Annotated in this window: 45 protein-coding genes and 1 pseudogene (2 of these 46 only partly in view); 27 read left to right on the top strand and 19 right to left on the bottom strand. The window is 60.6% G+C overall.

All coding sequences use genetic code 11. The annotated features are described in order from the left end of the window. A pseudogene (locus tag ABX75_RS30005) lies at positions 1-644 on the bottom strand (MCP four helix bundle domain-containing protein) (its annotated part extends 112 nt beyond the left edge of the window); the annotation flags it as partial. Between the two features lie 158 nt (positions 645-802). On the opposite strand from ABX75_RS30005, the gene ABX75_RS14840 reads away from it, so the two are divergent. Both ABX75_RS14840 and ABX75_RS14835 read left to right on the top strand, forming a co-directional pair. Beyond that, positions 803-2,011, top strand: a complete 1,209-nt coding sequence (locus ABX75_RS14840) for a multidrug effflux MFS transporter (RefSeq protein ID WP_047882187.1) — start codon at positions 803-805, stop codon at positions 2,009-2,011. A gap of 100 nt (positions 2,012-2,111) precedes the next feature. Further along, positions 2,112-2,969 carry an SDR family oxidoreductase gene (locus ABX75_RS14835; protein WP_047882186.1) on the top strand — a complete coding sequence of 286 codons (858 nt, stop codon included), beginning with the start codon at positions 2,112-2,114 and terminating at the stop codon, positions 2,967-2,969. Positions 2,970-2,974: 5 nt separating this feature from the next. Here ABX75_RS14835 and xerC read toward each other — a convergent pair whose 3' ends face one another. Beyond that, positions 2,975-3,889: a tyrosine recombinase XerC gene (xerC, locus tag ABX75_RS14830; protein ID WP_034097901.1), complete on the bottom strand. Its 915-nt coding sequence runs from the start codon at positions 3,887-3,889 to the stop codon at positions 2,975-2,977. A gap of 108 nt (positions 3,890-3,997) precedes the next feature. After that, on the bottom strand, positions 3,998-4,810 hold the full coding sequence (locus ABX75_RS14825) for a M949_RS01915 family surface polysaccharide biosynthesis protein (RefSeq protein WP_034097903.1): 813 nt from the start codon (positions 4,808-4,810) through the stop codon (positions 3,998-4,000). A gap of 403 nt (positions 4,811-5,213) precedes the next feature. On the opposite strand from ABX75_RS14825, the gene arnC reads away from it, so the two are divergent. From arnC to ABX75_RS14765, 12 genes are all read left to right on the top strand, one after another. Then, on the top strand, positions 5,214-6,245 hold the full coding sequence (gene arnC / locus ABX75_RS14820) for an undecaprenyl-phosphate 4-deoxy-4-formamido-L-arabinose transferase (RefSeq protein WP_034097905.1): 1,032 nt from the start codon (positions 5,214-5,216) through the stop codon (positions 6,243-6,245). Next, positions 6,242-8,233: a bifunctional UDP-4-amino-4-deoxy-L-arabinose formyltransferase/UDP-glucuronic acid oxidase ArnA gene (gene arnA, locus ABX75_RS14815; RefSeq protein ID WP_034113735.1), complete on the top strand. Its 1,992-nt coding sequence runs from the start codon at positions 6,242-6,244 to the stop codon at positions 8,231-8,233. The genes arnC and arnA overlap by 4 nt, the downstream gene beginning before the upstream one ends. Continuing rightward, positions 8,233-9,117, top strand: coding sequence for a 4-deoxy-4-formamido-L-arabinose-phosphoundecaprenol deformylase (gene arnD, locus ABX75_RS14810; protein ID WP_034113736.1), 885 nt, complete (start codon positions 8,233-8,235; stop codon positions 9,115-9,117). Before arnA ends, arnD begins: the two co-directional genes overlap by 1 nt. Then, positions 9,114-10,769: a lipid IV(A) 4-amino-4-deoxy-L-arabinosyltransferase gene (gene arnT / locus ABX75_RS14805; protein ID WP_034097910.1), complete on the top strand. Its 1,656-nt coding sequence runs from the start codon at positions 9,114-9,116 to the stop codon at positions 10,767-10,769. The genes arnD and arnT overlap by 4 nt, the downstream gene beginning before the upstream one ends. Further along, positions 10,766-11,113: a 4-amino-4-deoxy-L-arabinose-phosphoundecaprenol flippase subunit ArnE gene (gene arnE, locus ABX75_RS14800; protein ID WP_034097913.1), complete on the top strand. Its 348-nt coding sequence runs from the start codon at positions 10,766-10,768 to the stop codon at positions 11,111-11,113. The genes arnT and arnE overlap by 4 nt, the downstream gene beginning before the upstream one ends. Then, entirely contained in the window at positions 11,110-11,511 is a 402-nt protein-coding gene (gene arnF, locus ABX75_RS14795) for a 4-amino-4-deoxy-L-arabinose-phosphoundecaprenol flippase subunit ArnF (RefSeq protein WP_034097914.1), read from the top strand. The genes arnE and arnF overlap by 4 nt, the downstream gene beginning before the upstream one ends. Further along, a complete protein-coding gene (locus ABX75_RS14790; protein WP_034097916.1) occupies positions 11,508-12,902 on the top strand; it encodes a UDP-glucose/GDP-mannose dehydrogenase family protein in 1,395 nt (464 codons plus the stop codon). The genes arnF and ABX75_RS14790 overlap by 4 nt, the downstream gene beginning before the upstream one ends. Before the next feature lie 3 nt (positions 12,903-12,905). Continuing rightward, the gene (locus tag ABX75_RS14785) at positions 12,906-14,528 is read left to right on the top strand and encodes a glycosyltransferase family 39 protein (protein ID WP_034113737.1); all 1,623 of its coding nucleotides are present in this window, start codon (positions 12,906-12,908) and stop codon (positions 14,526-14,528) included. A 203-nt stretch (positions 14,529-14,731) separates the two neighbouring features. Next, positions 14,732-14,965 carry a type VI secretion system contractile sheath small subunit gene (locus tag ABX75_RS14780; RefSeq protein WP_034113738.1) on the top strand — a complete coding sequence of 78 codons (234 nt, stop codon included), beginning with the start codon at positions 14,732-14,734 and terminating at the stop codon, positions 14,963-14,965. Between the two features lie 172 nt (positions 14,966-15,137). Beyond that, on the top strand, positions 15,138-15,848 hold the full coding sequence (locus tag ABX75_RS14775; protein WP_034113740.1) for an HPP family protein: 711 nt from the start codon (positions 15,138-15,140) through the stop codon (positions 15,846-15,848). Between the two features lie 132 nt (positions 15,849-15,980). After that, positions 15,981-17,084 (top strand): enoyl-CoA hydratase/isomerase family protein, encoded by a 1,104-nt coding sequence (locus ABX75_RS14770; protein WP_034113742.1) that lies wholly within the window; start codon positions 15,981-15,983, stop codon positions 17,082-17,084. Positions 17,085-17,087: 3 nt separating this feature from the next. Further along, entirely contained in the window at positions 17,088-18,239 is a 1,152-nt protein-coding gene (locus tag ABX75_RS14765; protein WP_034097925.1) for an acyl-CoA dehydrogenase family protein, read from the top strand. A gap of 103 nt (positions 18,240-18,342) precedes the next feature. Here ABX75_RS14765 and ABX75_RS14760 read toward each other — a convergent pair whose 3' ends face one another. Genes ABX75_RS14760 through ABX75_RS14740 form a run of 5 tightly spaced genes read right to left on the bottom strand, consistent with a single transcriptional unit; the run spans position 18,343 to position 23,903 of the window. After that, positions 18,343-19,116 (bottom strand): enoyl-CoA hydratase, encoded by a 774-nt coding sequence (locus ABX75_RS14760; RefSeq protein WP_034097928.1) that lies wholly within the window; start codon positions 19,114-19,116, stop codon positions 18,343-18,345. 11 nt (positions 19,117-19,127) lie between these two features. Next, the gene (locus ABX75_RS14755; RefSeq protein ID WP_034097930.1) at positions 19,128-20,255 is read right to left on the bottom strand and encodes an acyl-CoA dehydrogenase; all 1,128 of its coding nucleotides are present in this window, start codon (positions 20,253-20,255) and stop codon (positions 19,128-19,130) included. 12 nt (positions 20,256-20,267) lie between these two features. Continuing rightward, positions 20,268-21,452, bottom strand: a complete 1,185-nt coding sequence (locus ABX75_RS14750; RefSeq protein WP_034113744.1) for an acetyl-CoA C-acyltransferase — start codon at positions 21,450-21,452, stop codon at positions 20,268-20,270. Positions 21,453-21,464: 12 nt separating this feature from the next. Beyond that, on the bottom strand, positions 21,465-22,232 hold the full coding sequence (locus ABX75_RS14745; protein WP_034097934.1) for an SDR family NAD(P)-dependent oxidoreductase: 768 nt from the start codon (positions 22,230-22,232) through the stop codon (positions 21,465-21,467). Between the two features lie 21 nt (positions 22,233-22,253). Then, positions 22,254-23,903: an AMP-binding protein gene (locus tag ABX75_RS14740; protein ID WP_034097937.1), complete on the bottom strand. Its 1,650-nt coding sequence runs from the start codon at positions 23,901-23,903 to the stop codon at positions 22,254-22,256. A gap of 238 nt (positions 23,904-24,141) precedes the next feature. Between ABX75_RS14740 and ABX75_RS14735 the strand changes: the two genes are divergently transcribed. From ABX75_RS14735 to ABX75_RS14715, 5 genes are all read left to right on the top strand, one after another. Next, positions 24,142-25,035: a bestrophin family protein gene (locus ABX75_RS14735; protein WP_034097939.1), complete on the top strand. Its 894-nt coding sequence runs from the start codon at positions 24,142-24,144 to the stop codon at positions 25,033-25,035. Between the two features lie 76 nt (positions 25,036-25,111). After that, positions 25,112-26,170: a HEAT repeat domain-containing protein gene (locus ABX75_RS14730; protein WP_034113748.1), complete on the top strand. Its 1,059-nt coding sequence runs from the start codon at positions 25,112-25,114 to the stop codon at positions 26,168-26,170. 143 nt (positions 26,171-26,313) lie between these two features. Continuing rightward, positions 26,314-27,816, top strand: a complete 1,503-nt coding sequence (locus tag ABX75_RS14725) for an ATPase domain-containing protein (RefSeq protein ID WP_034097943.1) — start codon at positions 26,314-26,316, stop codon at positions 27,814-27,816. After that, a complete protein-coding gene (locus ABX75_RS14720; protein WP_047882185.1) occupies positions 27,813-29,492 on the top strand; it encodes a response regulator in 1,680 nt (559 codons plus the stop codon). The genes ABX75_RS14725 and ABX75_RS14720 overlap by 4 nt, the downstream gene beginning before the upstream one ends. 153 nt (positions 29,493-29,645) lie before the next feature. Then, positions 29,646-33,443 carry a hypothetical protein gene (locus ABX75_RS14715; RefSeq protein WP_144419302.1) on the top strand — a complete coding sequence of 1,266 codons (3,798 nt, stop codon included), beginning with the start codon at positions 29,646-29,648 and terminating at the stop codon, positions 33,441-33,443. Positions 33,444-33,501: 58 nt separating this feature from the next. Here the strand turns inward: ABX75_RS14715 and ABX75_RS14710 are convergent, their stop codons facing one another. The 5 genes from ABX75_RS14710 to ABX75_RS14690 form a co-directional block, all read right to left on the bottom strand. After that, the gene (locus ABX75_RS14710; RefSeq protein ID WP_034097949.1) at positions 33,502-33,879 is read right to left on the bottom strand and encodes a response regulator; all 378 of its coding nucleotides are present in this window, start codon (positions 33,877-33,879) and stop codon (positions 33,502-33,504) included. A 79-nt stretch (positions 33,880-33,958) separates the two neighbouring features. Beyond that, positions 33,959-35,152 (bottom strand): hybrid sensor histidine kinase/response regulator, encoded by a 1,194-nt coding sequence (locus ABX75_RS14705; RefSeq protein ID WP_034113754.1) that lies wholly within the window; start codon positions 35,150-35,152, stop codon positions 33,959-33,961. Beyond that, a complete protein-coding gene (locus ABX75_RS14700; RefSeq protein WP_034113756.1) occupies positions 35,146-35,745 on the bottom strand; it encodes a chemotaxis protein CheB in 600 nt (199 codons plus the stop codon). Before ABX75_RS14700 ends, ABX75_RS14705 begins: the two co-directional genes overlap by 7 nt. Further along, positions 35,742-36,572: a protein-glutamate O-methyltransferase CheR gene (locus ABX75_RS14695; protein WP_371263992.1), complete on the bottom strand. Its 831-nt coding sequence runs from the start codon at positions 36,570-36,572 to the stop codon at positions 35,742-35,744. Before ABX75_RS14695 ends, ABX75_RS14700 begins: the two co-directional genes overlap by 4 nt. Continuing rightward, positions 36,573-40,070, bottom strand: a complete 3,498-nt coding sequence (locus tag ABX75_RS14690; RefSeq protein WP_034113758.1) for a response regulator — start codon at positions 40,068-40,070, stop codon at positions 36,573-36,575. It lies immediately after the preceding gene. Between the two features lie 282 nt (positions 40,071-40,352). On the opposite strand from ABX75_RS14690, the gene ABX75_RS14685 reads away from it, so the two are divergent. From ABX75_RS14685 to ABX75_RS14665, 5 genes are all read left to right on the top strand, one after another. Next, positions 40,353-43,955 (top strand): hypothetical protein, encoded by a 3,603-nt coding sequence (locus ABX75_RS14685; protein WP_047882183.1) that lies wholly within the window; start codon positions 40,353-40,355, stop codon positions 43,953-43,955. A gap of 199 nt (positions 43,956-44,154) precedes the next feature. Next, positions 44,155-44,514, top strand: a complete 360-nt coding sequence (locus ABX75_RS14680) for a response regulator (RefSeq protein WP_034097955.1) — start codon at positions 44,155-44,157, stop codon at positions 44,512-44,514. Between the two features lie 252 nt (positions 44,515-44,766). Next, positions 44,767-46,167: a DUF1254 domain-containing protein gene (locus ABX75_RS14675; protein ID WP_047882182.1), complete on the top strand. Its 1,401-nt coding sequence runs from the start codon at positions 44,767-44,769 to the stop codon at positions 46,165-46,167. Positions 46,168-46,311: 144 nt separating this feature from the next. Continuing rightward, on the top strand, positions 46,312-47,880 hold the full coding sequence (locus tag ABX75_RS14670; protein ID WP_047882181.1) for a J domain-containing protein: 1,569 nt from the start codon (positions 46,312-46,314) through the stop codon (positions 47,878-47,880). Next, the gene (locus ABX75_RS14665; RefSeq protein ID WP_034097961.1) at positions 47,880-48,893 is read left to right on the top strand and encodes a DUF3829 domain-containing protein; all 1,014 of its coding nucleotides are present in this window, start codon (positions 47,880-47,882) and stop codon (positions 48,891-48,893) included. The genes ABX75_RS14670 and ABX75_RS14665 overlap by 1 nt, the downstream gene beginning before the upstream one ends. Here ABX75_RS14665 and ABX75_RS14660 read toward each other — a convergent pair. Then, positions 48,890-49,561 (bottom strand): DUF3313 domain-containing protein, encoded by a 672-nt coding sequence (locus ABX75_RS14660; protein WP_034113762.1) that lies wholly within the window; start codon positions 49,559-49,561, stop codon positions 48,890-48,892. The genes ABX75_RS14665 and ABX75_RS14660 overlap by 4 nt on opposite strands. A 190-nt stretch (positions 49,562-49,751) precedes the next feature. Between ABX75_RS14660 and ABX75_RS14655 the strand changes: the two genes are divergently transcribed. Further along, positions 49,752-50,444, top strand: a complete 693-nt coding sequence (locus ABX75_RS14655) for an aspartate/glutamate racemase family protein (protein ID WP_034113763.1) — start codon at positions 49,752-49,754, stop codon at positions 50,442-50,444. On the opposite strand, the gene ABX75_RS14650 is transcribed toward ABX75_RS14655, so the two are convergent. The 4 genes from ABX75_RS14650 to ABX75_RS14635 all read right to left on the bottom strand — a co-directional run bounded on the left by ABX75_RS14650 (position 50,441) and on the right by ABX75_RS14635 (position 54,473). Next, the gene (locus ABX75_RS14650; protein WP_047882180.1) at positions 50,441-50,953 is read right to left on the bottom strand and encodes a GNAT family N-acetyltransferase; all 513 of its coding nucleotides are present in this window, start codon (positions 50,951-50,953) and stop codon (positions 50,441-50,443) included. The two genes, ABX75_RS14655 and ABX75_RS14650, sit on opposite strands and share 4 nt — an antisense overlap. 60 nt (positions 50,954-51,013) lie before the next feature. Continuing rightward, on the bottom strand, positions 51,014-52,081 hold the full coding sequence (locus ABX75_RS14645; protein WP_047882179.1) for a DUF1176 domain-containing protein: 1,068 nt from the start codon (positions 52,079-52,081) through the stop codon (positions 51,014-51,016). A gap of 54 nt (positions 52,082-52,135) precedes the next feature. Further along, positions 52,136-53,275: a glycerate kinase gene (locus ABX75_RS14640; protein ID WP_034113766.1), complete on the bottom strand. Its 1,140-nt coding sequence runs from the start codon at positions 53,273-53,275 to the stop codon at positions 52,136-52,138. Between the two features lie 91 nt (positions 53,276-53,366). After that, positions 53,367-54,473: a sugar diacid recognition domain-containing protein gene (locus ABX75_RS14635; RefSeq protein WP_034097970.1), complete on the bottom strand. Its 1,107-nt coding sequence runs from the start codon at positions 54,471-54,473 to the stop codon at positions 53,367-53,369. Between the two features lie 160 nt (positions 54,474-54,633). On the opposite strand from ABX75_RS14635, the gene ABX75_RS14630 reads away from it, so the two are divergent. Next, positions 54,634-55,944, top strand: a complete 1,311-nt coding sequence (locus ABX75_RS14630; protein WP_047882178.1) for an MFS transporter — start codon at positions 54,634-54,636, stop codon at positions 55,942-55,944. 153 nt (positions 55,945-56,097) lie between these two features. After that, positions 56,098-56,946 carry a hypothetical protein gene (locus ABX75_RS14625; protein ID WP_047882177.1) on the top strand — a complete coding sequence of 283 codons (849 nt, stop codon included), beginning with the start codon at positions 56,098-56,100 and terminating at the stop codon, positions 56,944-56,946. 52 nt (positions 56,947-56,998) lie between these two features. Here the strand turns inward: ABX75_RS14625 and ABX75_RS14620 are convergent, their stop codons facing one another. Next, positions 56,999-57,671, bottom strand: the 3' portion of a protein-coding gene (locus ABX75_RS14620; protein WP_034097976.1) for a LysR family transcriptional regulator. Its footprint extends 245 nt past the window's final position; only the last 673 of its 918 coding nucleotides appear in the window; its start codon lies beyond the right edge, outside the window; the stop codon is at positions 56,999-57,001.

Genomic DNA, 57,671 nt, shown 5'->3' with positions numbered 1-57,671 from the left:
GACTGCAGTGGGCCCATGATGCTCAGCATCACCCAACGGCCTTGCGCCAGGAGCAACAACAGACTGGCAATCAGCACCGCACCTAGGGTGAAATTGGCGCTGCGAATTGTCTGTTGGGTGCTGGCGCCGGTTTGCTGGGTATTGCTTTCGATCAGCTCGCTCAGCGTTGCCAGTTGATCTTCCAGTTGGGTGAACGCTTTATTGAACGTTTCTAATTCGCCGCGAGCGGCTTCCGGGTTGTCCAGAGCCAGCACGACGATACGTTCGGCTGCGCTGATATAGGTATCGAGCGCGGGCTTGATGCTTTCCAACTTGGTCCTGAGCGTCTCGTCCAACGGCAGCTTGAGGTTCTCTGCCAGCATCTGGCGAAAATGCTCCGCGTGCTCCTTGAGCGAACTGCTGACCTCGTCCTTGCTACTGGTGCTCTTACCCAGCCCGACCAACATGGCAGACAACACATCGGCGCGCAGAGCGTCGTGCATCATGTCGGCTTCCATATGGTTGCGCAGCACCGTCATGCTGACCTCGTTTTCGCGCACGGCGTCGCTCATCCGAGCGTTTCCCAGGTAACTGACCAAGCTCATCAGCATGGCGGTCAACAATCCAGTCGCAATCAGCAGCATCAAGCGTAATTTGATCGTCATGCGGGTATCCCTGTGCCTGGAACGCCGGTTGAAAAGCCAACCGCCTGAGCGTCGTTAGTACCGTTATCGGCATCTTGTCCCTGTTATTGAAGCCTAAGTTTGCGGATCTGCGCGGATCCCTTAAGCTGAGCGGCCTTTGCTTGGCCCGGAATTGCTCCATGTCTCGACGTATTGCCCATCTCGCCCTGCTGCTGGGGTTGATCACCGCCATCGGCCCCTTCGCCATCGACAGTTACCTCCCTGCCCTCCCTACCCTGGGCGCGAGCCTGCACGCATCACCGGCGGCGGTGCAGATGAGCCTGACGGTGTTCTTTATTGTGATCGGCGTGTGCCAGCTGTTTTACGGGCCGATCAGCGATGTATTCGGGCGCAAGCCACCGATTTATGCCGGGTTGATGATTTTCGCGGTGGGCAGCATCGGTTGCGCATTGGCGCCGACCATTGAAGTGCTGATTGCCTTTCGCGCAATGCAGGCGTTCGGGGCCTGCGCCGGCATGGTGGTGCCCCGCGCCATTGTGCGCGACCTGTACACCGGCCATGAAGCCGCGCGGCTGATGTCCCTGCTGATGCTGGTGATGAGTGTTTCGCCGATTCTCGCGCCGTTGGCCGGCAGCCTGGTAATTTCCCTGTGGAGCTGGCGCGAAGTGTTTGCCGTGCTGGCGGTGGTGGCTGTGCTGTGCCTGGTGATGACTGTCGTGCAATTGCCCGAGACTCACCCGGCGGAGCGCCGTCTGGGCAAAACCCTGGGCAGCGCCTTCAGCAGCTACGGCGGTTTGCTGCGTGACCCCGTATTCATGGGATTGTCGTTGGTGTGCGGCTTCGGGCTGGCCACGTTTTTCGTGTTTATCGGCAGCGCGCCGTTCGTGTACATCGAGCACTTCGGCCTGACGCCGACCCAATTCAGCCTGGCATTCGCCCTCAACGCCGCGTCGTTTTTCGCCATGAGCCAACTGACTGCGCGCCTCAGCGCACGCTTTGGTCTGGCGCCGCTGATTCGCGGTTCGGTGATCGGTGTGGCGGTGGTGATGAGCCTGCTGGCAATCACCACGCTGTGGTCCGGCAACCTGGCCTTGATGATGTCGCTGCTGTTTATCGGCTTTGGTTTTCTCGGCCTGCTATTGCCGGCGGCCGGCGTGCTGTCCATGGAGGACCACGGTGCCGTAGCGGGCTCGGCCTCGGCGTTGCTCGGCGCGATTCAAATGATCACCGGCGCGGTGTGCATGAGCCTGGTCGGTGTGTTCGCCGACCACACGCCAGCGCCGATGCTGGTGGGGATCGCACTGTGCGCCGTCGCGGCACTCTTCACGGTGCTGTGGACCTTACGCCGCTTGCCAGCGCATTTGGCGAGCGCCCCGCCCTCCTCCTGACAGTCACCATTCGTCGGGCTTGGCCGGCATCCATTACAACTATCGGCGGGCCGGAAAACACTAACTTCATAGCTGTTTCACACACCTATGGAGACCGACAATGACTGATTACCCACGCCCGCCGTTCGCCCCACAAGCCCAAAGCGTTCCGGGTACCCAGAAGAAAATGGATCCGTACCCGGACTGTGGCGAACAGAGCTACAAGGGCTCCGGCCGCCTGGCCAACAAAATCGCCCTGATTACCGGCGCCGACAGCGGCATCGGCCGCGCAGTCGCCATCGCGTTTGCCCGTGAAGGCGCCGATGTGGCCATCGCCTATCTGGATGAGCACGACGACGCTCAGGAGACCGCGCGTTGGGTCGAAGAAGCCGGCCGTCAGTGCCTGCTGCTGCCCGGCGATATTGCGCAAAAAGCCACCTGCCAGGCGCTGGTGGACAAGACCGTTGAACAGTTCGGCCGTATCGACGTGCTGGTCAATAACGCCGCGTTCCAGATGAGCCATGAAACCCTCGAAGAAATCGAGGATGAAGAATGGGTCAAGACCTTCGATATCAACATCACCGCCATGTTTCGCATCTGCAAGGCGGCTTTGCCGCACATGAAGGCCGGCAGCTCGATCATCAACACCACATCGGTCAATTCCGACATGCCCAAGCCGACATTACTGCCCTACGCCGCCACCAAGGGCGCCATTGCCAACTTCACCGGGGGCCTGGCACAGATGCTCGGCAGCAAGGGGATTCGTGTCAACAGCGTCGCCCCAGGCCCGATCTGGACGCCGCTGATCGTGGCCACCATGACCGACGAGGATATGCAGAATTTCGGCAGCGAAACCCCGCTGGGCCGCCCCGGACAGCCGGTGGAAGTGGCGCCGATCTATGTATTGCTGGCCTCGGACGAAGCCAGCTACATCTCCGGCTCGCGTTACGCCGTCACCGGTGGCAAGCCGATCCTCTGACCGTTCTACAAATCGAACCGATCCACTGCCCGCCGCCGCTCATTGTCGTCGCGAACGTCATAGCTGGCGGTGGTCTGGATATTGGTGTGGTGCGCCAGTTTCTGCGCAATCGACAGGTCATGCTCCTCGATCACCCGCGTGATGAACGAGCGGCGGAAGTCATGGGGCATGATCTTCACACCGACCTGTTCGCCGCGTTGGCGGGCGATGTAGTAAATCGCGTGTTTGGTGATGCGTTCCCGGGTGATATGGCTGCCACGGCGGATGCGGTTAAACAGAAAGCTGTCATCCTCCTCGCCCTCCTTGAGCTGTTCACGACGAAACGCCAGCCACGCCTGCAGTTTGGCAAAGGCCCAGTCCGGCGCGTATTTGACCAGTTCCTTATTGCCCTTGCCGATGACCCGCAGGCTGCGTTCGGCGAAGTCGACCTGCGCGAGGTCGAGGTTGACCGACTCCGACTTGCGCATGCCTGAGCCGTAGAGAATGCCGATTACCGCGGCATCACGCAGGCCCTGGGGGCGTGGGTCGGCGGCGCAGGCTTCCATCATTTCGCGGATCAACGTTCGGCGCAGATTGCGGCCCTGACCCAGGCGCGTGCCGGCGGATGCCTTGACCGTGCGCATCTTCAGCAGGTGTTCCTGAGTGATCAGGCTCATGCGCCAGGCTTCATTCATCACCCCGCGTACGGCATTAACGTACAGCGATGAGGTGTTGGGCGCGTAACCGTCTTCGCGCAGCGCCGCCACCAGGGCGATGACATGTTCGGGTTGCAGCAGGTGCCAGTCGATCTCTTCAAGATTGATGTCTTCGAAGCCCAGGCGGTCGGCGGCGTCTTGCAGCACATAGCGCATGGTCAATTGGCTGGAAGGTGCCAGGCGGGTGAGGTAAAGGGTCAGGGGGTTGCGCAGAAACTCAGTCAATGTAATTCAGCCTTTGGATTAAATACCCCGATCAACTCATTGTTTCACCGAGGTATTTAGTGAATTGGCAAGGGCCGAGTCTAGCGCATGACCGGCCCTGGCACAAAATCACGGGGCGGTTTCTTCGTCGTCGGTGGGTTCCTGGGGCTGGGTCTGGGCCTGGCTCCACTCGGCGTCCTGTTTCTGCATCAGGGCAAACCAGTGCTGACGCATGAACGGCAAGTACGCCTGCGGTGCCTTGGCGAAATCCTTCTCGTCGCGGTAGCAGCCCGGCAATGGCAGCTCGGTGCCCTGCTCCTTGTATTGACTGACCAGCGCCTGTTGGCCGGCCACGCTACAGTCCTTGGGCAACGGCATACCGCGCAGCGCGCCAGCCTCTTCATCCCACCAAGCCGCGCCGTAGCGGTCGACGCCGCGCAGGCGGTACTTCTCGGATTTGCCCACATGCATGATCAGCTTGAATTCATTGGGGCTGACGTCGCTGGTGCAGGTCAGCGAATAGCCGACGACGGTCTGGGTGATGCCATCCCCGTTCAGGTCAGTGACTTTGGTGGCGGTTCGGTCGAAACGCAGGGCCGCATCGAATTGGCAGTGCTGCACATCGTCGTAGAGCATCCACATACGCTTGGGGCGTTTGCCGTCAATCAGGTACTGGGCGGCGTAGACAAATGCAGACTGGGTGCCGTCATCGTCCCGTTCGTTGAGCTGCTCGGCGAGTACCAGCAGGTTTTTGCCCTGGCGGTCGTCCCAGGTGTAGGCCGCGATCTGCTTGCCGCGTACTTCCACGCCTTCGGGCACCTGATCGATGCTGGTCAGCGCCACCCCGTCGTCGGCCCGCACCGTGGAAATACAGGCCACGCCCAACAACAACCCCATCAATACCGGCCGCAACTGGCCGCGTAAAAGCTGCACGCTATTCATCCGTCTGCCCTGGCAAGAGATGGCTTACTTTACCGGCACTTGAGCGCCAATGCAGAGAAGATTCTTCATGTGGCGCTGAACTGCCCATTGTGCCGCTGAGGGTGGAACCAAAGCCTTTTAAAATCGCTCCTATTCAACCGCTCAATAGAACCCGGACGCCCATGGGTGGCTTAGCTGAACCCTGGCTGTCTACCTGTCAAATAAACGAGTTTTTCATCCGGCTTTCATATTCGTTCCACATTTTTGCGCTTAATCTTAAACCCAGTACTTCATAGCAATCCGCGCTTTACCAGCTAACCTGTTGATTATGTTTCATCTTTAGCTGTGCATTAGTGCGCAATCGCCTTTGTTTTGCTGCTGCTTTAACGCTCCAAGCTGCGCTAACCCCCGAGGTCATGAATCTTTGAAACCCTACCCTATTCATTGCGTGTCGATCGTTATCCCGGTCTACAACGAACAAGACAGCCTGCCTGAGTTGTTGCGTCGTACCACGGCAGCCTGCAAGCAGTTGGCCTACGAATACGAAATCATCCTGGTGGATGACGGTAGCCGCGACAATTCCGCTCAATTGCTCGAAGACGCCGCCGCAGAGGATGGCAGCAACGTGGTCGCGGTGATCCTCAACCGTAACTACGGGCAGCATGCGGCGATCATGGCCGGGTTCGAGCAGTGCCGGGGCGAGGTAGTGATCACCCTGGACGCCGACCTGCAAAACCCGCCGGAAGAAATCCCGCGCTTGGTGGAGCAAGCCGCCCTGGGCTACGACGTGGTCGCCACCGTGCGCAATAACCGTCAGGACTCCGCCTTCCGCCGCTGGCCATCGCGCCTGATCAACCTCGCGGTACAGCGCTCCACCGGGGTGGCCATGACCGACTACGGCTGCATGCTGCGCGCTTACCGCCGCACCATCGTCGACGCCATGCTCGCCTGCCGCGAGCGCAGTACCTTCATTCCGATCCTGGCTAACGGTTTTGCCCGCCACACTACCGAGATTCTGGTACACCACGCCGAGCGTGAACACGGCGAATCCAAATACAGCGCCATGCGCCTGATCAGCCTGATGTTCGATCTGCTGACCTGCATGACCACCACCCCATTGCGCCTGCTGTCCATCGTCGGCTTCAGCCTGGCGGCGCTGGGCATGCTGTTTGCCTTTGCGCTGATCATCCTGCGCTTGGCCTTCGGCGCGCAGTGGGCCGGCGACGGCATGTTCGTGCTGTTCGCGGTGCTGTTCGTGTTCACCGGGGGCCAGTTCATCGGCATGGGCCTGTTGGGTGAATACCTGGGCCGCATGTACAGCGATGTGCGCGCCCGCCCGCGTTTCTTCATTGAAAAAGTGCTGCGCAACCAACCGGCGGCACCGGCGCCTGTGGTCGTCGTCGACGGCCTGGCGTCCTCCCATACTTCTACTTCTCCCGATCAGGTTCAGTCATGAGTTCAAAAGCCGTTGTATTTGCGTACCACGATATTGGATGTGCAGGCATCGAAGCGCTGCTCAATGCCGGTTACGACATCGCTGCCGTGTTCACCCATGCCGATGATCCCAAGGAAAACAATTTCTACGGCTCCGTGGCCCAGTTGTGCGCGCGCAACGGCATTCCCGTGCACGCGCCGGAAGACGCCAACCACCCGCTGTGGGTCGAGCGCATCGCCAAACTCAAGCCCGACTACCTCTTCTCGTTCTACTACCGCAACCTGTTGAGTGAAGCCCTGCTAGGGACTGCCAGCAAAGGCGCGTTCAACCTGCACGGTTCGTTGCTGCCCAAATACCGCGGTCGCGCGCCGGCCAACTGGGTGCTGGTCAACGGCGAAACCGAAACCGGCGTGACCCTGCACCGCATGGTCAAACGTGCCGATGCCGGCGCGATCCTGGCTCAGCAAAAAGTCACCATCGAACGCAGCGACACCGGCCTGACCCTGCACGCCAAACTGCGTGACGCGGCCACCAGTCTTCTGCGTGACGCCCTGCCGCAACTGGTTGCGGGCAAGCTCACGGAGACCGCTCAGGACGACAGCCAGGCCACCTACTTCGGGCGCCGCACGGCCGCCGACGGCAAACTGGAGTGGAAAAAACCGGCTGAAGAACTGTTCAACCTGGTGCGCGCGGTCACTCAACCCTACCCTGGCGCCTTCTGCGCCGTGGGTGAGCACAAGCTCATCGTGTGGCAGGCCGAAGTGGTCAAGGGCAACGATGGCCTTGCGCCGGGCCGCGTGATCAGCGTCAACCCGCTGCGCATCGCCTGCGGTGAAGACTCCCTGGTGATCACGTTCGGTCAGCGCAACGACAACGGTCTATACCAGGCCGGTCCGTCCCTGGCCGACGAACTGGGCCTGGTGGACGGCTCCGTGCTGCGCGGCGCCGAATCCGGCCGTAAGCCACGCCGCACCCGCGTGCTGATCCTGGGGGTGAACGGCTTTATCGGTAACCACCTGTCCGAGCGCTTGCTGCGTGACGACCGTTACGAAGTCTACGGCCTGGACATCGGCTCCGACGCCATTGAGCGCCTGCGCAGCCACCCCAACTTCCATTATGTGGAAGGCGATATCAGCATCCACACCGAGTGGATCGAGTACCACATCAAGAAGTGCGACGTGGTCCTGCCGCTGGTGGCCATCGCCACGCCAATCGAATACACCCGCAACCCGCTGCGCGTGTTCGAGCTGGACTTCGAAGAAAACCTCAAGCTGGTGCGCTACTGCGTCAAGTACAACAAGCGCGTGATCTTCCCGTCGACCTCGGAAGTCTATGGCATGTGCCAGGACCAGTACTTCGACGAAGACACCTCCAACCTGGTGGTCGGCCCGGTCAACAAGCAACGCTGGATCTACTCGGTATCCAAGCAGCTGCTGGACCGCGTGATCTGGGCCTACGGCGACAAGGGCCTGAAGTTCACCCTGTTCCGCCCCTTCAACTGGATGGGCCCACGTCTGGACCGCTTGGATTCGGCGCGTATCGGCAGCTCCCGGGCAATCACTCAGTTGATCCTGAACCTGGTGGAAGGCACGCCGATCCGCCTGTTCGACGGCGGCGAGCAGAAACGCTGCTTCACCGACATCGCCGACGGCATCGAAGCCCTGGCGCGCATCATCGATAACGATAATGACGCGTGCAACGGCCAGATCATCAATATCGGCAACCCGGAAAACGAAGCCAGCATCCGCCAGTTGGGTGAAGAGCTGCTGCGCCAGTTCGAGGCCCACCCGCTGCGTGGCAACTTCCCGCCATTCGCCGGTTTCCGCGATGTCGAAAGCAAGGCGTTCTACGGCAACGGTTACCAGGACGTGGCGCACCGCAAACCGAGCATCGAAAACGCCAAGCGCCTGTTGAACTGGGCACCGACCGTGGAGATGAGCGAAACCATCGGCAATACCCTGGACTTCTTCCTGCGTGAAGCCATGCTCGAACAGGCGGACAAGCGCTGATGCAGGCAGGTCTTCGCATCGACGTCGACACCTACCGTGGCACCCGCGAAGGCGTGCCACGGTTGCTCGAAACCCTGGATGAAGCTGGGGTAAAAGCGACGTTCTTCTTCAGCGTCGGCCCGGACAACATGGGGCGCCACCTGTGGCGCCTGATCCGCCCGCAATTCTTGTGGAAGATGCTGCGCTCCAACGCCGCCGGCCTGTACGGCTGGGACATTCTGCTGGCCGGCACCGCCTGGCCAGGCAAGCCCATTGGCCGCGACCTGGGGCATTTGATGCGCCAAGCCAAGGCCGCCGGGCATGAAGTCGGCCTGCACGCCTGGGACCACCATGGCTGGCAAGCCAATACCGGGCGCTGGAGCGAGGCGCAGTTGGTCGAGCAGATTCGGCGCGGCGTGGACACCTTGAACGACATCCTTGGCGAGCCCATCGATTGTTCCGCGGCCGCCGGCTGGCGCGCCGATGAGCGCGTGGTGCAAGCCAAGCAGGGCTTCAACTTTCGCTACAACAGCGATTGCCGGGGTACCAGCCTGTTTCGGCCGACACTGGCCGATGGCAGCGCGGGCACGCCACAAATTCCGGTGGACCTGCCGACCTTCGACGAAGTGGTCGGGCCGGTGGTGGCCGCCAACGACTTCAATCGCTACATCCTTGATCGCTTCGCAGCGTCGAAGCTCAATGTCTACACGATCCATGCAGAAGTAGAAGGGATTCTGATGGCTAATGATTTTCGCCAGCTGCTTGCCCAGGCAAAGCAGCGCGGCATTGACTTCACACCCCTGGGCGACTTGTTGCCCACCGATCTGACCCGCCTGCCCCAGCAACAGTTGGTGCGTGGCGCGTTGAGCGGCCGCGAGGGGTGGCTGGGAGTGCAGCAGGCATGATGCGCCGGTGGGCGCTGCCCCTGCTCCTATTGGCATTCGTGTTGTGTTACCTGGCGCCGCTGGCCACCCATGGCCTGTGGATTCCCGACGAGACCCGCTATGCGCAGATCAGCCAGGAAATGCTGCTGACCGGTAAATGGGCCGCGCCGCACTTCATGGGCATCCGCTACTTCGAAAAACCGGCCGCCGGCTATTGGATGATCGCACTCGGCCAGGCGATGTTCGGGCAGAACCTGTTTGGCGTGCGTTTCGCGTCTGCCTTGAGTACCGGCCTGAGCATCCTGCTGGTGTATCTGGTATCGCGCCGCCTGTGGAATGACCCGCGCAAAAGCCTGGTCAGCACCTTGCTGTATATGAGTTTTGTCAGCGTGGCGGCCCTGGGCGGCTACGCCAATCTCGACCCGCAGTTCACCTTTTGGGTCAACCTGACCGGCGTAGCTTTGTGGTTTTGCTTCGACAGCCGTACCCGCAACGGGCGCCTGGGCGCGTGGGCACTCTTGGGCTTTGCCTGCGGCATGGGCTTTATGACCAAGGGCTTTCTCGCCTGGCTGCTGCCGGTATTGATCGCCCTGCCCTACGCGCTGTGGCAGAAGCGCTTACGCGAGCTGCTCGGTTACGGCCTAGTGGCGGTGCTGGTGGCGGTGGCCGTCAGCTTGCCGTGGGCGCTGGCCGTACATCTGCAAGAACCGGACTTCTGGCACTTCTTCTTCTGGCACGAGCATATCCAGCGCTTCGCCGGCGAAGATGCCCAGCACGCCGAGCCGTTCTGGTACTACCTGCCCTTGCTGGTCGGCTTCAGCCTGCCGTGGGTGGCGCTGTTGCCCGCCACCGTCAAACAGGCCTGGCAGGAGAAACGCACGGCTTCTATCGGTTTCCTGTTGCTGTGGCTGCTGATGCCCTTGGCGTTTTTCAGCCTGGCCAAAGGCAAGTTGCCGTCCTACATCATGCCGTGCCTGTTGCCGCTGGCGCTGCTGATGGGCCATGCGCTGGCCGATAAAATGGCCCAGGGCCGTGGCCGTGCGCTGCGCATCAACGGCTGGCTGAATCTGGTATTGGGCATCGTGGCGTTGCTGGCATTAAGTTGGTTCCAACTGAAAAAGCCGGTGTATGAGCACGGTACCGAGACCCTGAGCCTGGTACTGGTCTTCGTACTGCTAATTGGTTGGATCTTCACCAACCTGCTGCAAGCGGCACGCCCGCTGCGCCTTTGGGCGGCGCCGGCCATCGGCAGCTGGTTGCTGGTAGCCCTGGCCCCGGCGGCCTTGCCCCACTCGGTGGTTTATAACAAAACCCCGGATCAGTTCATCATCGATCACCTACCGGAACTGAAACAGACCGGCGCCCTGCTGAGCAATGACCTGGGCGCCGCGTCGGCCTTGGCCTGGCGGGTCAAGCGTGCGGACGTGACCCTCTATAACACCGTCGGTGAAGTCAAATACGGCCTGGCCTTTGCTGATGCAGCCCATCACAAGGTCGACATGGCCCAGGTCCAGCAATGGATGAACGACGCGCGCAAACGCGGCGCGGTCGGCGTGGTAATGCGGGTCAAGGGTGACGACGAAGTCGCCGAAGTGAACCTGCTGCCTCAGGACGGCAAGCGCTATGAGCAAGGCAATCTGGTGATTCTGATCTTCCCGCAGGTCTCGTCATGATCACCCTGTTGCTGCTATTGGCCGCTTGCTTACTGACCTGCATGGGCCAGGTCTCGCAGAAATTCGCCGTGGAAGGCTGGCGTGACCAGCCGCACGGTTGGGCACTGAAGCTGCGTTCGCCGTGGTTGTGGTCCGCACTGCTGTGCCTGGGCTTCGGGCTGCTGGTATGGCTGCTGGTGCTGCAACGTCTTGAGGTGGGCATCGCTTACCCGATGCTCAGCCTGAATTTTGTGTTGGTCACCCTGGTGGCGCGCTTTGTGTTCAAGGAGCCCATTGATACCCGCCACTGGCTGGGCGTCGCGCTGGTGATCGCCGGCGTAGTGTTGCTGGGGCGTCAGGTATGAGCCGGGCGCGCGGATTTGCCCTGGCCTTGGGCAGCGTCGGTCTGGTCAGCGTGGCCCAGTTGGGCATGCGTTGGAGCATGACGCGTTTACCGCTGCCCCATGAATGGCTCAATGCGCAGATCGATCTCGCAGCCCTCGGGGTGGTGTTTCTGGCGATCTGTGCCTATGCCCTGTCGATGCTTTGCTGGTTGGTGGCCCTCAAGCACCTGCCGCTGGGGCGGGCCTATTCGCTGCTGAGCATCAGCTACGCGCTGGTGTATCTGCTGGCGGCCGGCCTGCCGGTGTTCAACGAACATTTTTCGCTTTCGAAAACCCTCGGGGTGGCATTTGTCATCCTGGGTGTGCTGGTTATCAACTCTCGTCGCACTTGCTCTACAAGTCCCAGGAATGCCCCATGAAAATCAGCGTATTTGGTAGTGGTTACGTCGGCCTGGTGCAGGCCACTGTGTTGGCCGAAGTCGGTCATGATGTGATCTGCATGGACGTCGATCAAAACAAGGTCAAGCAGCTGCAGCAAGGCCATGTGAGCATCTTCGAGCCGGGGCTGGCCGCGATGGTCAAGGAGAACCTCGAAAGCGGACGGCTGCATTTCACCTACGACGAGAAACTCGCCGTCGAACACGGTGAAGTGCTGTTTATCGCGGTGGGCACGCCGTCGGATGAAGACGGATCGGCCGACCTCAAGTACGTGCTGTCGGTGGGTGACGCGGTGGCACGCCATCGAATCGAGCCGGTGATCCTGGTGGAAAAATCCACCGTGCCCGTAGGCACTGGCGACACCCTGCGCGCGCATATCGAGAAAGCCTTGCACCTGGCCGGGCGCAGTCTGGAATTCGATATCGTCTCCAACCCTGAATTCCTCAAGGAAGGCTCGGCGGTGACCGACTGCCGCCGCCCGGACCGGATCATCATCGGCTGCGAGCGTGAAGAAGTGCGCGAGGTGATGCGCGAGCTGTACGCGCCGTTCAACCGCAACCACGACCGCATCATATTTATGGACCTGCGCAGCGCCGAGCTGACCAAATACGCCGCCAACTGCATGCTGGCCACCAAGATCAGTTTTATCAACCAGATCGCCGAGCTGGCCGAGCACCTGGGCGCCGACATCGAGGCCGTGCGCCTGGGTATCGGCGCCGACTCGCGCATCGGCTACCACTTCATTTACCCCGGCTGTGGCTACGGTGGCTCGTGCTTCCCCAAGGACATGCGCGCGCTGATCCACAGTGCCAAGCAAGCCAACTGCTCCAGCGATCTGCTGGAAGCCGTCGAGGCGATCAACCAGCGTCAGAAGAGCAAGCTGTACGAGCGCATCAATGCGTTCTTCAAAGGCGAGCTGCGCGGCAAGACTTTCGCCTTGTGGGGCCTGGCGTTCAAGCCCAACACCGATGACATGCGCGACGCCCCCAGCCGCGTGCTGATGGAGGCCTTATGGGCCGCCGGCGCCCAGGTGCGCGCCTTCGACCCGGAAGCGATGCAGGAAACCCAGCGCATTTACGCCGATGAAAGCCGCCTGATGCTGATGGGTACGCCGGAATCAACCCTTGTAGGCGCCGATGCGCTGATCGTCTGCACCGAATGGCAGCAATTCAAGGCGCCGGACTTCGACCTGATCCACCAGCGCTTGAAAACCCCGGTGATCTTCGATGGCCGTAACCTCTACGACGGCGAGCGTCTGGCGCGCAAAGGCTTCCAGTACTTTCCGATTGGGCGCGGCGACTCCTGCCAACTGCCGATTCCCCAGCAGCAATGGCTGCCAGCGCTTGAGCTGGCGAAGGTCGCGGAAGCCTGAGACGTGAACAAAGCCCAACCACTGCTGCTCACACCCACGCTTCGTCGGCAGTCCCTCGGTTTGGGCCTGCTGGCGTTGCTGCTGTTCATTGCCGGGAACTGGAACCAGGCAATCATCGGCTTCGATTCGCGGTTTGTGGTGTTTGCCCAGGAAATGCTGCGCCACGGGCCGAGCTTTTTCCCGACCACCTACGGCCAGCCCTATGCCGATTACCTGGCCACTTCGACGCTGCTCACCTGGCTGCTGTCGGTGCCGCTGGGGCATGTGAGCAGTTTTACCGCGTGGCTGCCCACAGCGATTGCCTCGGCCTTGATCGTGACGCTGGTGTATCGCCTGACCGCGCCCTACTCCCAGCGCTGGGGCCTGCTCAGCATTACGCTGTTGCTGTTGAGCAGCACCTTTATCAGTGAAACCCGCGCGGTGTCCCTGGATCAGATGCTCGCCGCCGTCACATTGGCAGTGTTTTACCTGGGTTATGCCCACGATCATTTCGGCGCGGGCAAGCGCCTGCATTGGCTGTACCTGTTATTGATCGTGGGGTTTGCCGTGCGCGGGCCAATCGGCCTGGTGGTGCCTACCGGTGTGCTGTGCAGCTACTACCTGATCAACCGCCAGTGGCGTCAGCTGTTCAGTTTCGGGCTGCTGGCCCTGGCGTTGCTGGGGGCCTGCGTGGGGCTGCTGTTGCTGCTGGCCAAGCTCAGTGGTGGCGAGAACTTCATGCACGACGTGATCCGCATGCAGTTCCTGGGGCGCATGGATGGCAGCGAAGGCTCCAGTGGCGTGCTGTATTACTTCACCAGTTCCCTGGGCAATTACGCCCTGGCCTACCCGCTGGCGCTGTTGGTGTTGCTGGGCATCGGCGTGGCCCGGCCACAGACGCCTGAGCCGGCCCTGAAGCTGGTCGGCTATTGTGCCGCCGCCGCGTTGCTGGTGATGCTGGGGCTGTCGATTCCCCAAGCAAAAAAGGCGCGCTACCTGCTGCCGATGTTGCCCATGGCGGCCATCATCGCCGCCTACCCTTTCAGCGCGATTCAAGGCCGCGTGTTCGCCTGGTTGCGGGGCTTGATGCTGGCGATATGGACCGCGTTGCCCGCACTGCTGATCGTCGGGTTGGTGGTGATGCGCCCACGTTACCCTGAGCAACTGAACCATTTGGCGCCGATATTCGCGTTGCTGGGAGCGTTGCAGGCGCTGGCGCTATTGAGCCTGTTCAAGGCGCGCCTGCGCCCCGTCGGCCCGGCAATGGCCGCCGTACTCGCGGTGTGGGCCACCTATATCCTGGTGGTCGAGCCGTTGGAACGCCGTGTATATGACACCCGCACCTTCACCCTGCAGGTCCATGAACAGGTCATGCAAGCGCGCGCGCCGGTGGTGCTGCATGGCCTGGGCAAAGACGCCAAGGCGATCAAGTACATGGTCAACCTCGATTGCGATCAGGTGCCGCTGTTTACCCAATTGCCTTCGGAGCTGGCACCGCTGCAAGGGCCTGCCTGGCTGGTGATGAGCCAGGCGGATTATGAAGGGTTGCAGGAGCCGCGCTGGCGTTCCATCACCCCGACCCTCACCGGTGAATTCGACCGCAACCCTTATGTGCTGCTGTATCTGGCTAAATCGCCGCCGAAATAAGCCTCGGCGGCGATGCTCCCGGAGTAAAAACTCCTACGCAGCTATACGTAACGGCTGGTGTCATTTCACTTTCATGCCCTTGAAACCCAACGGTAAACTCGATCGCCAGTGGCGGTAGTCATTTACCGCCACAGGCCAAGGATAACGACAAGGACGCTGTGGGCCGCAGCCACCACCGTGGTACTTCATGAGAGGAGAATGCCGTGCCAGACGATGTTCGTGACAATGTGCATGTGGGCTACCTGCCCATGCCGCCCTTGGATCGCTTGATGGAGCTGCGTGATGCGCTGGTCGCGCTCAAAGGTCCACTGGGCAGCGAGCCAGCCTTGCAAGAGAACCTGCGCAGACGTTTATTCAACGAGGAGGCCGATGACCGCGTGCTGGGCAAAATCAACACGCCATTACCCAGTGTGATCTGTTCCATTCCCTTTGGCTGATGCCCTTCAATCCACTTTTTTTGTACTCAACCCTCATTAATATGCATTGGCGCCGAATCTTGCTGCACGGCACACTGCGCCGGTTCCTCCCCCAATCGCAGGAACGTTCAAGGACTTTTCCGGGCAACCAGACGAGTCTTTTTTTTGCCCGCCGTTTTTATGGAACCGTTCAATGCTCGCTCGCTGGTTACCTGCCGCTATCAATACCCGTCCTTCCGAATGGAGCCGCGCCGCCATCGGCATGGCGCTGGGCACGCTGTTCAGTGTCTGGCTGTGCGGCCAAGTCTTCGGCATGGAGGTTGCGCTGCACTTGCTCGGGCCGTTGGGCGCCTCGGCGGTGTTGCTGTTCGCGGTGTCGTCCGGTGCGTTGGCGCAACCCTGGTCGATCGTCGGCAGCTACCTGTGCGCTGGCATCGTGGCACTGCTGGTGGCGCGGGTGCTGGGGCGCACCCTGGGCAGCGCATGCCTGGCGGCGGGAATGACCGTGGTGCTGATGTGCTGGCTGCGCTGCCTGCATCCGCCGGCCGGTGGCCTGGCCATGACCCTGGTGCTGGCGGACCCGGCGTCTGCTGCCCTGGGCTGGTCCGAGCTGGGCGCCGTATTGATGGGCGCTGGCGCCCTGCTCGCTTGCGCGCTGGCTTACAACAACGCCACCCGCACCCGGTACCCCAAAGGCGCCGTCGAATCGCCCGCCGTCATGTTGAATAATCCCCACGCCGCACGGGACCCCGCCGTCACCGCCGCCGACCTGAAACTGGCACTGGCCGAGATGGAACAGTTCTACGACGTGGCGCCCATGGAGCTTGAGCAGTTGATCCACGCCGCCGAAACCCATGCGCGCCGCCGCAGCATCGGCGAAGTCCTGGCCAGCCGCGTGCCCTGACTGCCTGCTGCATAAATGCAAAAACGACCTGCATGATTCAAGGTTGTACGGGGCAAATTTGCACTGGTACGATCGCGAGATGGTCCGTTCGCGGGCCTCTTGATAAAGAACAATAAAAGCAGGGAGTTAGAGATGACTGCTCAGGTTTCATCCGAAGCAAACCGTGCCGAGACGCCTCAGGACGAGGTGCTGGCCGAGGTCCGTAATCATATCGGCCACCTTACCCTCAACCGCCCCGCCGGCCTGAACGCCCTGACTCTTAATATGGTGCGTTGCCTGACCGCGCAGTTGCAGGCCTGGGCCGATGATCCGGCGATCCATGCCGTGGTTTTGCGCGGCGCTGGCGACAAAGCCTTCTGTGCCGGCGGCGATATCCGCTCCCTCTACGACAGCTTTAACAGCGGCGACACCCTGCACCAGGATTTTTTCGTCGAAGAATACGCACTCGATCTGGCCATTCACCATTACCGCAAGCCGGTACTGGCGCTGATGGACGGCTTTGTCCTGGGCGGCGGCATGGGCCTGGTGCAAGGCGCGGACTTGCGTGTAGTCACCGAACGCAGCCGCCTGGCCATGCCGGAAGTGGCCATCGGTTATTTCCCGGACGTGGGTGGCAGCTATTTCCTGCCGCGTATTCCCGGGGAGCTGGGGATTTACCTTGGCGTCACCGGGGTGCAGATCCGCGCGGCCGATGCGCTGTACTGCAGGTTGGCGGATTGGTACCTGGACAGCGCCAAACTGGCCGAACTGGACCAGAAACTCGACCGCCTGCAATGGCATGACACGCCTCTCAAAGACCTGCAAGGTCTGCTGGCCAAGCTGGCGGTACAACACCTGCCGGATGCACCGCTGGCGGCCTTGCGCCCGGCCATCGACCATTTCTTCGCCCTGCCCGATGTTCCAAGCATTGTCGAACAGTTGCAGGAGGTCACCGTCGCCAACAGCCATGAGTGGGCGCTGAACACGGTGCACCTGATGCAGACCCGCTCGCCCCTGGCCATGGCGGTCACCTTGAAGATGCTGCGTCGTGGGCGGCGCTTGCCGCTGGAACAGTGCTTTGAACTGGAGCTGCACCTGGATCGCCAGTGGTTCGAGCGCGGCGACCTGATCGAAGGCGTGCGCGCCCTGATCATCGATAAGGATAAATCCCCACGCTGGAACCCTCCGACGCTGCAGGCGCTCGACGCTGCGCACGTCGAGAGCTTCTTCCACGACTTCGAGCAGGTTGCGAAATAACTTATGCAAGACATTGAATACACTGAAGAACAAGTGATGATCCGCGATATGGCGCGCGACTTTGCCCGTGGCGAAATCGCTCCCCATGCCCAGGCGTGGGAAAAGGCCGGCTGGATCGACGATGGCCTGGTGGCGAAGATGGGCGAACTGGGCCTGCTCGGTATGGTGGTGCCCGAAGAATGGGGCGGCACCTACGTCGATTACGTAGCCTACGCCCTGGCGGTGGAAGAGATTTCCGCCGGCGACGGTGCCACGGGCGCGCTGATGAGTATCCACAACTCAGTGGGTTGCGGGCCGATCCTCAACTACGGCAGCGAACAGCAGAAGCAAACCTGGCTGGCGGACCTTGCCAGCGGCCAGGCGATTGGCTGCTTTTGCCTGACCGAACCCCAGGCCGGCTCGGAGGCGCACAACCTGCGCACCCGTGCCGAGTTGCGTGATGGGCAATGGGTGATCAATGGCGCCAAGCAATTTGTCAGCAACGGCAAGCGCGCTAAGTTAGCCATCGTGTTTGCGGTAACCGACCCGACGTTGGGCAAAAAAGGCATCTCCGCATTCCTGGTGCCCACCGACACCCCTGGCTTCGTGGTGGACCGCACCGAACACAAAATGGGCATTCGCGCCTCGGACACCTGCGCCGTGACCCTCAACCACTGCAGCGTGCCTGAAGCCAACCTGCTGGGCGAACGCGGCAAAGGCCTGGCCATCGCCCTGTCCAATCTGGAAGGTGGCCGTATCGGCATCGCCGCCCAGGCCCTGGGCATCGCCCGCGCAGCGTTCGAAGCAGCACTGACTTACGCCCGCGACCGCGTGCAATTCGACAAGGCAATCATCGAGCACCAAAGCGTGGCCAATCTGCTGGCGGACATGCAGACCCGCCTCAATGCCGCGCGTTTGTTGATCCTGCACGCTGCGCGCCTGCGTAGCGCCGGCAAGCCCTGCCTGTCGGAAGCGTCCCAAGCCAAGCTGTTCGCCTCGGAAATGGCCGAAAAGGTCTGTTCCCAGGCCATGCAGATTCATGGCGGGTACGGTTACCTGGAGGATTACCCGGTGGAGCGCTACTACCGGGATGCGCGGATCACGCAGATTTATGAAGGGACCAGTGAAATTCAACGGATGGTCATCGCCCGCGAACTGAAAAACTACCCGCTCTAAATGCCGTATGTGGGAGGGGGCTTGCCCCCGATCACAGTGTCTCAGCCTCAGTAACTGCTGACTGATCCACCGCTATCGGGGGCAAGAGCCTCCTCCCACATGTTTACTGGTCCTTGAATTCCGGCGCGCGTTTGGCCACAAAGGCCGCCATACCTTCCTTCTGATCCTGGGTCGCAAAGGCCGCGTGGAATACCCGACGCTCAAAGCGCACGCCCTCGGACAGGCTGACTTCGAATGCACGGTTCACGCTTTCCTTGACCATCATGCTGATGGGCACCGATTTGCCGGCAATCAGTGTGGCGACCTTCAAGGCCTCATCCAGTAATTCGTCGGCCGGCACGATACGGGCAACGATGCCGCAGCGCTCGGCTTCCACCGCGTCGATAAAGCGCCCGGTCAAGCACATTTCCATGGCCTTGGCCTTACCCACCGCGCGGGTCAGGCGCTGAGTGCCGCCCATGCCGGGCAGTACGCCCAGGTTGATTTCCGGCTGACCGAACTTGGCTCCGTCACCGGCCAGGATAAAGTCGCACATCAGCGCCAGCTCGCAACCGCCACCCAGGGCGAAGCCGTTAACGGCGGCAATGATCGGCTTGCGCCGGTTGGCCACACGGTCGCTGTCGCTGAATAGGTCGTCCATATAGATCTGCGGGTAGGTCAGCTCGGCCATTTCCTTGATATCGGCGCCGGCGGCGAAGGCTTTTTTCGAACCGGTCAGCACGATGCAGCCGATTTCCGGGTTAGCTTCCAGGCCATCCAGGGCCTGATTCAACTCGCTTACCAATTGTGCGTTCAGCGCGTTCAGCGCCTGGGGACGGTTCAAGGTGATCAGGCCGACTCGGCCCTGAACCTCAAGCAAAATAGTCTCGTAACTCATGTATCGGCTCCTTAGAGATTGCGTGAGATGACCATGCGTTGAATATCGCTGGTGCCTTCGTAGATCTGGCAAACCCGCACATCGCGGTAGATGCGCTCCAGGGGAAAGTCGTTCAGGTAACCGTAACCGCCGAGGGTTTGCAAGGCGGCCGAGCAGACTTTTTCGGCCATTTCCGAGGCAAACAATTTCGCCATCGAGGCTTCGACCAGCGCCGGCTTGCCGCTGTCCCGCAGCGCGGCGGCGTAATGCACCATCTGCCGCGCGACGGCGATCTGGGTGGCCATGTCCGCCAGACGAAACGCCACGGCCTGGTGCTCGATCAGCGCTTTGCCGAAGCTTTGGCGTTCGCGGGCATAGTCGCGGGCGGCTTCGAACGCGGCGCGGGCCATGCCGACCGATTGCGCGGCGATACCCACGCGGCCGCCCTCAAGGTTGGCCAGGGCGATCTTGTAGCCTTCGCCCTCCTCCCCCAGCCTGTTGGCCAGCGGCACCTTCACGTCTTCGAACAGGATCTGGCAGGTGTCGGAGGCATGCTGGCCGAGCTTATCCTCGACCCGCGCCACGCTGTAACCCGGGGAGTCCGTCGGCACGATAAACGCGCTGATGCCACGCTTGCCTGCGGCGGGGTCGGTGACCGCAAACACAATCACCACCCCGGCGTTCTGCCCGGAGGTGATGAACTGTTTGCAGCCGTTGAGCACGTAATGATCGCCCTCCAGCCGCGCGCGGGTTTTCAGGCTGCTGGCATCCGAGCCGGCCTGGGGCTCGGTCAAGGCGAACGCGCCAAGCATGGCGCCGCTGGCCAGGGGCGTGAGGAATTGAGCCTTTTGCTGATCATTGCCGAACTTGAGGATCGGCACGCAGCCCACGGAGTTGTGCACGCTCATGATGGTGGAACAGGCGCCGTCGCCGGCGGCGATTTCCTCCAGGGCCATGGCGTAGGCCAGGTAACCGGTGTCGCAACCGCCCCACTGTTCCGGCACCAACATGCCGAAAAAGCCCAGTTCGGCCATCTCGCCGATGGCTTCTTTGGGAAAGCGGTGCTCGCGGTCCCACTCGGCGGCGAAGGGTTTGAGGCGTTCCTGGGCAAATTGCCGGGCCGCGTCGCTGATTTGCAGCTGTTCTTCATTGGGCAGCATGGGGAGCAGTCCTTAATACAGGCATTCGACGGCCATGGCCGTGGCTTCGCCACCGCCGATACAGATAGCGGCCACGCCGCGTTTGAGGCCTTTGTGGCGCAGGGCCGCGAGCAGCGTTACCAGGATGCGCGCGCCGGACGCGCCGATGGGGTGGCCCAGGGCACAGGCACCGCCATGTACGTTGACCTTGGCATGTGGGATCTGCAGCTTGCTCATGGTTACCAGGGTCACCACGGCAAAGGCTTCGTTGATCTCGAACAGATCGACCTCGTCCAGATTCCAGCCGGTCTTGCTCATCAGCTTGCGAATCGCCCCCACTGGCGCTACCGGGAACAGCCCAGGCTCGTCGGCAAAGGCTGCATGCCCGTGGATCACCGCCAACGGCTTGAGGCCACGCTTGAGGGCTTCGGACTCGCGCATCAGCAGCAATGCCGCCGCGCCGTCAGAGATGGAGCTGGAGTTGGCCGCCGTCACCGTGCCGCCTTCGCGGAACGCCGGTTTCAACTGAGCGATCTTGTCCAGTTTGGCCTTGGGCGGTTGCTCGTCATGCAGGATGGTTTTCTGCTCCTTACCCACGGTGACCTGCAACGGCACGATTTCCGCGGCGAAGTGCCCGTGGCTGATGGCCTCCTGAGCACGCGTCAGGGAGGCGATGGCGAACGCGTCCTGGGCTTCGCGGGTAAAGCCGTTATGCAGGGCGCACTCTTCGGCGAAGGTGCCCATCAGGCGGCCCTTGTCGTAGGCATCTTCCAGACCGTCGAGGAACATATGGTCGAGCACACGCCCATGGCCCATGCGGTAACCGCTACGGGCGCGGTCCAACAGGTACGGCGCGTTGGACATGCTTTCCATGCCGCCGGCAATCGCCACGTCGACGCTGCCAGCCACCAGCGCGTCATGGGCCTGGATGGTGGCTTGCATGCCCGAGCCGCACATCTTGTTGAGAGTGGTGCAGCGGGTGCCTTTGTCCAGCCCGGCACCCAGCGCCGCCTGGCGAGCCGGGGCCTGGCCGAGACCGGCGGGCAGCACGCAGCCGAACATCACTTCATCCACCGCATCGGCGGCGATGCCGGCGCGTTCGACCACGGCGCGAATCGCCGCAGCCCCCAGCTGGGGCGCAGTCAGGCCCTTAAGATCGCCCTGGAATCCGCCCATGGGTGTACGTGCAGCGCTGACAATCACAATCGGATCGTTCATCGGTGGTCCTCCTTACTTGGCCGCCATGCGCAAGGCGCCGTCGAGACGGATCACCTCGCCGTTGAGCATGCTGTTTTCAATAATGTGTCGTACCAGCGCGGCGTATTCGGCGGGTTTGCCCAGACGCGGCGGAAATGGCACGCCGGCGGCCAGGGACTCGCGCACCTCGGGGGTCATGCCCGCCATCATGGGGGTTTCGAAGATGCCGGGAGCGATGGTCATCACGCGGATGCCGAACCGCGCCAGTTCACGGGCGGCAGGCAGTGTGAGGCTGGCAATCGCGCCTTTGGACGCGGCGTACGCGGCCTGGCCGATCTGCCCGTCGAACGCGGCCACCGAAGCCGTGTTGATGATCACGCCGCGCTCGCCCTCGGCGTTGGCCTCGGTTTCGGCGATGGCCGCCGCCGCCAAACGCAACAGGTTGAAGCTGCCGATCAGATTGACGTTGATGACCTGGGCAAAACTGGCCAGGCCATGGGGGCCGTTCTTGCCGAGGATCTTCTCGCCACGCACCACACCGGCGCAGTTGACCAACCCGTGCAGCCCGCCAAATGCCGCGACAGTGGCCTGTACCGCCGCTTCGGCCGCCGCCTCCTGGCTGATATCGGCCACGGCACTGCGGGCGTTGTCGCCCAGTTGCTGGGCTTTGGCCGCCACAGCGTCGGCGTTCAAATCCACCAGCATCACCTTGGCACCGGCGGCGACCAACATCTCAGCGGTGGCCGCACCGAGGCCAGAAGCACCGCCGCTGACCAGGAATACCTTGTTTTCAATCTGCATCATTGTGTCCTTAGAAAGGGATCAAGCCACCGCTGCTTGAGCTTTGGCGATTTCCTGATTACGCAAGATAAAACGCTGCAACTTGCCGCTTGGAGTCTTGGGCAAGTCGCTGACAAATTCGATTTCCCGAGGGTAGGCATGGGCCGCCAGACGCTGACGCACATGCAGGCGCAGTTCTTCGGCCAGTTCGGGCGTGGCGCGGTATTGCTCGTTGATCACTACAAACGCCTTGACCAGCTCGGTGCGCTCCGGGTCAGGCTTGCCGACCACCGCCGCTTCGATCACCGCAGGATGTTCGACCAGGGCGCTTTCCACGTCGAAGGGGCCTACGCGGTAGCCGGAAGTGGTGATCACATCGTCACTGCGCCCGACAAAACTGATGCTGCCGTCCGGGTTCAATTCCACGGTGTCGCCGCTAAGGTAGTACTTGCCGACGAAAGCCTTGGTTTTCACCCCTTCATAGCCGGCAAACCAGCACATCGGCGACTGCTCGCGGTCGATGGCCAGGATGCCGGGCTGGCCGGCGGGCAATTCCTGGTAGGCCTCATCCAACACCACGATGCGGTGCCCCGGCGAAGCGAAGCCGGCCGCGCCGACATGCACCGGATGGTCCAGGCCATGGTGATTGCACAGCACCATGCCCAATTCGGTCTGGCCGTAATGGTCGTGAATGGTCACCCCCAGGTTGTCGGCGAACCAGCGGATCACTTCGGGGTTCAGCGGCTCGCCGGCGCTGCTGACAATACGCAATTTGCCCTTGATCGACTGGGCGAACTGACTGCCGCCGGCAATCAGCAAACGATAAGCGGTGGGTGAACCGGTCAGGTTGGTGATCCCGTACTTATTGATCACCCGGCAGGTACTCTCCAGGGTGAATGGGCCATCGTAGAAGGTAATCGGGTGGCCCATGGACAGCGGCCCGGTGACGCCGAAATAGATGCCATAGGCCCAGCCCGGGTCAGCGACGTTCCAGAACGCGTCTTCGGGGCGCAGGTCCACGGCGTCTCGGGTGTAGCTCTGGAACGCAACGATAGCCTTGAGCGGCACCGACAGCGCTTTGGAGGGGCCGGTGGTGCCCGAGGTGAACATCAGCAGGAACGGTTCCTCGCCGTCCAGCAGCACCGGTTCGCACAGGTTGGAATGCTTGGGCAGTTCGGCCCAGAAACTGAAGTCGCCGCGCACGATGCCTTCGCCCTTGGGGCCGGCGACCGTCACGACCGTGGGGCAATCCTGCACCTCGACAAGCTTGGGCCGATTCACGGCGTCGGTGACCACCAGCGCCGCGCCGGAGCTGTTCAAGCGGTGTTCGATGGCTTTGGGCCCGAACGCCGTGAACAACGGTTGATACACCGCACCGATGCGCCAAGTGGCCAGTACCACCACCAGCAATTCCGCCGTGCGCGGCAGCAGGCCGGCGACTTTGTCGCCACGCCCCACGCCCTGGGCCAACAGGAAATTGGCGAAGCGGGCCGCCTGGTCCTGCAACTCGGTAAAGGTCACGGTGGCGCTGCGCCCGTCCTTGCCTTCCCAGAACAGCGCAATGCGCCCCGGCAGCGCATAGCGGTCGCAACATTCAACGCAGGCATTGAGGCCCAGCAAGCTGCCGGCCAGGGTGGCGTCGACGGTGTGTTGGTAATCGAATTCGGTAGTGGCGGCCAAGTAATCGCGCATCGCTTCAAATCCTTGCGTATTGTTATTTTCAGGACGTTTTTCAGGACAAGAACCTGCGAAATAGTCGCTCCAGAGCGTTGCGGCAGCAATGGTCAAAGCCTTCAACTTGGCTGACTGGTTTGGCCAAGCCTTTATTGATCATAGACCCCGCCGATCATCCGGTTGGCCCTGGCGATTGGACGCCGCGCCCGGCAGCTTCTAACCTGATGGCCTGCGCCACCGAAGAAGTTCCCGCCTGATGATCGTGCGTCCCAAGCCCAACCTGCTGGGCATCCTGTTTTCCCTCAAAGGCTCGATTGCCAAGCGCATTGCCTTGCGCAGCCTGCTGGTGACGCTGCTGGCGTCGGTGATCGTATTGGTGGAAACGCTGCACCCGGCGTACTTCTCCAAGGTCAACGCCACGCCCTTCACCTTGCTTGGGCTGTCGTTGTCGATCTTTATGAGCTTTCGCAACAACGCCTGCTATGACCGCTGGTGGGAAGGCCGCAAGCAATTGGGGCAAATGATCATTGAGGTGCGCTCGCTGATCCGACAGACCCAGGCGCTGACCGATACGTCCGAGCGCGCAAGCCTGTTGCGCGCCGTGTGTGGCTTCTCCCACGGCTTGATCGCGCGTCTGCGCCATGAAGACGAAGCCCTTGCCATCCAGCCTTGGGCGAAAGTGCAGGCCGACCATCCGAACCTGCCCGATCAGGTCCTGCAGCAATTGGGCGCGCGCTTCAGCGAGCTGGCCGGACAAGGTGCAATCAGCGAATGGCGCTACACCCAATGGGAAACCCGCCTGGTCAGCCTGAGCCAGGTACAGGCCGCGTGCGAACGTATCAAGCACACCCCACTGCCCTTCCCTTACACCTTGCTGCTGCACCGCACCATCTACCTGTTCTGCATCCTGCTGCCGTTCGCCATGGCCGAACCCTTGGGCTGGCTGACCCCGGTGTTCACTGCCATCGTCAGCTACACCTTCTTCGGCCTTGATGAGATTGGCGACGACCTGGAAGACCCCTTCGGCTTCGACGAAAACGACCTGCCCTGCAACGCCATCCTGCGCACCCTGGAGCGTGAGGTCCTGGCCGCTCTGGGGGCAACGCAACTGCCGCCGGCGTTGGAGCCGGTGGAGTACGTGCTCACCTGATGCGGGTTTGACACCTGCCGTGGTCTGGTCGAAGCTTGCGCCTCTCAACGAACTGCTTACGCTTTCGGACACCTGCATGCCAAAGTCACGCCGCTACGCCCTCGTGGGCCTGTGCGCCCTGTTGTTTATCGTACTCATCACTTGGTATTTCACTCGCAGCACGCCGGTGGCGGTGCCGCCCGCGATTGCCCATGGTTACTCCAAAGCATTGAAGCAGGCGCACAACGGCGAACCGGGCGCGGCGCGCGTGCTGTATCAGCAATTGGCGCGGCCGGACCTGTCGCCCGAACGCCGCGCCGCCCTGCACGCGGAATTACCTAACTACCCCAGCCCTCAAGCCTTGAAGCTGGCGGATAAAGACTTGGCCGACCCGTCGCCCCTGGTGCGCGAGGCGGCGATCCGCAGCATCGTCGGCCTGGTGCCTACCGGCCAGCGCACGCTGTTGCTCGGCCCGGTCCTCGACGACCCAGAGCAACCCGTGCGTTTCGCCGCGGCCAATGCCCTGCTGGGCTTGTCGCCAGATACCCTGGGCCTGTACTTCGGCCCGTTGCAACAGGTGCTGGACGAGTACGTCAAACACCTCAAGTCCCAGCCCGAAACTGCCGAAGGCTGGATTCAACTGGCACGCTTGTACATTCACAGTGCGCTGCTGCCCGAGGCTAAGAATGCGCTGGAACAGGCCACTCGCCTGCAACCGGACAACTTGCCGGCGGTGGTCGCGCAAATCGAGCTGTTGGATAAACAAGGCAAAACCGACGAGTCGCGGCAACTGCTGGCCCGGCAATTGGCGGCGCATCCCGAATCGGCTTACCTGCAACATGCTCTGGGCTTGTGGCTGCTGCACCACGGTGAGCGGACCTACGCGCTGCTCGGTCTTTCCAAAGCGGTAGAGTTGGAGCCGGACAATCAGGATTACCGCTACGACCTGGCCACCACCCTGCACGCCCAACAGGAACTCGAAGCCGCCCAACGTCAGTTGGAAGAAATCGTCCAGCGCCACCCGGCCAACCGCAAGGCGCGGGTGCTGTTGATCAACTATTGGAAAGAAAGCGGCCAATTGCAGAATGTGCAGGTGCTGCTCGCCCAGCTCGAACAACAGAACCCCGACGATCCCGCGCTGCAACAAGGGCTGTAGGCGTCTACAACAAATTGGAAAAAAGCGACGCCGCGCACAAACCCGGCGAAAACGTTGAACCCCCGCAATAGCCAACGGTCAAGTGCATATGGCGCGCCCGAACGGGCGTGCACCTCTCCTCGCTTGTGACCTGAGGGCACTTCTTGTCTACATCTAAAGCGCTGTTAACCGAAAAAGCGGCCACTGGCATCGAAGGTCTTGATGACATTCTTTCCGGTGGTTTGTCCCGCAGCCATTTGTTCCTGCTCGAAGGTGAGCCGGGGACCGGCAAAACTACCGTAGCCCTGCATTTCCTGCAGGCCGGCGCGAAAAACGGTGAAACATCGTTGTACATCACCCTGTCCGAAACCGAGCGCGAACTGCGCCAGGGTGCCAAGTCCCATGGCTGGGACCTGGATGACAATATCCACATCTTCGAACTGACCCCGCCCGAAAGCCTGCTGAACGCTGAACACCAGCAGAGCCTGCTGTATTCCTCCGACCTGGAACTGGGCGAAGCCACCCGGCAGATTTTCGAAGTGGTCGAGCGCGTGAAGCCGACCCGTGTGGTGGTCGACAGCCTGTCCGAGATTCGTCTGCTCGCGCAAAGCTCGTTGCGCTATCGCCGACAGATCCTCGCCATCAAGCATTACTTCGTGCGCTACGACGCCACCGTTTTGCTGCTGGACGACCTGACCACCGAATCCCTCGATAAAACCGTGCACAGCGTGGCCCATGGCGTGATTCGTCTGGAAGAACTGACGCCCAACTACGGCGCTGAACGCCGACGCGTTCGGGTGGTGAAGTACCGCGGGCAGAAATACCGCGGCGGCTTCCACGATTTCACCATCATGGGTGACGGCATCCATGTGTTCCCGCGCCTGGTGGCGGCCGAGCATCGTGGCGGCTACATCCGCCAGACCCTGAGCAGCGGCATTCGCGAACTGGATGCGCTGATGGGCGGCGGCGTAGAGACCGGCTCCAGCAGCCTGATCCTCGGCCCGGCCGGTACCGGTAAGTCGCTGATCTCGATGATCTTCGCCGCCGCCGCCGTGGCCCGTGGGGAAAAAGCCGCGCTGTTCATTTTCGATGAAGAACTGGGCCTGCTGTTCGAACGTATGAAAAACATGGGCATCGACCTCGCCGCCCTGCAAGCCACCGGCAACCTGCTGATCGAGCAGGTAGACGCCGCGGAACTGTCCCCCGGCGAGTTCTCCCACCGTGTGCGCCGCTGCGTGGACGAACGCGGGATCAAAACAGTGGTGATCGACAGCATTAACGGCTATCAGGCCGCCATGCCAGAAGAGAACGCGCTGATCCTGCATATGCACGAGCTGCTGCTGTACCTCAACCGCCGTGGTGCGGCGACCTTCATGACGGTGGCCCAGCACGGCCTCGTGGGTGACATGCAGGCGCCGGTGGACATCACTTACCTGGCCGACACTGTGATTCTGCTGCGTTATTTCGAAGCGCTGGGCAAGGTCCGTCGCGCCATCTCCATTATCAAGAAGCGCACAGGCACCCATGAATCGACGATTCGCGAATACCGCATCAGCAACCAGGGCATGACCGTGGGCCAACCACTGGATAATTTCCAAGGCGTGCTGCGCGGCATCCCCACCTACATGGGCGCCGGATCGCCGTTATTGAAGGAAGAGGGAGAGTGACAGACCTGTCTCCCGTCTCCGAGCGTGCCATTGTGCTGGCGCCCATGGGCCGCGACGGCACCTTGGCGCTGATGATGCTCAATGAGGCCGGCTACAGCGGCGTCATTGCCAGCAACCTCAAGGCCCTGTGCGAAGCCCTGGAACAGGGCGCGGGTCTGTTGATCATCGCTGCTGAGGCCTTGCGCGGCATCGACCTGGAGCCGTTACTGGAGCATCTGCACCAGCAGCCCGCCTGGTCGGACCTGCCCATCGTGCTGCTGACCCACCACGGCGGCGGCGAGCAGAACGGCTCATCCCACCTCAGCGGCTTGTTGGGCAACGTGACCTTCCTTGAGCGACCGTTTCACCCGGTGACTTTGATCAGCCTGGTCAGCGCCGCCCTTCGCGGGCGTCGCCGCCAATATGAAGCGCGGGACCGCTTGATCGACCTCGGCGAAAGCGAGCTGCGCTTGCAACGCACCCTGGAGACCCTTGAACAACAGGTCGAAGAGCGTACCGCTCAACTGCGCAACAACGAAGAAGCGCTGCGCCAATCCCAGAAAATGGAAGCGGTCGGTCAATTGACCGGCGGCATCGCCCATGACTTCAACAACATGCTCACCGGCATCATCGGTAGCCTGGAGCTGCTGCGAAGGCGTGTGGCCCGTGGCAAGCTGGACGATCTGGACAGCCTGATCGACCTGGGCGTCACCTCCGCCAACCGCGCCGCCGGCCTCACCCACCGGTTACTGGCGTTTTCTCGCCGCCAGTCCCTCGACTCCAAACCGGTGCAAATCAACCAGTTGGTCACGTCCATGGGTGAGCTGCTGCAACGCAGCATCAATGAAAGCATCGGTCTGGACATGCGTCTGAGCGAGCAATTGTGGACCGCGGAGGCCGACCCCAATCAGTTGGAAAGCGCCCTGCTCAACCTGGTGATCAATGCACGGGATGCCATGCCCAACGGTGGCAGGCTTATCGTGGAAACCACCAACCGCCATCTCGACAGCGTGTTCACTGCCGCCTATGGCTCCCTCACACCGGGCGACTACGTAGAGTTGAGTGTCAGCGACACCGGTTGCGGCATTCCCGAAAGCGTTATGGGGCGCGTGTTCGACCCGTTTTTCACCACCAAGCCGATTGGCCAGGGCACAGGGCTCGGTCTGTCGATGATCTACGGCTTTGCCCGTCAGTCCCGTGGCCATGTGATCATCCATAGCGAAGTCGGCAAAGGCACCACAGTCAGCCTGTTCCTGCGACGTTTTGTCGGCGAAGTGATCGCCCAGCAAACGCTGAATCCTACCCTGCTGCCCTACGCCACTGACGGCGAAACCGTGCTGATCGTCGAGGACGATGCGGCGGTGCGCTTGCTAGTCAGCGCAGTGCTCAAGGAGCTGGGCTACGCGTACGTCGAGGCCAGCGACGGCCACACCGCCGTGCCGATTATCCAATCCGATCAGCGTATCGACCTACTGATCAGCGATGTCGGGCTGCCAGGCATGAACGGTCGCCAATTGGCGGAAATCGGCAGGCAGCTCAGGCCGGACCTCAAAGTGCTGTTCATCACCGGTTATGCCGAGCATGCCGCAGTGCGCGGCGGGTTCCTGGATCCGGGGATGCAGTTGATCACCAAGCCGTTCACCTTCGATTTGTTGACGGCAAAAGTGCGGGAAATGATTTGCGCCCCCTCAGACTGAAGGTATCAACGCTCTGGTAAGGCTGGGAAAAACCCAGTCACTATTGTTTCGGCAGAAAGTAGGATCGCTTAGCGCCTTGCGGGTACGAAGAGGTACATGGGGGGAGGTAATCCCTTCCCCTGTAGCCCCTGAAATTACTTGAAGAGCCGTGCGATGATTGATAATTCCACACCGTCTAACCTTTCACTCCCTCTCGTTTCTCCCCTCATCACGCCAACGTCACCCGCGGCACCTAGTCCACTTATTCGAAATGAGCGCACCGACACCGAAGCAACGCCTCAGGATGATGGAAACAGTGTGCTGGCTTTGCTGTTTGCCAAAGCATTAAAAGCGGGGGCGACGGACGACGGCTTTCCCGAGAATATCGATAACATTCCGAAAACATCGACCTTCGGCCAGTGGTGGAGCGTTTTGCACAATGCGTTGAAGAGTCCGCCGTTTCTCAAGTGGGCCCTGGAAAAAGGCATTGACCTGTCAAAGCCTATGGAAATCTTCCCTGCCCGTGACTCGATCTCTTTTACAGTCAACGGGAAGATGCAAAAGTTCTCGGGCCCCGATCAGGGGCATAGCTGGGCAGAAGTCACGGGGCCGATCATGCGAGCCGCAGAGGTGCTTAGCCCTGAACGAAAGCCATTGAACCTGGAATCTGCACACAACAGCACATCGGCGCCCTTTGAAGTGGTTGCACACTTTCACAACGAGCTTCATAGCACGCGGTCAATGGAGTCAATCAACACGCGCGCCGCCGAACTTGAACAGAGTAAAACCTTGCGCTGGATCCCTGGCAAAGACTCCAACGATTTGGCATCTGAAAGCTATTCGACACGACTGCAGAACGAAGCAACCAAGCTGGGCGATGCTCAAAACAAGTATCTACTGGCGCGCGAACTTCTGCCCATTATTTTGAAAAATGACGAAAACAGTGAAACCTATAAAGATTTGATGTACCGCACGAAGCTGTCGATTTATGAACGAAGAAGATTGACACCAGAAGCGGCCAAAGCTCAATTGCAGCAAAACATCCTAAATGCCCTGAAAAACACCACGATCAGCGTGAACCCTGACTCTGCATACGCCAAGTCAATGCCGGGCAACTCGGGAACTACCGTATCGTTGGAAAAGTTCATCACTGATAACGGTTGGACGATTCCCAAGACCACTGATGAGATTGTTAATTTTATTGACGTATTGATCAGTCACGCACCGAAGCAACCGTCCAACGGAAACTTCGGAGGTGCAATGGACTGGCCGATCCCATTGAGCGGCATCAGCCCCGCACGCCTGACTTCTTCGCTGACGGATAAAAGTCTTGGGCTGTCCAGCCTGGACGCGTATGACTCAAATAAGGGCGTATTGGACTACCTAACGACGGACCTGCACTTCTCGACATCACAACTGCGTCATCCGCGCAAGGTGATCGAAGACATCATTGGCTCGCGCAAGGGCGAGGCCCTGGGCAAAGCCCTCCAAGATAAATTTGGCGGGCTGTCGACCCCCACAAGCGTCAATGACTGGACGTTGGCCGCCATCCACGCCACCCTCGATCCTGAAAGTACCGTAAAACCCAGCCGCACCCGGGTTGCAGGGTTTGACCTGGCGGACGCCAAACAGTGGGGCAAACACCCTTCGGAAATTTTGCAAAACTTGGCATATCACTTGTCCGGCTCGGGGCGTGTGAGCCACAAACTGGCCCCCGTTGCCGCCCACCTCTTAATGGCGCGCCGGGCTCCTGAGTTTCTGGTCAGGGATATTCCCGCGAATGTGCCCTACGGCTCCCATTCGTGGGTGAGTTTCAGTACGGCGGTCGCCCGCATTGAAGCTGAGCGACCTGGGGCCTCCTCCACGTTGACATATGGCGAAATCATGGCGCGGGCGGAGCGCGCGCCTATCAGTGTTGCGGACCAGGCTACCGAGTATTCCGCTCAGACCGACGCACTTAAAGACTGGGGCGTCGCCAACGGAATCATCCCGCGAAACCCAGAAGATACTTACACTGAGACGCAGATGACGACCGTCCGCGCGGCCTATGATGCACGGGTCAGAGAGCTGAGCGCAGCCTCCCAGGCGCAAGCCACGCCAATGCCCTCGCGCAAGGAGATGGCTCTTCAAGAGTTGAAACGCGTATATGGCGACAAAATACCGTTTGAAAAGAAGTGCATCTCGTCATTCCCTGAACAGCGGGAGTATCCCGGCCCCTACTCAGTGGTTGATCTGTATTTGGAGGGTCGCCTTCTCAACCCGCCCGGTTTCGATTGGCACTCGTCCGATAGCAACGTATCGATACGACCTATCCAAGTACAGGCTGGACAATTAAAAGACGTCAATAAAGCCTTTAAGGAGGAGCTTCCAAATTACTTTAAAGGCATGAAGCAAGCCGTGGCCAGCCAAGTAAAACACTTGATATCGACGCAGCCGTTGGAAGTGCGCAAGGATTTCGAGTTCGGCGCCATCACTGTGATGCGCGCAGATGAACTTTATTATGAAAACCAGTACAACTTCTACGGCAACCTTGTTGGTCGAGCGCAAAAAACCAAGGAACGAAAAAATAACAATCTTCTGATTCGCACTCGGCGTAATGGTAAAACTCGTACATATGAAATCGATATGAAGCGCGGCAGTATTTCCCAAACGGCTATTGGCAGTGAGCCTGGCTACTATCCGCCTAGGGCAACCGAGCCCCATACAAGGTTAGTAGAAATAAAACCGACCGGCACACACGCACCCGATATCGCCGACAGTAAACCGCACGCCGACCATATACCGGACAACTTCAGCAGCGAACGAACGCGCTACATTGCGCAAGCGTTTGTGGACGACGCGAATATTGAAAAATTCGAAAAAGAAGCCACCGGCCTTACAACATTTGAGAGTGAAGTTCCTTTCTATAAGAAAGGCCGAGAGGCGATGCTCAACCTCATTCCCTTGAGATCGGCGATTAGCAACTTTCAAAAGGGCAAGATTGAAGCCGGCGCGCAGGATCTTGTGTTTGATGTCTTTGGCTTCTCTCTGGCGCTCGGTGCGGCGGCTAAGAGCGCCAAAGTCCTGCAAACCGGTGCGTCCTGGGCTGAAAAGGCCGCGCGCGCGGTGAAAATCGTAGGTAGAGCCGCCATTGGAAGTCTTAATCCATTGGGCGCGCTGGGTGATGCGGCTCGCTTGGCCCAACGCGGTGCCGTTGCCGCAGGTGGTGGGTTGAAGCGGCTATACACAGGGCTCAGCAAGGCCGACACCCTTGCACAGACGTTAAAGCCCGGGATTGCCCAGGGCACCTTGAAAGCAGCCAATGGTATCGACGACATCAGTGTAATCGCCAAACTTGATGAAACGACGGGGAACTGGCATGCGTTAGACCCTCGTACGCAGCAAGCTTACGGGTTGCCGCTCGACAATTTTCAGCCCAAAGTTCTTGGAACTGACGAGTTTAAAAAAAATGTCGATTTTTTGTATAAAAATGTAGACAGAGTAACAGAAAGCTATATCTGTCACACCATCGCTCTGCGTGTCATGCAAGCAGATAAAAAAATTACCGACAAAACATTCCAAATACTTCGGAGCCAGACGACTGCCCCCATTAGCCCGCTCTATTACAAACTTATGGGGGTCAGCCCCGACAACCTTAAAAGCACCCTCAATGCCGCCGATATTACCGAGTCCGGGATAGTCACTTTTGTCCATCGAAACGGTAGTAACAAAGGAAAGATCGCTCACTCCGCTTACATCCATAAAGCAGATAATGGCGAACTCACCTTTTTACACACCAATTCATTGACACTGGATGTTCACCTTACGCGGAAATCTGGAAAAGTGGAAACCGTGGGGTCGGCAAATACTTACCGGTTCGGCGATGAGCAATTCGAAGGTCTTCGGAATTTCTTGAATGTAGGGCAAGGTCATGACGTCACATTCACACCTGCCAGTCAAATCAACGCCAGAGTGATGGCGCAGGCCAGTTAAATTCACACATGGGAATTCAGGCTCAGCAAGAGCCTGAATTACGCCCAAGCGACTTTGCTCAGGCCAACAAACGCTGGATATGCTCTTGCAGCGTATCCAGATCAAACGGCTTGGCCAAGATCGGCGCATTGCGCGTGATCGGGCTGTCGCAGTCGAGAATTTCCTGCGGGTAACCGCTGATGAAAATGACCTTGAGTTCCGGGCGCAACTTGATTGCAGGCTCGGCGATCTGCACGCCAGAGATGCCACCCGGCAGTCGATAGTCAGTCACCATCAGGTCCAGATGGGGTTTGGTGGCGAGGATTTCGAAAGCCTGTTCGCCGTTGATCGCCTTCAATACCCGGTAACCCAGGCCCGCCAGGTATTCACCCAACACAAACATAATGGACTCGTCGTCTTCGACGATCAGTACGACATCTTGTGCATCTTCACTCATGGGAAGCCTTTGTCCGGTCAATTGCTGCAACTACGACCATAGGGTCACGTAGAAGGTTGCGTCGAGGCGACGATTGAGTTCACGCCGCCGGTTCAAGGGGCAAACACACGCGAAACAGAGCGCCCTCGCCTATCCGGCTCTCGACTTCGATGGTGCCGCCGTGGGCCGCGACGATCTGCTCGGAAATAAACAGCCCCAAGCCCAATCCTGCTGCAACCTGACTGGCCGATACACGCTCGAACTGTTGGAAAATGCGCTTCTGGTTTTCCTCGCTGATGCCGATACCACGGTCGCGCACTTCGACCCGCGCCTCGCCGTGTTCGCTGTACACCCGCACGTCCACCGGGCTCTTGGCGCCGTAGCGCAGTGCGTTGGTCAGCAGGTTGGTCACCACCTGCTCGATTCGGAACTCGTCCCAATGCCCCACTACAGGACCTTCGGCCGATAACTGCATGGACGACTCAGCGGCGGCGACTTGCGGAGCGAAGTTCTCCACCAAGTTGCTGACCAGTTGCGCCAGGTCGAAGCGCGCCGGGCGAATTGACAGTTTGCCGGTACGGATACGCGACACATCGAGCATGTCTTCGATCAGACGGATCAGGCTGCGGATCTGGCGCTCATCGCGATCGACCATGGCGTGCATCTTGTCCAGAGTGAACGCTGCGGCGTTGTCTCGCGCCAGGTGCATCTTGCGCAGCTGGGTTTCCAGGATCAGGCCGTTGAGGGGCGTGCGTACTTCATGGGCGACGATCGACATAAAGTCATCGCGCATGCGCACCGCCTGCTCCAGCTCGGCTTGAGTGGCCTGCAAGCGGTTGAGCAGCAGTTCCTGTTCGCGGCGGCTGCGTTCCAGCTCTTCGACCTGCAATTTCATCGCCTTGCTCTGGCGATACAGGTCGACAAACACATTGACCTTGCTCTTGACCGCATGGATATCCAGCGGCTTGTGCAAGAAATCCACCGCGCCACTTTCATAGCCCTTGAATGCGTAGTTGAGTTCTCGGCCAGCGGCGCTAACAAATACGATGGGGATGTTCTTGGTCTTCTCGGTGCCGCGCATCAGCTCGGCCAACTCAAAACCATTCATGCCGGGCATCTGCACATCGAGAATCGCCATGGCGAACTCATGCTCCAGCAACAGGGACAACGCTTCGTCGGCGCTCAATGCCTTGAAAACCTGGCGATCCTCGCGCTTGATTAGCGCTTCGAGGGCCAGCAGGTTTTCCGGCAGATCGTCGACGATCAGCAGTTTGGCCTGGACAGTACTTAACATGGGGAAGATTCCAGCAAAACCAGCAATGAGCCTATCCGGCTCAAAGTCAGAATATGGTCAGGTGTCTGCAACGCCAGGGCTGCACGGGGCATAACGTCCACGCGTGCTTCCGCTGGGTCCTGTACAACAGTGGTGCCGTGTTGCTGTTTTACGTAGGCCAGTCCCCTTGCGCCGTCCTGGTTGGCGCCGGTCAGCAGGATCGCCAGCAGCCCGGGGCCGTAAGCATCCGCCGCCGAGGTGAACAGAAAATCGATGGACGGACGCGAGTGATGTACACGCTCTTCCTGGCTCAGGGACAGGCTGCGATCCTGCTCCACCGACAAGTGATAGCCGGGGCCGGCGAAGTACAAGGTACCGGGCTCGATGGATTGCTTGTCCTGGGCTTCGCGCACCGGAATGCGCAGGCGCCTGGCGAACACTTCGGCCAATTGGCTGCGGCGTTCATCCGGTAAGTGCAGCACCGCGATGATGGGCAAGCCGAAGCCGTTAGGCAGTTCGCTGAAAATACCCAACAACGCTTCGACGCCGCCGGCGGACGCGCCGACGACGATGGCTTCAATCCCGCGAATCGGGCTGGCTGCAGCGTCGTTCATGATTTGCGGTAGATCCGTTCCTGCTTGACCAAGGGTTCGAAGTGTTTGTTATAGCCGGAGAAATCCAGGGTTTCCTTGCTGCCCAGCACCAGGAAACCGCGATGGCATAGCGACTCATGAAACAATCCGAACGCTCGGTCTTGCAACTTTTTATTGAAATAAATCAATACGTTACGACAAGAAATTAATTGAGTTTCTGAGAAGACACTGTCGGTGGCCAGGCTGTGGTCGGCGAACGTCACGTTTTCCCGCAATGTCTTGTCGAATATCGCGTAATCGTATGCCGCCGTGTAGTAGTCGGCAAACGAACGTTGCCCGCCTGCCTGCTGATAATTGGTGGTGTAGGCCCGCACGTTCTCCAGGGAAAAAATGCCCTGTTTGGCTTTGTCCAAGGACGCTGGGTTGATATCGGTGGCGTAGATGATCGTACGCTCCAGCAAGCCCTCTTCGCGCAGCAGGATGGCCATGGAGTAGACCTCCTCCCCCGTGCTGCAACCGGCGATCCAGATCTTGATCGACGGATAGGTCTTGAGCAGCGGTACCACTTCCTGGCGGATCGCCAGAAAGTGCGACGGGTCGCGGAACATCTCGCTCACCGGGATCGTCAGGAACTGCAATAACTGCATGAACGCCGCCGGGTCATGCAACACCCGCTCCTGCAGCGCGGAAATGGTGGCGCAGTCGAACTGGCGCATGGCATGGGCCACGCGACGTTTGACCGACGCCCCGGAATAGTCGCGAAAGTCATAGCTGTACTTGAGGTAAATCGCCTCGATCAGCAGGCGCAGCTCAATATCGCTGCTTTTTTCCAAAAAACTTCGCTCCACTTAAATGCGTTCCATCTTCGGCAGCCATACGCGAATCAACGAGAACAGACGATCCAAGTCGATCGGTTTGGCCAGGTAATCATTGGAGCCGGCCGCGAGGCAGCGCTCCTGGTCGTCTTTCATGGCCTTGGCAGTCACAGCGATGATCGGCAGCTTCTTCCAGCGCGGGTCCTGGCGGATCAGCGCCGTGGCCTCGTAGCCGTCCATCTCCGGCATCATCACGTCCATCAGCACCAAGTCGATGTCCTCGACCTCATTGAGGCGGTCGATGGCTTCACGGCCGTTACGCCCGATCACCACCACCGCGCCTTTGTGCTCCAAGGCGCTGGTCAGGGCGAAGATGTTGCGTACATCGTCGTCTACCAACAGGATTTTGCGCCCTTCGAACACCTTGTCGCGGCTGCGGGCGGTCTTGAGCATCTTCTGGCGTTCATGGGACAGCTGGGATTCGACTTTGTGCAGAAAGAGTGTGACTTCGTCCAGCAGCCGCTCCGGCGAGCGGGCGCCCTTGATGATGATCGAGCGCGAGTATTTGCGCAGTTCGGCTTCTTCATCGCGGGTCAGGTTGCGCCCGGTGTAGACGATCACCGGCGGGAACGAGCAGATGTCCTCGGTGGCCATGCGTTTGAGCAGCTCGTTGCCGAGCATGTCCGGGAGCTTGAGGTCGATGATCATGCAGTCATAGACGTTGCTGCGCAGCAGTTCGAGAGCTTCCTGGGCAAAGCCTACGGCGGTGATCTCGATGTCATCGTCGCCGATCAGGCGGGCAATGCTGTCGCGTTGCAGGTCATCGTCCTCCACCAGCAGCACGCGTTTGACCTTTTGCGTCAGCTTGGCTTCCAGGCGCGCGAACACGTCCTTGAGTTCTTCACGGGTGGTGGGCTTGACTGCGTAGCCGATGGCGCCCATGTGCATGGCGGCCTCGACCCGGTCTTCCACGGAAATCACATGCACCGGGATGTGCCGGGTGCTGGCGTGTTCCTTCAGGCGTTGCAGCACGGTCAACCCGGAATGGTCCGGCAGGCGCATGTCGAGCAGGATCGCGTCGGGGATGTATTGCTCGGCCAGGTTGTAGCCTTCGTCGGCGCCGTGGGCGACCAGACATTGGTAGCCCAGCTCATGGGCCAGGTCGAACAGGATGCGGGCAAAGTTCGGCTCGTCTTCCACCACCAGGATGCAGCGCGTGGTGAACGGGGCCTTGTCGCGGTCGTCGGCAAAGCGCGGGATCTGCTCGGCATCGGCCACCGGTAAGGGCGAGACCTTGACCGGGACCGGCGCAGGTGCTGCAACCACTGGGCGCGGCGGTTCGATGGCCTGGGGCTGTTCCTCGTGCTCGACGTACTGTTCCGGCAACGTCAGGGTAAACACACTGCCCTTGCCCGGTTCGCTGGTGACGTGGATCGAACCACCGAGCAAGGTGGCCAGGTCGCGGGAAATCGACAGGCCCAAGCCCGTGCCGCCGTAACGGCGGTTGGTGGTGCCGTCGGCCTGGCGGAAGGCTTCGAAGATGCTCTCTTGCTGGTCCGGGGCGATGCCGATCCCGGAATCGCGCACCGTGAATACAATCCCGCCTTCGGCCGCGCCGGACACCGACAGGCTCACCTGGCCCTGCTCGGTGAACTTGATCGCGTTGGACAGCAGATTCTTGAGGATCTGCTCCAGACGCTGGCGGTCGGTGAACAGCATGGCCGGCGCCCCCTCTTGCACCTCCACCTGGAAACCCAGCTTGCGATCGGACGCCAGCGGTTCGAACATCCCCCGCAGACCGTCCACCAGACGTGCCACGCTGGAATTTTCCGGGCGTACTTCGAGCTTGCCGGCTTCGACCTTGGAAATATCCAGGATGTCGTTGATCAGGTTAAGCAGATCGTTGCCCGCCGAGTAGATCGACTCGGCAAACTTGACCTGCTCGGCACTGAGGTTTTCCTGGGGGTTTTCCGCCAGCAATTTGGCCAGGATCAGTGAACTATTGAGTGGCGTACGCAGCTCGTGGGACATGTTGGCGAGGAATTCGGACTTGTATTTGCTTGAACGCTGCAACTCTTCGGCGCGGTCTTCCAGCTCCAGTTGGGCCTGGTTCAGCTCGATATTCTTGCGATCCATGGCGTCGCGCTGCTCAGCCAGGGTCTGGGTCTGCTCGGCCAACTGCTCGTTGGTCTGCTCCAGTTCGGCTTGTTGGGTCTCCAGATGAACCTGAGACTCCTTGAGGATGCGCGACTGTTCTTCCAGCTCTTCGTTGGCGGTCTTGAGCTCTTCCTGCTGGACTTGCAGCTCCTCGTTGAGCTGCTGGGTTTCGGCCAGCACCTCCTGCAAACGCTGGCGATAGCGCGCGGCCTCGATGGACGTGCCGATATTGCCGGCGATCAGCTCCATCAATTCCGTATCGCGCTCCTGTAGCGGGCGCAGGAAGCCCAGTTCGATTACGCCGTTGATGCGATCATCGTCACTGGTGGGCATTACCAGCACGCTGCGGGTAGCGCCTTCGCCCAGGCCCGAGCTGACTTTGAAGTAATCCACCGGCACATCGTCCAGGCGGATCAGGCGGTCCAACTGCGCGGCCTGGCCGACAATGCCTTCGTCGCTGTAGATCGCTTGCTCCTGCTGCTCCTGCTCGCGGGAGAAACCGTAGGTGGCGATGCGCTTGAGGCCGCCATGTTCTTCGCGCACATACAGTGCGCCGACCACCGAGCCCATGTATTGGGCAAAAAACTGCAGGATATTGCGTCCCAGCATGTTCAGGGTCAGTTGCCCCAGCACCTGCTCGGCCAGTTCGGTCTGGCCATTACGCAGCCACGCTTGCTGCTCCAAACGCCGAGCAATCTTCTGCTGTGACGCGAGGTTTGCGCTGTAACTCTCTGAAAGAGCTACTAGATTTTTACGCCCGACATAGGCAAGAAAACCGCTCAAACCCAGTACGAATACCAGGTACAGGCCAACGCTGATCACTGTGGTGCGGGTCACGTCGGCATTGCGGGTGATCCGGAACTGCTGCTCCATCGCCACCGCTTCGTCGTACTCCTTGCGGATCTCATCGGTCAGGCGCTTGCCACGTCCGGCCTTGACGGCGCTGCGGTAGTCCCCGCTCTGGCGCTGCATATCAATCATCGTCTGGGCGTACTTGTTCCACTCCAGTTGCAGCGCCTCCAGACGCTTGAGGCGGTCGACCTGTTGCGGGTTATCGGCAACCAGTTCCTGCAGGTTACGCAGGTCGGACATGATCCGCGGTTTGGCCACCTCGTACGGATCGAGGAAGTGCTCGTCGCCGGTAATTAGGAAGCCGCGCATGCCGGTTTCCTGATCGACTGTCAGCTTTGACGTCTCATTGAGGTTATTGATGACCCGATCGGTGTGCTCCACCCACTGAATCACCGACAGCAAATAGGTGATCAGGCACACGAAAAACACCGCGCTGAGCACGCCCACACCCAGGGGCAATGCCACGTTTCGGCTCAGGAGGGTACGAAAGCTCTTTTCATCGACGGACGAAGCGGGAGTCATGGGCATGCCTTGGCCAAATACGGAAAAACGGGGAGTTTGCCCCAAACGTGGCAGTGAGGGCTATGTTTCTGACGCAACGAGCGGAACAAAACCTGGCGGTTAGCCACCTTTAGCGCCCTCGCCGCGCGATGTTTGCTCGTATTTATCTACATATAGGCTGACAACTTGGGCAAACGGTTCTGCGGAACGCTCTTGTCTGCAACGGACACCTAATGACACGCCTCGGGTACAGGGATGTTCGTCAACAAGGCACTTCCAACCATGACCAACAGGTAGCCCGCGATGAATGCAGTCAACACCCCACGTTTGCCCACTCCCTCTGCCCTGGTAAATCCACCATTGGCATCGGTTTCCCGATTACCGTCGGGCGCGAGCACGGCTCAGGCTCTTGCAAAGCCTGAACAGTCCTCCTCTTCCGGCACGCAGAGCCTGCAACAGGCCCTGGCCGACCAGCGTAACTGGCACGAATTGGCACAGGCGCTCTTCAGCCTGGTCAAGGAACTGCCGGCGGACGCCGATGAACAGGCCGTGGCTGCCGCGTTAAAAGCGCGGTCGATGCCGCGCCACCGGGCCTCTGGCACTGCTACCACCGTGAACCTTGACGCGTTTATCAACGAACAACGCCTGGCGCAGCCTACCCGCCGCCACTACGTTGTGTACTTGGCCGAGGCAGTGGCCCAGCGGGCACTGCAGTCGCCCCTGGGCAATTTCGGCGGTGGGCTGTCCTGGCCGATCCCCTTGAGCGTTGCCGACCAGAGCAAAATCGGCACGCTGGTGGACAAAAATACTGCAGGTCTGCCCGGTCTGCCGCTGGAGGATACGCGCAAAGGTGCCCTCGGTTATCTGCTCGAACAGACCCCGTTGTCCGATGCCGAGCTGCGAGACCCGCCCAACGCCCTGGCAAAACTGGTGGCATCCCCTCGCGCCCAGGCGCTTGGCCAGGCGATCCAGACCGAATTGGGTGGCGCTGACACCCCTGGCAGCGTCAATGACTACGTGCTCGCGGCCATCAACATGGGCCTGGACCTGGACTCGATGTTCGTCCCCCATCGCAACCATGTGGCCGGATTCGATCTGGCCAGTGAGCAGCACTGGGGCAAGGCGCCGTCCGATATCGTCAACCGGCTCAGCCTGCACTTGGTCAAGGAAGGTCGCGCCACCCATGCAACAGCGAGGTTCGCCGCGCACTTGCTACTGGCGCGGGTGGCGCCGCAACTGCTCGTCAAAGAGATACCGGCCGCGCTCACCTATGGCAGCCAGGCCTGGGCCAGTTTCTGCATCGCCGCAGCAGCGGTGGAGGCGCAAGCCCCGGGGACGGTAGCCAATATGACGTTTGCGCAAGTCATGCAGGCAGCAAAAGGGTCCGGCGCGTTGGCCCCCGAAGGTGCGCAGAGAGGGGCTTTAGTGGACTGGGCGGTGGTCAACGGTATGTTGCCCAAGCGCGAGAACGACAGTTACACCGCTGATGAGCTGGACAGCGCCAGAAGCGCCTATAACGCCCAGCAATCCGAACGACTCAACGCCTCGGCCCAACTGAGTAGCGAGCTGCCCAGCCGCAAACAGATCGCGTTGCAAAAGCTGCGCGAGGCCTTTGGCGATAACGTACCGTTCGAAGAAAAACTGCTGAGCGTAGACGATACCAGCACCCCCTATCAGGGGCCGCTCTATGACCCGAATCGACGACCGGCCGGGCGGTACTCGCTGCTCGACATCGCCATGATGGAGCTGCGCGATTACACCTGGAAAACCACCGACCCGCGCATTCCTATCGCAGCGGTCAACGCGCCGCTCGCGCTGGGCGTGAACAAGGCGTTCAACGAGCAGTTCAAACAGACCATCGATTCACACAAGCAGGGCTTGGGGACGCTGGTCAAACAGCTCGTCTCCCAGTTGCCGCCTGCCGACCGCCAGAATCTGGCGCACGGCAAACTGGAGTTCTTTCAGAAGAAAACCTATGAACTGGGACTGGATTTTACCTCTCGCACCCTGCACCACACGGATCGAAAGCTGTTGATCAAGGCCACCGGCGCGGACGGCGTGACGGTGTATGAAGTGGATAGTAAGCGCGGCACGATCAATAAGGTGCCCGAGAGCGAACTGACCCGGCGCCGGGAGCGCAACGCCAATCACGAAGAAAAAATTGAGGCGTTCGTGCCCAAGAGCGTCGCAGCCGGCGATTTTGCGCTCAAGCCCGCGGATGGCACGCTGGCACCAGCCACCTTTACCTCGGCGCGCACTCAGTCGATTGCCGATGCGTTTGTGGAACACCTCGATATCGACAATGCACAGGTGGTCAAGCAAGCCAAGGGGGTCACCCCTCTGGACAAGCAAAATGAGGTGGAATGGAAGCTCGCGGATTTTTTCTTGAACCTGGTGCCGCTCAGGTCCGCTATCGTCAACTTTCAGAATGGCAACTATGCCGATGGCGCCACGGACCTGGCACTGGACATGTTCAGTTTCGTGACCGCTGGAGTGGGAACGGCGGGCAAAGTGGCCAAGGCCGTCAAGAGTTCGGCGTCGACGACGGTCAAAGCCCTCAACACGGCGAAGGTGATCGGTGCCGCCGCCATCGGCGCCTTCAACCCCGTGAGCGGGGCCGGCGACTTACTGGTCGGGGCTGCACGGGTTACGCAGGCGGTAGGGCGAACGATTGCCAAAGGCACACGTGCCGTGGCTAACACAGGGGTGTCCCTGGTCACCCAAGGGGTCAATGCCCTGCGCGGCGCAACGGGCGCGTATGACTTGGTCCGGGCCAACAAAGGCTACGCCACGCTATCGGCGGGTACGTTCACCCTCGCGGACCGAACTGTGGAGACCACCGCAGTGCTGCACAACAACCAATGGCATGCCTACGACGTTGCCCGGCAACAGCCGTACGGCCCCGCCTTGGCGGACTTCAAACCTGCGGTGCCGCCAACCCGAGATACGCCGCTCCACGGCTTTTTCGACCGCATTTACAACCTGCTCCAGCCTGAAAACGCTCAAAGCGCTGTCACCCGCCTGACCAAGGAGGAGCATAAGAACTTTATCGCCAAATATAACCACGGCATGCGTAAGGAAAACCGTGCAGCCTTTGACCAAGGTTTCGACTACGGCAATCCGAGTGATATCCCCGGTTATTCACCCAACCTGAACATTCCCGATCTGCAGCGCCTGTCGCAGTACTGTTTCTCTCCCGAAGACATGGGCACATTGGCCAAAGCCATCAAACAAAAAGCTATCGCGGAATCTTTCCACCGCCTGGCGTACTTTGAAAAAGATATCGCCGCAGCAGGCGGGCATTTGCATCGGATGCCCCAGGACTTCTATCTCAGCCTGGTCAATATGGGCTCCGAGGGCGAATGTGCAGGCATTTCCAACGCCATGGCCCTTGCCATCGGCACCGGTAAAGAACACACGCTGCTGAGCAATTTCTACACCGCCGCCGCTAACCCGAACGTGCCAAGCAATGCCGCTTTTATCAAAAATATAGAGACCCTACAAAAGGTCACCGGCACGGAAACCCTTTATCACATGGGCCAGACGCCTCGGCGTGTGCCCTATACCACGATTATCTCGGAGTTGGCCAATGCCACCGAATCAACCACGCTTAGAGTCGCATCGGAACACCACGCGCTGCTCGCGGGTGTAAAGGTCGACGGTGCGAGCAAGCAATGGTTCTATTTCGATCCCAACTATGGGTACGTCACGTTTGATTCGCTGGATTCGATGAAGAATGGTCTGGAGCGCACCTTGAACAGGGGTACATCGCCCTATCGACTTGACGCCTATAAGCGCGATTCCGCTGTTCCCGAGTATCAGATAAGTCAATTCTCCCCCACAGACCTGACCCCAGACCGTACGGGTAATGTCGACGTATCGAGCCTCTCCACTGCGGTCCTATAAGCCGTGCCTGCGGCCCCGACGTTGCTGCACCCAGCGCGCCGGGGCCGACTTGCTGCCGCGCATCATCCGGGCAAGACATTCGCGCAGACTCCCGTCACAATACGCGCGCCAGGGGAACTTGCTGCGATCGACACGACTCACTAGAGGATGGTCTTTGCATTCACACGACCTGCACCTCCAATTTTCGGGAAACCTCACTATGTCCGCAGCCTCCTCCACCATCCTAGTAGTCGAAGACGACAACATCGTGCGCATGTTGATCGTCGATGTCCTCGAAGAGTTGGAGTTCACGGTCATTGAGGCGGCCGACGCAGCGGAGGCGCTGGGCATGGTCAATGATGAAAGCCAGCTGATTCAGCTGATGATGACCGATGTGGGCCTGCCGGACATGGACGGCAAAGAACTGGCAGCCAAAGTACGCGCACTGCGGCCCGGCTTGCCGATCCTGTTTGCCAGCGGCTATGCCGAAAACATCGACGCGCCGGCGGACATGCATGTGATTGGCAAACCGTTTTCCATCGATCAACTGCGTGACAAGGTCAAGTCCATCATTGGCTGACTGCCTTCATTTCCTCGCCTGCGCCGTACCTTCAACTCCTGCCATTAGCTCTTATCGCGCAGGGCGATAGGCGCGTAGACACTATCCCATCGATCAATCGGTCGTACAGGACAAAAGACTTCCAGCGAAACTGGGTGCAAACTCTGCCGGCCAGCTATTACCTGCCGTACGCCCCCCCCCGCGCACGAGGCCTACTTCGATAAAAGCTGGAAACTCAATGACATCACCCAGTTCCCTAAGAGACGCAACAACATGATCAGAAAACCGACGCGCCTGCTGTTAGCGAGCCTCTCGATCCTCCTGAGCAGCGGCGCCTGGGCCGATTTCACCGCCACCCCGAGCGAAGCGCGGGCCATCGCCAAGGAAGCCTACCTGTATGGTTTTCCGGTAGTGGAAATGTACAAATCTCTCTACACCCAAGCCGTCGACAAGGGCGGCGCCAACTTCAAGGCGCCGTTCAACCGCATCGGCAATACCGCCCAGGTGTTCACGCCCAAGGACACCGCATTCGTCAGCCCAAACGCCGACACGCCCTACTCGTTCGTGTGGATGGACCTACGTCGCGAACCCCTGGTGCTGACCCTGCCCAAGATTGAAGACAATCGTTACTACTCGGTGCAGTTGATCGACCTCTACACGCAGAACTTCGCCTACCTGGGCACGCGCAGCACGGGTAACAACGGCGGCCACTACATGATCGCCGGGCCAAACTGGAAAGGTCAGCAGCCGGTGGACATCGATCGCGTGGTCTATAGCGAGAGCAATATCGCTTACGCGCTGTACCGCACGCAGTTGTTCGACGAGAAAGACCTGGGCAAGGTCAAGCAGATTCAGAGCGGCTATAAAGTCCAGCCGCTGAGCAGCTACGTCAAGCAAGCCGCACCGGCCAATGTGCCAAAGGTCCAGTGGCCAAAACCCACCGCCACTATGAGCGACAGCCCGCAACTGTTCCGCTACCTGAATTTCATGCTGGCGTTCGCCGCCCCCCAGGACAGCGAGAAAGACCTGCTGGCGCGCTTTGCCAAGATTGGCGTCGCCCCGGGTGCGCCCTTCAAGTTCAACCAGCTCAGCGCCGAACAACGCAAGGCCCTGGAAGAAGGGATTGCCGACGGCAAGGCCGAGTTTGCCGCGTTCAAAAAAGACAAGATCGACACCCACCAGGTGTCTAACGGCGACCTGTACGGCAGTCGTGATCACCTCAACAACAACTACTTGTACCGCTACGCTGGTGCCAACATGGGCATCTTCGGCACCTCCAGCGACGAAACCGCCTACCTGAGTTATGTCGTCGACAGCGAAGGTAAACCGGCGAACGGGGCACGTCATAGCTACACACTGCATTTCAACAAGGACCAACTGCCACCGGCGGACGCGTTCTGGTCGCTGACCATGTACAGCGCCAAGACCCAGCAACTGGTGCCCAACCACAAGAAGCGCTACTTGATCAATTCAAGCATGTTGCCCAGCCTCAAGCGCGATGCCGATGGCGGCCTGACCCTGGCCTTGCAACATCACGAACCGCCCAAAGCCGAACAGAGCAATTGGTTGCCGGCTCCCCCCGGTCCGTTTTACGCCGTGCTGCGGATTTACCTGCCCAAGCCTGAGGTCGGCAGCGGTCAATGGAAACTGCCGCCGTTGACCCCGCTCAAGTAACACCGCGAGCTCGGCTCCGGCGAGTCCGGACCGAGCACGTCACTTTCCGATATCAGGCCGACAGCGCCAACCTGTACTACCGCTGGTTTATTGGCTGCTAAAACGGGTAAGGTGCGCGCGATTCCCCACGGAGCTGCACCGCACATGACTTGCTGGGATGTCCTTGATCTGCCCCCGGATGCCGATAGCCGCACCATCAAGCGCACCTACGCGGCGCTGCTCAAGAAAACCCGGCCGGATGATGATCCCGAGGGGTTCCAGCGCCTGCGCGAAGCGTATGAAGCGGCCCTGAACGGGCAAGAGTCGGTCATGGACGACGCGTCTGCCGCCGTTGCGGTCGAAATGGCTGCACCAGAACCGGTGGACGGCACCCTGCCCCAGCGCTATGAGCAGGCCTTGGCCCAAGGTAACGGCCTGGCATTCGAAGTGGCGCTGCTCGAACGCTGTATCAGCGACGACACCGTGAGCGATGAGGAGCTTCGCTGGGCGTTTGACACCTTCCACTGGCTCAGTGCCTGGCAGCGCCTGGAGCTGCCAGCGCAATGGCTGGATGCCCTGGCCTCTCAATGCAGGCAGGCGTTGCGCAGCCAATTGGCGCTGGCACTTGCACAACGTAATGAAGCGGACTTCCTCAATGCGTACGCCCGGCGTGACGAACACGCCTGGTTGCGCCAGCCGGCGCACGCTCAATGGTTCAACCAGACACTTGCCACGTTGCTATGCGACGGCTACTTCTGGTTGCCTGCGTTGTTCGAGGCCGTCCGCGCCGGGCAGGGCTGGCCTCACGGTGGCGAAAACCCCTGCCCCGAGGATGAATGGCAGCACCTGTTGCGGCGTGAGAAAGGGCCGGCGTTCATTGCCCACCAGCGTGCACTGGCTGTTGTGCCGCCGCACACTGCGCAACAGCGCGCCGCTCGTCTGCTGTTGGCACCGATGACACTGGGGCAGCGACGTGCATTCGCTCAGCGCTTGAGCGAGGCCGACTGGGAGGCGTGCCGAGCGCTGGCCGCGCGCATTAAAGCCGATCATCCCGACGTTGCGCTGTCCCTGCCCGGCGGTACGGCTTATTTCTGGCAGGAGTGGGAAGCTGCTGTCGACACTTGGCCGCTGGCGCTGGCGACAGTGCTGGGCTGTGTGACAGGTGCACTGTTCCAGGCGCCGTGGTTTTCAGGAGTCCTGGTCAGCACACTGGGGCACGCGTTGGTATGGTCGATGGCCTATGTCGTGGGCGGCGCCCTGGCCTGGCAAGTGTGGCGTCCGCTGGTACATCGGGTCCGCGTCCTGGATGAAAGCCTCGCCGTCAGACTACCGACGCGACTCTGCCCTACCCGCCTGCCGTTATTGCCGCTGCGCGATCTGTTGCCGGGGGCGATCATGAGCGTGGCCATCAGTGTTCAATTCGGCGCGGTTGCGGGCCTGGTGATGGTGGCGACCCTGGTCGTGATCGGTGCGGGTAAGCGTCAAGCCCGCACGGGCTACAAAGAATGGTCCACCCGCCATCCGCGCAAGACCATCGGTGTATGGGGCCTTGTCACTTTGCTCCTGACAATGATGTTTGCAGCGCTCAAAAGCTTTGACAGTCATTATCAGGTGGGCCGCAATCAAGGCCTGCAACAGTGGACAGAGCGCGTGTGCAGCCGCATGCCGAGAACAGCACAACCCTGCCAGGCCCCCGCGACCCAGGCACAGTGGTACGGTCAGGAGGCTGAGTGATGAAGCCAATCATGTTGTACCCCGTCGGGGTGGTATTGATCCTGTGCCTGTTCAGCCTGGCCGGCGCCAGCAAACAACTGCAGATTGTGCAGTGGTGGCTCAACCAATTGGACAGCCCCCAGACTGCAACGGCCGGCGCGCTTGCGCCGATCATCGATTGCGTTAACCGCGTGGACCGCGATACTCGGCTGGCCTACTACTTGCTGACTCAGGTCGACGCCTCAGTCCGGACGGCTGAGCGCTCCGGCGCCGCGAACTTGCCTCGGGAAGAATTTGGCGACAACGCCGAGCCGCAAGCCCGCCTGATCCAAAAGCAGATATGCACCCCTGCTATTACCCTCCAGCTGGAACGCCAAGCCCCCGGCAGCCCATTGATCACGGCCACGCAGCAGTACTTGCAGACCCTTCGCAGAATCAGCGACGTCGGCACGCTGCTCAGCCCCAACCAAACCCCCGGCGCGAAAACGCCGCAGCAGCAATTATTTGGCAACGTCATGCTTGACCAGTTGAAAGCAGAACTAAGCCGTAACGGTGGCGGCTACCTGTCGGCATCCGCGGCTCTGCGTGACGATCTGACGCGTGAGGAGCTGCGTTTGCGCCCCCTACAGCTGGATTTACTGGAAGCACGTCTGGGCCGAGACCTGCATTGGCACCTGCTCAATTACATGATTGCGTCGCGCCAGTCGATCGATCGGATCGACCAAGGGGTACGCGCTGCCGACCTGACACCCCAAGCCCTGGCTGCGTTGACCGCTTCGGTTCAGCGTGCCCAAGAAAGTGCCGCAGCCTTTGTCGATCAGATGCCGGATAAAGAACTCACTGAAGAAACGCTGCACCTTTGGTACACCCTCAGAACCCCCGCCGATACCTACCTTGCTGCCCTGCAAGGCATGCTTCAAGACTGGCTCAACCACGCCACCCCGCAACAGCTGAGTGACGACTATGACCTCGTCACCCGCCGCTACGACGTCCTGCTCAGCTATTACAACCGGCCGGCACGCAATGCGTTTTAGTGCTTTTTGAATTTCACATAGGACTGATGCAGGTCTGAAGCCCAGCCGTCGATCACGTTTTTCACGTCATCGGCTTTCATCACCTGAGCGTCGTTCTCCAAGGGCTTGCCGGTGCCTTTGCGCACCACTTGGGCCAGGACTTTCCCCGTGGCGCCGTCGAGGAACTGCGCCTCGGTGCCGAGGGTGGTTTCTTGATCGCGAATGCCGGTGCCGGTACTGACCGCCGCCGCCACCAGTGCTACCGGGATGAACTCATAAGGTTTAAGCCCTTCGGTCTTGCTGCTGACGGCAGTGATGGCCGCGCGCACCACGATTACGCCTGGGCCTGGGGCATTGGCCAAAGGCAAGGATTTTGCCAGCTCACGCTTGAGCGCCTGGTTGTAGTAGGTGTTAATGCCGTTGAGGGTGCTGTCAGGGATTTTCGCGGTGGCCTGGGGTTTGGGATAGAACTGGGTCGGTTCGATGTACACCGCGTTATAGCGACTCAGGTCCAGTTGGGGATCGACCCAGCGCATCACTTCGACGCCTGACGGTGACTTGGCTTGCTTGAGTTGGCTGTAGTTGGAAAGAAAGCCCGAATATTCATCCGGTTGCGTGACCTGGCTGGCGCAGCCTGCAATCCCAAGCGAAGCCACGCACAACGTACTGACCATTAGCCTTAGTTTCATCATTGAACTCCCTGGCAGTCATCATCGAAGGGCGGAGCTGTAGGTATAGCCAATCCTGGGGAAATGGTGCGCCCACTCGACTGATCAAGCCGAGATGACAAAAACTGCACCGGTCATTTGGCGGGCAACTGCGTATGACTAATCAACCGTCGGTAAGTAAGGTGGAGCTCCCCCCTATCAGGAGCATCACATGCGCACCATCGGCCTTATCGGCGGCATGAGCTGGGAGTCCAGCGCCGAGTACTACCGCATCATCAACCAGCGCGTGCGTGATCAGCTCGGCTCGCTGCGCTCGGCGCAGGTGTTGATGTACAGCGTGGATTTCGGCCCGGTGGCGCAGGCGCAGCACGATGGGCGCTGGGACGACGCGGCGCAGATCCTCGAAGACGCCGCGCGGCGCCTGCAGGCCGGCGGTGCGGACTGCGTGGTGCTGTGTACCAACACCATGCACTTGGTGGCGCCGCGTATCGAAGCGGCGATCTCGATTCCGTTTCTGCATATCGCCGACGCCGCTGGCCAGGCGGCCTTGGCGGCCGGCACGCTCAACGTCGGCCTGCTGGGCACGGCGTTCACCATGGAGCAGGATTTCCTCAAGGCGCGCCTGGCCGAGCATGGCTTGAACGTGCTGGTGCCGGAGGCCGAGGAGCGCCAGAGCGTGCACCGCATCATCTATGAAGAGTTGTGTGTGGGGATCATCAGCGACACCTCGCGCGACGCTTATCTGCGCATCATTGCGTCGTTGGCTGCCCGTGGTGCCCAGGCGATCATCCTCGGATGCACGGAAATCGGCCTGTTGATCAAGCCCGAACACACCAACCTGCCGCTGCTGGACACCACCGCGTTGCATGCGCAGGCCGCGGTGGCGTTTGCCTTGCAGGATTAAGTCGAAGGACGCAAACGCGCCATGCTGACGGTGTCGACGTAGAGGCCGTCACGCAGGGCGTAGTCGCGCAGCACCCCTTCCACCTCGAAACCGAACGAGCGGTACAGACGTTGCGCGGCCTGGTTATCGGCAAATACCGTCAACTCGACGCGGTGCAGGTTCATCCAGTTGTCGGCCACGTCGAGGGCTGCCTTCAACAGCCGCGAGCCGACGCCCTTGCCCTGCCAGGCAGTTGCCACGCCCATGCCGAAGGTGCCGACATGGGCCTGGCGCACGCGCAGGTACTGTTGCAGCCCCAACTGCCCAATCACCTCGCCGCCGTGCAATGCCACCAGTTGCAGGCGACGTTCGTCGTCCATCACCAAACGCTTGCGCCACACTTCAATCGACTGGAACGGCATCTGCAGTACCTGACGGCACACCGCCGGCTCGTTGTAGAGCGCCGCGACGCCGTCAAGGTGGGCCTCGGTAAAGCGCTGGATGACGATATGGGGTTCAGGCGCGTGCATGGGTTTCATCCTTTGAAAGACATGTGGTCGGCCAGTGTAGAGGCGCCGACCGCCCGCTGCCTAGGGCGCTGGAGCGGTTGTCCACAACGAAGGCCAGTCGCCGTAGGCCACCCCGGTGCAGCGCGACATCATGTGAAACTCGCTGAGCTGGAAAGCCTTGCCGTCAAACAACCACACCGCCCCGGCCCCGCAATCGCCGAGCCCGCGTTGCTTGTAGAAGTAACTCAGGGTGCCAGTGGCTGGGTCGTAGCCCACCGAGCCTTGCAGCGCGGCGCCGTCCAAAGGCAGCGACTCCAGTTGCAACGCGGTCTGGGCATATGGTGCCTGGCGCGCGCGACGCACCACCTCGTATTCGCAGTTGTAGGCCGCGCAGTCGTAGCTCAACACGGTCATGGCCTGCGAGGCAGTCAACGCACCGGCACTGGCTTCGGGTGGCGGCGAGTCTTCTTGCGCCGTTTCACCTTTGAGGGCCTCGGTCACCAAAGCTTGCTGCTCCTCGGCGGTCAACGCCGGCGCACCGGGGAATGGACGCAGCAGCGGCGTCGGCAAACGCGCCGGCACGGCACTCGCCGCACCTTTGCCGGGTCGTGCCAGTGCGGTGACGTTATCCACCCGGCCTTGCACCGCATCCATCAACAACAGCGATGCACTCAACCCACTCAGGGAAACGTGGGCATCGGCATCGCCGGGCAGCTGCAAGCGCTGACCATCGCGCAAGCGTTGCAACCATCGGCGCGCGGCGTCGTCGTCAAGTACGCCAAAGGACTGCACATGGGGATCGCCGCCCTGGTCGTCCAACTCCACCTGCAATGCCTGGGTCAAGTCATTGCCCAGGGGCTGGCCGTCCAGTTGCAGGGTCGACAGGTCCGCCGTCTCCCCCCGATGGTCGAAGCGCAGCCGCAAGTAGCCCTGAGGGCCGGCCTTGTGCCAGATATGCAAGGTCAGTGAGCTGTAATCTTCTTCATTGGCTCCGCTCGGTGCGCTGAGGGCGTGGCAGTTGCGCAGGTTGTCGCAACCGACCACCCATTCCTTGATGTCCCGCAGCAGCGGCACGCGTTCGCTAGCGGGTTGTGCAAAGGCTTGGGCAGAGGAACCGGCCAGCAGGGCCAGGAGTACGGGGCGCAACATGGGGACTCTCCGTGTCTGAAAAGGCGCGGATTGTCCCATGTTCGGCCTGTGGCGTCAGCGCCCGGCGGCCACGCGCCACACCCGCGCAATATCCGCCGCCCGCTCGCGCAACAAGCGCGGTGCCTCGCTGCACGCCTGCTCAAGGCTGATGGGCCCGCTGGGCAAGGCGAAGGCGGCGTCGACGCCGTGTGAGTACATCTGCTCGTAGCCTTCACCGAGGGTGCCGGCGATGACGATCACCGGTACGCCGTGTTGCCGGGCGATGCGGGCCACGCCGAACGGGGTTTTACCGCGCAGGGTCTGGGCGTCGAAGCGGCCTTCGCCGGTGATGACCAGATCAGCACCGCGCACGGCGGCATCCAGGCCCACCAAGTCGGCAACCACCTCCACCCCCGCGCGGAACTGGGCGCCGAGAAACGCCTTGGCAGCGAAGCCCAGGCCGCCAGCGGCGCCGCTACCGGGTTCGTCGCGCACATCGGTAGGCAGCACCCTGGCGCAGATGTCGGCAAAATGGCCGAGGGCAGCATCGAGCTGTTGCACCTGCTGCGGGCTCGCTCCTTTTTGCGGGCCGAAAATCGCCGAGGCGCCGTGGGGGCCGCAGAGGGAGTTATTGACGTCGGCAGCAATCTCGAAACGCACCTCGGCCACGCGGGGGTCAAGGCTGTCCAGGTTGATGCGCGCCAATTGCGCCAAGGCCAAGCCGCCAGGTGGAAGGGGCTGGTCGTCGGCATCGAACATTTGCACACCCAATGCCTGCATCGCCCCTGCACCACCGTCGTTGGTGGCGCTGCCGCCGATGGCCAGGATGATGCGCCGAGCCCCCGCCTCCAGCGCCGCGCGGATCAGTTCACCGGTGCCGAAGGTGGTGGTTCGGCACGCGTCGCGCTGGTCCGGCGGCAGCAGTTGCAAGCCGCTGGCTTCGGCCATTTCGATGATCGCGGTGTGGCTGTCGGCCAACCAGCCCCAGCGTGCGTCCACCGGGGCGCCGAGCGGGCCGCGCACGGTCTGGCGGCGCAACTCGCCGTGGCAGGCGGCGAGCACCGCGTCCACCGTGCCTTCGCCACCATCGGCCATCGGGCACTGGATCATCTGCGCGTCCGGCCAAACCTGGGCCAACCCCTCGACAATCGCCTGGGCAACGCCTGCGGCGCTCAGGCTGTCCTTGAACGAGTCGGGGGCGATGATGATCTTCATGGGCGTTCTCCGTTTTTTATAACGCCCATGCTGCCAGTTGGCTGCGGCAATAACGCCGGTCCGATGCACAAGTGCGGCGCAGGTTTGTTGTTCATTCCGACAAATCCTGGGGCAGCAACTGCACGCCCAGGTACAAGGCAAGCATGCCATCGAGGGTCAGCGGGTCGACACCGCTGAGTTCGGCGATGCGCTCCATGCGATAACGCAGGCTGTTGCGATGGATGCCCAAAGCGTCGGCACACGCCTGGCTTTGCCCGTCGTGCTCGCACCAACTGCGCAAAGTTGCCAGTAATTGGCCGTTGCCGTCCTTGGCCAGTACTTTGCGTAGCGGGTTGAGCAATTCATCGAGGGCGTCGTCGTTGCGATGACGCCACAGCATTACCGGCAGGCGATAGCGATTGAGGGTCAGCACTTGCGTATGGGGCAGGATGTCCCGGCCATAGGCCAACAGGTCCCCGACCCGCCGATAGCAACGGCGCAGCCCCGCCAGCCCGTCGGCCTGGCCACCCACCGCCACACGCTGGATCTGCCAGCCGTGGCCGGCGAGTTTTTCCAGCAGCTTGGGATTGTCCACCGGGAGCCCGGCCGGTCGGCACCACAACAATGAAAACTGCGCCGAGCTGACGCACCAGCTGTCGGGATAACGCGCAGCCAGCCAGGCGCCCAGGTCCTGCGCGGAGGCGCCCGCGCCCAGCTCGAACAGGTATGGCGTACGCGACAGATGTGGCTTGAGCCCCAGTTGCTGGGCTTCGTCGACCAGGCGCGGCGAGTCGCCGGATTCGGCAAGCAACAGCGCCAGCAGGTCGTCGCACCGCTGGCGGCGCCATTGTTGTTCGGCTTGTTGGTGACGGTGGCTGACCAGCATCTCGGCGGTCATGCGCACCAGTTCGGCGTAGGTACGCAGCAGTTGCGGTTCACCAGTGATGCCCAGCACACCGATCAGGCGTTGATCGTGCATCAGCGGCAGGTTGATGCCGGGCTGCACGCCTTTGAGGTGCTTGGCGGTGTGGCCGTCGATTTCGACCACACGACCATTCGCCAAGACCAATTGCGCGCCCTCATGGCGAGTGTTGATGCGCTCGGGCTCGCCGCTGCCCAGGATCAAGCCCTGGCTGTCCATGACGTTGACGTTATAAGGCAGGATGGCCATGGTGCGATCAACGATCTCCTGCGCCAGGTCATGATCCAGCTCGAACATGGGGTTAACTTCCTGCAAGGCGTGGTTGGTCATCGGCACAGCGCAAAGGCACGTTCACTGTGCGCGAGCACAAAGACAGCCCCCTGCTACCTGGCCGAGACTCTTGTGGCGATCAACGTTACCTTCGCATCGCGAAAAATCATAATAAAGAGAGAACGCCATGTCACAGAGCGCCGCTGTCACCCAGGCCAACGATGACGATAAAAACGCTGTCTACAAGCGCGTGACCCTGCGCTTGATCCCCTTCATTTTTATCTGCTACCTGTTCAATTACCTCGACCGCGTCAACGTCGGCTTCGCCAAGCTGCAGATGCTCGACGCCCTCAAGTTCAGCGAAACCGTGTACGGCCTCGGGGCCGGGATCTTCTTTATCGGTTACGTACTGTGCGGCGTACCGAGCAACCTGGCGCTGAGCAAATTCGGCCCACGGCGCTGGATCGCCCTGATGATGATCGTGTGGGGCACGCTGTCCACCTGCCTGCTGTTCGTCAGCACGCCGACGCACTTCTACACCTTGCGCCTGTTTACCGGTGCGGCCGAAGCCGGCTTCTTCCCCGGCGTGGTGCTGTACCTCTCGCAGTGGTTCCCAACCTTCCGTCGCGGGCGGATCATGGCGTTGTTTATGTCGGCGATCCCCGTGTCGGGCCTATTGGGCAGCCCGTTTTCCGGCTGGATTCTCAACCACTTCGCCGCCGGCCAGGGCGGTCTGGCCGGTTGGCAGTGGATGTTCCTGCTCCAAGGCATACCCACCGTGGTGCTGGGCGCCCTCGCCTACTTCTTGCTCAGCGACAGTTTCGCCCACGCCAAATGGCTCACGCCCCAGGAACGCGCGGTGCTGGAAGGCGACCAGGCCACGGACCTGGCGAACAAGCCCAAGACCACCAGCGACTCCCTCGCCGAAGTGTTCAAGAACCCGGCGATCTGGGCATTTGGCCTGATCTACTTCTGCATCCAGAGCGGCGTGTACGCCATCAACTTCTGGCTGCCGTCGATCATCAAGAACCTGGGGTTCAGCGATAACCTGGTGATCGGTTGGCTCAGTGCGATCCCGTATTTGCTGGCGGCAGTGTTTATGCTGCTGGTGGGCCGCTCCGCCGACCTGCGCAAAGAGCGGCGCTGGCACTTGGTCGTGCCGATGCTGATGGGCGCGGTGGGCCTGGTGATCGCGGTGAATTTCGCTACCACGCCGGCCATTGCGATCCTCGGCCTGACCATCGCCACCATGGGCGCGCTTACCGGCCTGCCGATGTTCTGGCCGGTGCCGACGGCGATGCTCAGCGCGGGTGCCGCCGCCGGTGGGCTGGCGTTGATCAACTCCATGGGCCAGATGGCAGGCTTCCTCAGCCCATATATCGTCGGCTTTGTGAAAGATGCCACCGGCTCCACGGATATGGCCCTGTACCTGCTGGCGGCAGTGATTGTGGCGGGCAGTGTATTGGCATTGCGCATGACTCGCTCATTGCGCACTTGAGCCATGACTCAGGATGCGCCGGGGCTGGTGCATCCTGAGCCCGCATAACCGTTATAAGCTTTTTGCTTTTTAAACCTGTCAACCTTGACAGTACCCGCTGCTTTTATTTGTTCTCATACTCCAGGCGCCACCCACTTGGATGAGGACTGCGTCATGGAGATTCTTCAACTGCCCAGAAATTCGCATCTGGCCGAAGGCACGGCCAGCGCGAACATGTCCGGCGTGATCACGCGGGCATTCAAAGCGGACACGGTCAGGCTGGAAAAGACCCATGTCCAATGGGTTATTACCGCACGTCAGAGTGCAGTGGGTTCTCAACCCAGTGTCGAGCTCACCTGCTTGCTGCCCTTGAGCCTTCGCGACAATGGCAAGCCCCATACCTACAGCTTCGACGGCACACGCAAAGTGACTACGGCCTCTGCGGCAATATTTACCGCCAACACCAACTTTGTAGCCGTATCAGGTGAAATTACCGTCACCTTGAGGAAAAACCGTATCGTCGCAACGTTCAATTTTACCGCCCAGCCCTATAACCAACCGGAAGCTCAGTTGATGGTGTCCCGAGGCACCTGTGACGTACATAACGGCAACGGGAAATTCGAGGTTGAGCTCAGTGGCGGGATACTGCCTATGCCCTCATTCAAGGCTGAAAACCTGGCCGTCAATACGTTTGAGCACTTGGGTGTCGCCCCGTACTACAACATCCTAGGGTGGTCCCGTGTTTTCCCCGACACCGAGTATTTCTTCGCCGTGCTAATTGATACCAAAGTCAGAGAGGGCACATACAAAGTCGTCCTGGACGATCCACGGATCGGGATTTTGACAAACCTGATTGGCTTTCAGCATCTGTATGCAACCAGCGGTCAACTCACCATCAAAAAAATGCCACATGCCGGACACGCGATCGCGGACTTCAAGGTTGAATTCAATCATCCCCCCTTGCCGGTTTATTCGGCCAAAGGCCAACTGAATATTCAGGACTACGGCCAAGCCCCAGGCTGAGCGGTTTACCGACAGACGAGGATGTTTCCATAAGGATGTGGCCTGGACGTCCTTATTGATCATTTCGTACGTCGTTCAACAGCGCATGGCAGCGTTGCTGCAAAAATGCCTGGAACACTTTCACTCTTTCCGACACCTGCGCACGATGGGGACACATCAGGTTCAGCGGCGCAGGCTCACCTTGCCAGCCCTCGAACAACGGCACCAAACGGCCGGCCCTTATGTCCCGTACTACATCCAGCCCAGCTTTATAGGTCACCCCATGCCCCGCCAGCGCCCACCGCCGCGCCACTTCACCGTCGTCGCACAAATAATCGCTATGCACGGGCACTTCCTGCACAACATCGCCTTTGCGAAAGCTCCATGTGTTGTTAGGGCGGCCATGGCGCATGTAAATCAGCGCGCTGTGCTGCGCCAGATCGGCAGGCTCACGAGGCGTCCCCTGCCGGGCCAAGTACGCAGGGCTGGCGCAGGCCACGCGGTGGTGGTTCGCTAGGATCGGTAAAGCCACCAGGCTGGAATCATTCGGCACGCCAAAGCGCAGGGCAATATCCACGGTCTCGCGGAACAGGTCGGCGTTCTTATCGTTAAGCAGTAACTGCAGGCGGATATGGGGGTGCTGTTGCTTGAAGTCATCCAACCATTCCAGCAAAACCGTGCGCCCAAAATCCGAGGGAGCGGCCAGTTGCAGTACACCGTTCAAGCCTTCGCCGTGCCGCTTCAGC

This window comes from Pseudomonas sp. ARP3, from assembly GCF_001029595.1.
Taxonomy (GTDB): domain Bacteria; phylum Pseudomonadota; class Gammaproteobacteria; order Pseudomonadales; family Pseudomonadaceae; genus Aquipseudomonas; species Aquipseudomonas rhodesiae.
This window is presented reverse-complemented; position numbering and strand designations above follow the sequence as displayed.

What these genes read in the sequence shown, in the direction of transcription:
- arnA (WP_034113735.1), top strand. Translation starts at nt 6,242, where the DNA reads ATGAGTTCAAAAGCCGTTGTATTTGCGTACCACGATATTGGATGTGCA.
- ABX75_RS14675 (WP_047882182.1), top strand. Translation starts at nt 44,767, where the DNA reads ATGATCAGAAAACCGACGCGCCTGCTGTTAGCGAGCCTCTCGATCCTC.
- arnD (WP_034113736.1), top strand. Translation starts at nt 8,233, where the DNA reads ATGCAGGCAGGTCTTCGCATCGACGTCGACACCTACCGTGGCACCCGC.
- ABX75_RS14640 (WP_034113766.1), bottom strand. Translation starts at nt 53,275, where the DNA reads ATGAAGATCATCATCGCCCCCGACTCGTTCAAGGACAGCCTGAGCGCC.
- ABX75_RS14665 (WP_034097961.1), top strand. Translation starts at nt 47,880, where the DNA reads ATGAAGCCAATCATGTTGTACCCCGTCGGGGTGGTATTGATCCTGTGC.
- ABX75_RS14760 (WP_034097928.1), bottom strand. Translation starts at nt 19,116, where the DNA reads ATGAGTTACGAGACTATTTTGCTTGAGGTTCAGGGCCGAGTCGGCCTG.
- ABX75_RS14740 (WP_034097937.1), bottom strand. Translation starts at nt 23,903, where the DNA reads ATGCGCGATTACTTGGCCGCCACTACCGAATTCGATTACCAACACACC.
- ABX75_RS14835 (WP_047882186.1), top strand. Translation starts at nt 2,112, where the DNA reads ATGACTGATTACCCACGCCCGCCGTTCGCCCCACAAGCCCAAAGCGTT.
- ABX75_RS14770 (WP_034113742.1), top strand. Translation starts at nt 15,981, where the DNA reads ATGACTGCTCAGGTTTCATCCGAAGCAAACCGTGCCGAGACGCCTCAG.
- ABX75_RS14670 (WP_047882181.1), top strand. Translation starts at nt 46,312, where the DNA reads ATGACTTGCTGGGATGTCCTTGATCTGCCCCCGGATGCCGATAGCCGC.
- arnF (WP_034097914.1), top strand. Translation starts at nt 11,110, where the DNA reads ATGAGCCGGGCGCGCGGATTTGCCCTGGCCTTGGGCAGCGTCGGTCTG.
- ABX75_RS14775 (WP_034113740.1), top strand. Translation starts at nt 15,138, where the DNA reads ATGCTCGCTCGCTGGTTACCTGCCGCTATCAATACCCGTCCTTCCGAA.
- ABX75_RS14705 (WP_034113754.1), bottom strand. Translation starts at nt 35,152, where the DNA reads ATGTTAAGTACTGTCCAGGCCAAACTGCTGATCGTCGACGATCTGCCG.
- ABX75_RS14745 (WP_034097934.1), bottom strand. Translation starts at nt 22,232, where the DNA reads ATGCAGATTGAAAACAAGGTATTCCTGGTCAGCGGCGGTGCTTCTGGC.
- ABX75_RS14735 (WP_034097939.1), top strand. Translation starts at nt 24,142, where the DNA reads ATGATCGTGCGTCCCAAGCCCAACCTGCTGGGCATCCTGTTTTCCCTC.
- ABX75_RS14630 (WP_047882178.1), top strand. Translation starts at nt 54,634, where the DNA reads ATGTCACAGAGCGCCGCTGTCACCCAGGCCAACGATGACGATAAAAAC.
- ABX75_RS14635 (WP_034097970.1), bottom strand. Translation starts at nt 54,473, where the DNA reads ATGTTCGAGCTGGATCATGACCTGGCGCAGGAGATCGTTGATCGCACC.
- ABX75_RS14710 (WP_034097949.1), bottom strand. Translation starts at nt 33,879, where the DNA reads ATGAGTGAAGATGCACAAGATGTCGTACTGATCGTCGAAGACGACGAG.
- ABX75_RS14650 (WP_047882180.1), bottom strand. Translation starts at nt 50,953, where the DNA reads ATGCACGCGCCTGAACCCCATATCGTCATCCAGCGCTTTACCGAGGCC.
- ABX75_RS14685 (WP_047882183.1), top strand. Translation starts at nt 40,353, where the DNA reads ATGAATGCAGTCAACACCCCACGTTTGCCCACTCCCTCTGCCCTGGTA.
- ABX75_RS14755 (WP_034097930.1), bottom strand. Translation starts at nt 20,255, where the DNA reads ATGCTGCCCAATGAAGAACAGCTGCAAATCAGCGACGCGGCCCGGCAA.
- ABX75_RS14700 (WP_034113756.1), bottom strand. Translation starts at nt 35,745, where the DNA reads ATGAACGACGCTGCAGCCAGCCCGATTCGCGGGATTGAAGCCATCGTC.
- ABX75_RS14765 (WP_034097925.1), top strand. Translation starts at nt 17,088, where the DNA reads ATGCAAGACATTGAATACACTGAAGAACAAGTGATGATCCGCGATATG.
- ABX75_RS14625 (WP_047882177.1), top strand. Translation starts at nt 56,098, where the DNA reads ATGGAGATTCTTCAACTGCCCAGAAATTCGCATCTGGCCGAAGGCACG.
- ABX75_RS14825 (WP_034097903.1), bottom strand. Translation starts at nt 4,810, where the DNA reads ATGAATAGCGTGCAGCTTTTACGCGGCCAGTTGCGGCCGGTATTGATG.
- arnT (WP_034097910.1), top strand. Translation starts at nt 9,114, where the DNA reads ATGATGCGCCGGTGGGCGCTGCCCCTGCTCCTATTGGCATTCGTGTTG.
- ABX75_RS14750 (WP_034113744.1), bottom strand. Translation starts at nt 21,452, where the DNA reads ATGAACGATCCGATTGTGATTGTCAGCGCTGCACGTACACCCATGGGC.
- ABX75_RS14680 (WP_034097955.1), top strand. Translation starts at nt 44,155, where the DNA reads ATGTCCGCAGCCTCCTCCACCATCCTAGTAGTCGAAGACGACAACATC.
- ABX75_RS14730 (WP_034113748.1), top strand. Translation starts at nt 25,112, where the DNA reads ATGCCAAAGTCACGCCGCTACGCCCTCGTGGGCCTGTGCGCCCTGTTG.
- ABX75_RS14790 (WP_034097916.1), top strand. Translation starts at nt 11,508, where the DNA reads ATGAAAATCAGCGTATTTGGTAGTGGTTACGTCGGCCTGGTGCAGGCC.
- ABX75_RS14655 (WP_034113763.1), top strand. Translation starts at nt 49,752, where the DNA reads ATGCGCACCATCGGCCTTATCGGCGGCATGAGCTGGGAGTCCAGCGCC.
- ABX75_RS14660 (WP_034113762.1), bottom strand. Translation starts at nt 49,561, where the DNA reads ATGAAACTAAGGCTAATGGTCAGTACGTTGTGCGTGGCTTCGCTTGGG.
- ABX75_RS14715 (WP_144419302.1), top strand. Translation starts at nt 29,646, where the DNA reads ATGATTGATAATTCCACACCGTCTAACCTTTCACTCCCTCTCGTTTCT.
- ABX75_RS14840 (WP_047882187.1), top strand. Translation starts at nt 803, where the DNA reads ATGTCTCGACGTATTGCCCATCTCGCCCTGCTGCTGGGGTTGATCACC.
- arnE (WP_034097913.1), top strand. Translation starts at nt 10,766, where the DNA reads ATGATCACCCTGTTGCTGCTATTGGCCGCTTGCTTACTGACCTGCATG.
- ABX75_RS14690 (WP_034113758.1), bottom strand. Translation starts at nt 40,070, where the DNA reads ATGACTCCCGCTTCGTCCGTCGATGAAAAGAGCTTTCGTACCCTCCTG.
- ABX75_RS14645 (WP_047882179.1), bottom strand. Translation starts at nt 52,081, where the DNA reads ATGTTGCGCCCCGTACTCCTGGCCCTGCTGGCCGGTTCCTCTGCCCAA.